Origin of the sequence: Mycobacterium sp. 852002-51961_SCH5331710 (genome assembly GCF_001665535.1) — a bacterium.
Taxonomy (GTDB): domain Bacteria; phylum Actinomycetota; class Actinomycetes; order Mycobacteriales; family Mycobacteriaceae; genus Mycobacterium.
Genome location: NZ_LZSQ01000053.1, coordinates 1 through 56439 on the forward strand (window position 1 = coordinate 1; position 56439 = coordinate 56439).

At 65.8% G+C, this 56439-nt stretch carries 58 protein-coding genes (1 of these 58 only partly in view); 24 read left to right on the forward strand and 34 right to left on the reverse strand.

What is annotated here, in order from left to right; genetic code table 11:
- From A5752_RS08540 to A5752_RS08570, 7 genes are all read right to left on the reverse strand, one after another.
- A partial coding sequence (locus A5752_RS08540; RefSeq protein WP_502686705.1) for a cbb3-type cytochrome c oxidase subunit I occupies nucleotides 1-599 on the reverse strand: 599 nt, incomplete at its 3' end.
- A 160-nt stretch (nucleotides 600-759) separates the two neighbouring features.
- A complete protein-coding gene (locus A5752_RS08545) occupies nucleotides 760-1245 on the reverse strand; it encodes a GreA/GreB family elongation factor (RefSeq protein WP_067084259.1) in 486 nt (161 codons plus the stop codon).
- A gap of 19 nt (nucleotides 1246-1264) precedes the next feature.
- Nucleotides 1265-1753 carry a GreA/GreB family elongation factor gene (locus A5752_RS08550; RefSeq protein WP_067084261.1) on the reverse strand — a complete coding sequence of 163 codons (489 nt, stop codon included), beginning with the start codon at nucleotides 1751-1753 and terminating at the stop codon, nucleotides 1265-1267.
- Between the two features lie 118 nt (nucleotides 1754-1871).
- Entirely contained in the window at nucleotides 1872-3137 is a 1266-nt protein-coding gene (locus tag A5752_RS08555; protein WP_067084263.1) for an NAD(P)/FAD-dependent oxidoreductase, read from the reverse strand.
- A gap of 143 nt (nucleotides 3138-3280) precedes the next feature.
- Nucleotides 3281-4804, reverse strand: a complete 1524-nt coding sequence (locus tag A5752_RS08560; RefSeq protein ID WP_067084265.1) for a PucR family transcriptional regulator — start codon at nucleotides 4802-4804, stop codon at nucleotides 3281-3283.
- A 38-nt stretch (nucleotides 4805-4842) separates the two neighbouring features.
- Nucleotides 4843-5679: an SDR family oxidoreductase gene (locus A5752_RS08565; RefSeq protein ID WP_067084267.1), complete on the reverse strand. Its 837-nt coding sequence runs from the start codon at nucleotides 5677-5679 to the stop codon at nucleotides 4843-4845.
- Nucleotides 5680-5722: 43 nt separating this feature from the next.
- Nucleotides 5723-6655, reverse strand: a complete 933-nt coding sequence (locus A5752_RS08570; protein ID WP_067084269.1) for an enoyl-CoA hydratase — start codon at nucleotides 6653-6655, stop codon at nucleotides 5723-5725.
- A 223-nt stretch (nucleotides 6656-6878) separates the two neighbouring features.
- Between A5752_RS08570 and A5752_RS08575 the strand changes: the two genes are divergently transcribed.
- The 5 genes from A5752_RS08575 to A5752_RS08590 all read left to right on the forward strand — a co-directional run bounded on the left by A5752_RS08575 (nucleotide 6879) and on the right by A5752_RS08590 (nucleotide 9787).
- Nucleotides 6879-7220, forward strand: coding sequence for a hypothetical protein (locus A5752_RS08575; RefSeq protein ID WP_067084271.1), 342 nt, complete (start codon nucleotides 6879-6881; stop codon nucleotides 7218-7220).
- A gap of 59 nt (nucleotides 7221-7279) precedes the next feature.
- Nucleotides 7280-7633 carry a hypothetical protein gene (locus A5752_RS08580; protein WP_067084273.1) on the forward strand — a complete coding sequence of 118 codons (354 nt, stop codon included), beginning with the start codon at nucleotides 7280-7282 and terminating at the stop codon, nucleotides 7631-7633.
- A 100-nt stretch (nucleotides 7634-7733) separates the two neighbouring features.
- A complete protein-coding gene (locus A5752_RS08585; protein WP_067084275.1) occupies nucleotides 7734-8090 on the forward strand; it encodes a hypothetical protein in 357 nt (118 codons plus the stop codon).
- A 50-nt stretch (nucleotides 8091-8140) separates the two neighbouring features.
- Nucleotides 8141-8305, forward strand: a complete 165-nt coding sequence (locus A5752_RS27455; protein ID WP_090279904.1) for a hypothetical protein — start codon at nucleotides 8141-8143, stop codon at nucleotides 8303-8305.
- Nucleotides 8306-9787 carry an alpha,alpha-trehalose-phosphate synthase (UDP-forming) gene (locus A5752_RS08590; RefSeq protein WP_067084278.1) on the forward strand — a complete coding sequence of 494 codons (1482 nt, stop codon included), beginning with the start codon at nucleotides 8306-8308 and terminating at the stop codon, nucleotides 9785-9787.
- Here A5752_RS08590 and A5752_RS08595 read toward each other — a convergent pair.
- The 12 genes from A5752_RS08595 to A5752_RS08650 form a co-directional block, all read right to left on the reverse strand.
- A complete protein-coding gene (locus tag A5752_RS08595) occupies nucleotides 9774-10262 on the reverse strand; it encodes a hypothetical protein (protein ID WP_064399170.1) in 489 nt (162 codons plus the stop codon). The two genes, A5752_RS08590 and A5752_RS08595, sit on opposite strands and share 14 nt — an antisense overlap.
- Nucleotides 10262-10954 carry an Rv1363c family protein gene (locus A5752_RS08600; RefSeq protein ID WP_082950639.1) on the reverse strand — a complete coding sequence of 231 codons (693 nt, stop codon included), beginning with the start codon at nucleotides 10952-10954 and terminating at the stop codon, nucleotides 10262-10264. The genes A5752_RS08595 and A5752_RS08600 overlap by 1 nt, the downstream gene beginning before the upstream one ends.
- Nucleotides 10954-12699: an MCE family protein gene (locus A5752_RS08605; RefSeq protein ID WP_064399171.1), complete on the reverse strand. Its 1746-nt coding sequence runs from the start codon at nucleotides 12697-12699 to the stop codon at nucleotides 10954-10956. Before A5752_RS08605 ends, A5752_RS08600 begins: the two co-directional genes overlap by 1 nt.
- Complete coding sequence (locus A5752_RS08610; protein WP_231983361.1) at nucleotides 12699-13874, reverse strand: MCE family protein; 1176 nt, start codon at nucleotides 13872-13874, stop codon at nucleotides 12699-12701. The genes A5752_RS08605 and A5752_RS08610 overlap by 1 nt, the downstream gene beginning before the upstream one ends.
- A gap of 17 nt (nucleotides 13875-13891) precedes the next feature.
- A complete protein-coding gene (locus A5752_RS08615) occupies nucleotides 13892-15307 on the reverse strand; it encodes a virulence factor Mce family protein (protein WP_067084282.1) in 1416 nt (471 codons plus the stop codon).
- An 8-nt stretch (nucleotides 15308-15315) separates the two neighbouring features.
- Complete coding sequence (locus A5752_RS08620; protein ID WP_067084284.1) at nucleotides 15316-16362, reverse strand: MCE family protein; 1047 nt, start codon at nucleotides 16360-16362, stop codon at nucleotides 15316-15318.
- A complete protein-coding gene (locus A5752_RS08625; RefSeq protein ID WP_067084286.1) occupies nucleotides 16355-17389 on the reverse strand; it encodes an MCE family protein in 1035 nt (344 codons plus the stop codon). Before A5752_RS08625 ends, A5752_RS08620 begins: the two co-directional genes overlap by 8 nt.
- Entirely contained in the window at nucleotides 17389-18579 is a 1191-nt protein-coding gene (locus A5752_RS08630; protein WP_067084288.1) for an MCE family protein, read from the reverse strand. The genes A5752_RS08625 and A5752_RS08630 overlap by 1 nt, the downstream gene beginning before the upstream one ends.
- A gap of 14 nt (nucleotides 18580-18593) precedes the next feature.
- Nucleotides 18594-19436 (reverse strand): MlaE family ABC transporter permease, encoded by an 843-nt coding sequence (locus A5752_RS08635; RefSeq protein WP_064399177.1) that lies wholly within the window; start codon nucleotides 19434-19436, stop codon nucleotides 18594-18596.
- Complete coding sequence (locus A5752_RS08640; protein ID WP_064399178.1) at nucleotides 19436-20197, reverse strand: MlaE family ABC transporter permease; 762 nt, start codon at nucleotides 20195-20197, stop codon at nucleotides 19436-19438. The genes A5752_RS08635 and A5752_RS08640 overlap by 1 nt, the downstream gene beginning before the upstream one ends.
- 263 nt (nucleotides 20198-20460) lie before the next feature.
- Nucleotides 20461-21375 (reverse strand): 3-oxoacyl-ACP reductase, encoded by a 915-nt coding sequence (locus A5752_RS08645; protein WP_067084290.1) that lies wholly within the window; start codon nucleotides 21373-21375, stop codon nucleotides 20461-20463.
- A 45-nt stretch (nucleotides 21376-21420) separates the two neighbouring features.
- Complete coding sequence (locus A5752_RS08650) at nucleotides 21421-21612, reverse strand: ferredoxin (protein ID WP_064347982.1); 192 nt, start codon at nucleotides 21610-21612, stop codon at nucleotides 21421-21423.
- A 145-nt stretch (nucleotides 21613-21757) separates the two neighbouring features.
- Here A5752_RS08650 and A5752_RS08655 point away from each other — a divergent pair, with 145 nt between their 5' ends.
- The 5 genes from A5752_RS08655 (at nucleotide 21758) to A5752_RS08675 (ending at nucleotide 27372) form a co-directional block, all read left to right on the forward strand.
- Nucleotides 21758-22939 carry an acyl-CoA dehydrogenase family protein gene (locus tag A5752_RS08655; RefSeq protein WP_067084292.1) on the forward strand — a complete coding sequence of 394 codons (1182 nt, stop codon included), beginning with the start codon at nucleotides 21758-21760 and terminating at the stop codon, nucleotides 22937-22939.
- Between the two features lie 11 nt (nucleotides 22940-22950).
- Nucleotides 22951-24048 (forward strand): acyl-CoA dehydrogenase family protein, encoded by a 1098-nt coding sequence (locus tag A5752_RS08660; RefSeq protein WP_067084294.1) that lies wholly within the window; start codon nucleotides 22951-22953, stop codon nucleotides 24046-24048.
- A gap of 1 nt (nucleotide 24049) precedes the next feature.
- A complete protein-coding gene (fadD17, locus tag A5752_RS08665) occupies nucleotides 24050-25555 on the forward strand; it encodes a long-chain-fatty-acid--CoA ligase FadD17 (RefSeq protein WP_067084296.1) in 1506 nt (501 codons plus the stop codon).
- Between the two features lie 100 nt (nucleotides 25556-25655).
- Nucleotides 25656-26255, forward strand: coding sequence for a TetR/AcrR family transcriptional regulator (locus tag A5752_RS08670; RefSeq protein ID WP_197500575.1), 600 nt, complete (start codon nucleotides 25656-25658; stop codon nucleotides 26253-26255).
- Nucleotides 26230-27372: a glycosyltransferase gene (locus tag A5752_RS08675; RefSeq protein WP_067084300.1), complete on the forward strand. Its 1143-nt coding sequence runs from the start codon at nucleotides 26230-26232 to the stop codon at nucleotides 27370-27372. Before A5752_RS08670 ends, A5752_RS08675 begins: the two co-directional genes overlap by 26 nt.
- A 37-nt stretch (nucleotides 27373-27409) precedes the next feature.
- Here A5752_RS08675 and A5752_RS08680 read toward each other — a convergent pair whose 3' ends face one another.
- Both A5752_RS08680 and A5752_RS08685 read right to left on the reverse strand, forming a co-directional pair.
- Nucleotides 27410-28531: an NAD(P)H-dependent flavin oxidoreductase gene (locus A5752_RS08680; RefSeq protein ID WP_067084486.1), complete on the reverse strand. Its 1122-nt coding sequence runs from the start codon at nucleotides 28529-28531 to the stop codon at nucleotides 27410-27412.
- Between the two features lie 5 nt (nucleotides 28532-28536).
- Nucleotides 28537-30225, reverse strand: coding sequence for an acyl-CoA synthetase (locus A5752_RS08685; protein WP_197500576.1), 1689 nt, complete (start codon nucleotides 30223-30225; stop codon nucleotides 28537-28539).
- Nucleotides 30226-30258: 33 nt separating this feature from the next.
- On the opposite strand from A5752_RS08685, the gene A5752_RS08690 reads away from it, so the two are divergent.
- Nucleotides 30259-31059, forward strand: a complete 801-nt coding sequence (locus A5752_RS08690; RefSeq protein WP_067084305.1) for a crotonase/enoyl-CoA hydratase family protein — start codon at nucleotides 30259-30261, stop codon at nucleotides 31057-31059.
- A 104-nt stretch (nucleotides 31060-31163) separates the two neighbouring features.
- Nucleotides 31164-32024: a type IV toxin-antitoxin system AbiEi family antitoxin gene (locus A5752_RS08695; protein WP_067084307.1), complete on the forward strand. Its 861-nt coding sequence runs from the start codon at nucleotides 31164-31166 to the stop codon at nucleotides 32022-32024.
- A 34-nt stretch (nucleotides 32025-32058) separates the two neighbouring features.
- Here A5752_RS08695 and A5752_RS08700 read toward each other — a convergent pair whose 3' ends face one another.
- The 3 genes from A5752_RS08700 to A5752_RS08710 are packed head-to-tail and all read right to left on the reverse strand — an operon-like array spanning nucleotide 32059 to nucleotide 35073.
- Nucleotides 32059-33264, reverse strand: coding sequence for a cytochrome P450 (locus tag A5752_RS08700; RefSeq protein WP_067084309.1), 1206 nt, complete (start codon nucleotides 33262-33264; stop codon nucleotides 32059-32061).
- Nucleotides 33261-33980, reverse strand: coding sequence for an acetoacetate decarboxylase family protein (locus tag A5752_RS08705; RefSeq protein WP_067084311.1), 720 nt, complete (start codon nucleotides 33978-33980; stop codon nucleotides 33261-33263). The genes A5752_RS08700 and A5752_RS08705 overlap by 4 nt, the downstream gene beginning before the upstream one ends.
- 52 nt (nucleotides 33981-34032) lie before the next feature.
- Nucleotides 34033-35073: an LLM class F420-dependent oxidoreductase gene (locus A5752_RS08710; RefSeq protein ID WP_067084313.1), complete on the reverse strand. Its 1041-nt coding sequence runs from the start codon at nucleotides 35071-35073 to the stop codon at nucleotides 34033-34035.
- A gap of 58 nt (nucleotides 35074-35131) precedes the next feature.
- Here A5752_RS08710 and A5752_RS08715 point away from each other — a divergent pair, with 58 nt between their 5' ends.
- The 5 genes from A5752_RS08715 to A5752_RS08735 are packed head-to-tail and all read left to right on the forward strand — an operon-like array spanning nucleotide 35132 to nucleotide 39712.
- Nucleotides 35132-36136: a Zn-ribbon domain-containing OB-fold protein gene (locus A5752_RS08715; protein WP_067084315.1), complete on the forward strand. Its 1005-nt coding sequence runs from the start codon at nucleotides 35132-35134 to the stop codon at nucleotides 36134-36136.
- A 15-nt stretch (nucleotides 36137-36151) separates the two neighbouring features.
- Nucleotides 36152-37219 (forward strand): thiolase family protein, encoded by a 1068-nt coding sequence (locus A5752_RS08720; RefSeq protein ID WP_067084317.1) that lies wholly within the window; start codon nucleotides 36152-36154, stop codon nucleotides 37217-37219.
- Nucleotides 37219-38400: a thiolase family protein gene (locus tag A5752_RS08725; protein WP_067084319.1), complete on the forward strand. Its 1182-nt coding sequence runs from the start codon at nucleotides 37219-37221 to the stop codon at nucleotides 38398-38400. The genes A5752_RS08720 and A5752_RS08725 overlap by 1 nt, the downstream gene beginning before the upstream one ends.
- 11 nt (nucleotides 38401-38411) lie before the next feature.
- Entirely contained in the window at nucleotides 38412-39290 is an 879-nt protein-coding gene (locus tag A5752_RS08730; protein WP_067084321.1) for a TIGR03619 family F420-dependent LLM class oxidoreductase, read from the forward strand.
- A gap of 5 nt (nucleotides 39291-39295) precedes the next feature.
- A complete protein-coding gene (locus A5752_RS08735) occupies nucleotides 39296-39712 on the forward strand; it encodes a nuclear transport factor 2 family protein (RefSeq protein WP_067084322.1) in 417 nt (138 codons plus the stop codon).
- On the opposite strand, the gene A5752_RS08740 is transcribed toward A5752_RS08735, so the two are convergent.
- Nucleotides 39709-40695, reverse strand: coding sequence for an MOSC domain-containing protein (locus tag A5752_RS08740; RefSeq protein WP_197500577.1), 987 nt, complete (start codon nucleotides 40693-40695; stop codon nucleotides 39709-39711). The two genes, A5752_RS08735 and A5752_RS08740, sit on opposite strands and share 4 nt — an antisense overlap.
- A gap of 111 nt (nucleotides 40696-40806) precedes the next feature.
- On the opposite strand from A5752_RS08740, the gene A5752_RS08745 reads away from it, so the two are divergent.
- Entirely contained in the window at nucleotides 40807-41466 is a 660-nt protein-coding gene (locus A5752_RS08745) for a hypothetical protein (RefSeq protein ID WP_067084324.1), read from the forward strand.
- A gap of 3 nt (nucleotides 41467-41469) precedes the next feature.
- On the opposite strand, the gene A5752_RS08750 is transcribed toward A5752_RS08745, so the two are convergent.
- Complete coding sequence (locus A5752_RS08750) at nucleotides 41470-42000, reverse strand: gamma carbonic anhydrase family protein (RefSeq protein ID WP_067084326.1); 531 nt, start codon at nucleotides 41998-42000, stop codon at nucleotides 41470-41472.
- 131 nt (nucleotides 42001-42131) lie between these two features.
- On the opposite strand from A5752_RS08750, the gene A5752_RS08755 reads away from it, so the two are divergent.
- The 3 genes from A5752_RS08755 (at nucleotide 42132) to A5752_RS08765 (ending at nucleotide 44490) form a co-directional block, all read left to right on the forward strand.
- A complete protein-coding gene (locus tag A5752_RS08755) occupies nucleotides 42132-43289 on the forward strand; it encodes a 3-ketosteroid-9-alpha-monooxygenase, oxygenase component (RefSeq protein ID WP_067084328.1) in 1158 nt (385 codons plus the stop codon).
- On the forward strand, nucleotides 43286-43795 hold the full coding sequence (locus A5752_RS08760) for a hypothetical protein (protein WP_502686704.1): 510 nt from the start codon (nucleotides 43286-43288) through the stop codon (nucleotides 43793-43795). The genes A5752_RS08755 and A5752_RS08760 overlap by 4 nt, the downstream gene beginning before the upstream one ends.
- Before the next feature lie 86 nt (nucleotides 43796-43881).
- A complete protein-coding gene (locus tag A5752_RS08765) occupies nucleotides 43882-44490 on the forward strand; it encodes a sensor domain-containing protein (protein ID WP_231983363.1) in 609 nt (202 codons plus the stop codon).
- Nucleotides 44491-44499: 9 nt separating this feature from the next.
- Here the strand turns inward: A5752_RS08765 and A5752_RS08770 are convergent, their stop codons facing one another.
- Genes A5752_RS08770 through A5752_RS08780 form a run of 3 tightly spaced genes read right to left on the reverse strand, consistent with a single transcriptional unit; the run spans nucleotide 44500 to nucleotide 47551 of the window.
- Nucleotides 44500-45645 carry a sulfotransferase family protein gene (locus A5752_RS08770; protein ID WP_067084331.1) on the reverse strand — a complete coding sequence of 382 codons (1146 nt, stop codon included), beginning with the start codon at nucleotides 45643-45645 and terminating at the stop codon, nucleotides 44500-44502.
- Nucleotides 45642-46424: an SDR family oxidoreductase gene (locus A5752_RS08775; protein ID WP_067084333.1), complete on the reverse strand. Its 783-nt coding sequence runs from the start codon at nucleotides 46422-46424 to the stop codon at nucleotides 45642-45644. The genes A5752_RS08770 and A5752_RS08775 overlap by 4 nt, the downstream gene beginning before the upstream one ends.
- A complete protein-coding gene (locus A5752_RS08780) occupies nucleotides 46424-47551 on the reverse strand; it encodes a hypothetical protein (protein WP_067084336.1) in 1128 nt (375 codons plus the stop codon). Before A5752_RS08780 ends, A5752_RS08775 begins: the two co-directional genes overlap by 1 nt.
- Before the next feature lie 84 nt (nucleotides 47552-47635).
- Between A5752_RS08780 and A5752_RS08785 the strand changes: the two genes are divergently transcribed.
- Nucleotides 47636-48559, forward strand: a complete 924-nt coding sequence (locus A5752_RS08785; RefSeq protein WP_067084339.1) for an IclR family transcriptional regulator — start codon at nucleotides 47636-47638, stop codon at nucleotides 48557-48559.
- A 175-nt stretch (nucleotides 48560-48734) separates the two neighbouring features.
- Nucleotides 48735-49166: a hypothetical protein gene (locus tag A5752_RS08790; RefSeq protein ID WP_067084341.1), complete on the forward strand. Its 432-nt coding sequence runs from the start codon at nucleotides 48735-48737 to the stop codon at nucleotides 49164-49166.
- 132 nt (nucleotides 49167-49298) lie between these two features.
- On the opposite strand, the gene A5752_RS08795 is transcribed toward A5752_RS08790, so the two are convergent.
- From A5752_RS08795 to A5752_RS08815, 5 genes are all read right to left on the reverse strand, one after another.
- Nucleotides 49299-49709, reverse strand: a complete 411-nt coding sequence (locus tag A5752_RS08795; RefSeq protein WP_067084343.1) for a hemophore-related protein — start codon at nucleotides 49707-49709, stop codon at nucleotides 49299-49301.
- A 120-nt stretch (nucleotides 49710-49829) separates the two neighbouring features.
- Nucleotides 49830-51911, reverse strand: a complete 2082-nt coding sequence (locus A5752_RS08800; protein ID WP_067084345.1) for a RecQ family ATP-dependent DNA helicase — start codon at nucleotides 51909-51911, stop codon at nucleotides 49830-49832.
- Nucleotides 51912-51932: 21 nt separating this feature from the next.
- On the reverse strand, nucleotides 51933-52991 hold the full coding sequence (gene dmpG / locus A5752_RS08805) for a 4-hydroxy-2-oxovalerate aldolase (protein ID WP_067084347.1): 1059 nt from the start codon (nucleotides 52989-52991) through the stop codon (nucleotides 51933-51935).
- Nucleotides 52988-53914: an acetaldehyde dehydrogenase (acetylating) gene (locus tag A5752_RS08810; protein ID WP_067084349.1), complete on the reverse strand. Its 927-nt coding sequence runs from the start codon at nucleotides 53912-53914 to the stop codon at nucleotides 52988-52990. The genes dmpG and A5752_RS08810 overlap by 4 nt, the downstream gene beginning before the upstream one ends.
- Before the next feature lie 7 nt (nucleotides 53915-53921).
- Nucleotides 53922-54707, reverse strand: coding sequence for a 2-keto-4-pentenoate hydratase (locus tag A5752_RS08815; protein ID WP_067084350.1), 786 nt, complete (start codon nucleotides 54705-54707; stop codon nucleotides 53922-53924).
- Nucleotides 54708-54780: 73 nt separating this feature from the next.
- Between A5752_RS08815 and kstD the strand changes: the two genes are divergently transcribed.
- Nucleotides 54781-56439 carry the 5' portion of a 3-oxosteroid 1-dehydrogenase gene (kstD, locus tag A5752_RS08820; protein WP_067084495.1) on the forward strand. It continues 24 nt past the right edge of the window, so only the first 1659 of its 1683 coding nucleotides appear in the window; it begins with the start codon at nucleotides 54781-54783; the stop codon falls past the right edge of the window.

Genomic DNA, 56439 nt, shown 5'->3' on the forward strand with positions numbered 1-56439 from the left:
ACGAGGATCGACGTCACCAGGATGTTCCAGGTGAAGATCGGCATCCGGAACATCGTCATACCGGGGGCGCGCATGCACACCACGGTCGTGATCATGTTGACGCCGCCCAGGATGGTGCCAAGGCCGGCGACGGCCAAGCCCATGATCCACAGGTCACCGCCGGCGCCGGGGGAATGGATCGCGTTGCTCAGCGGCGCGTAGGCGGTCCAGCCGAAGTCGGCGGCGCCGCCCGGGGTGATGAATCCAGCGATCGCGATGAGCCCCCCGAACAGGAACAACCAGTACGAGAACGCATTGAGCCGCGGGAACGCGACGTCGGGCGCGCCGATGTGCAGCGGCAGCACCAGGTTGGCGAACCCGAACACGATCGGCGTCGCATAGAACAGCAACATGATCGTGCCGTGCATGGTGAACAGCTGGTTGTACTGCTCGTTGGAGAGGAACTGCAGCCCCGGCATCGCCAGTTCGCCCCTGATGAACAGCGCCATCAGCCCGCCGATGAAGAAGAACACGAAGCAGGTGACCACGTACATGATGCCGATCAGCTTGTGATCGGTCGTGGTGATGAGCTTGTAGACCAGGTTGCCTCGCGGACCCATCCGGGCGGGGAACGGGCGGCGTGCCTCCAGCTTCGGCACCGAGGTCACTTCGGCGGTCACTTCGAAACCCTCCCTTCAGCGAGGGGTCGTCGTGACCTCAATAGTAGGTAGCCCGCGCCCACGCCGAAAGCCATTGCGCGAAGCCGTGCGGCCGGCCGGATCAGCCGGCCGCGTTCACCGGCTCCGCATCACCGCTGTGCATGCCATGCGGCACCGCGGTCAGCATCGTGACCGACAGGTCACCGCCGCTCGGGAGCTTGAAGGCCCGCTGCTCACCCGGCTTGGCGCCGAGGATGGCCGCCCCTAGCGGCGACTGGGTCGAGTAGACCTCCATATCGCCGTGCTCGGCGCTGCGCACGCCGAGCAGAAACGTCTCGATCTCCCCGGTGTCGTCATAGCGGACGGTGACGACCATGCCCGGCTCGGCGATCCCGTCGTCGGGTGGGTCCTCCCCCACGACGGCGTTGATCAGCATCTCGTGAATCTGCTGGATTCGCGCCTGCCGCGCGCGCTTTATCGCGGTCGCGTTCTCGTCCGCCTCGTCCTCGCCCGCGGCGTTCGCGCAGAGTTCACGCAGGGTGGCGAGTTCTTGTTGCAGCCGCTCGTAGGCGGCCCGCGAAATCCAAATCCGTTGCGAACTGGTCATGTTCGGTCCTTCCCTGTAATCAGGCTGGGAGTCGGCCGGCCGCCGAATCGATGGCGGCCCCGTAGGGTCTCGCCGCTAGGAGCGTCACTCGCAGCTCCTTGCCGGTGGGGGCGGTGTACATCCGCCGTTCCCCCGGTCGTGCGCCGAGGATCGCGACGCCCAGCGGCGACGACGGCGAATAGACCTCGATCTCGGCGGGTTCGGTACCGCGGATGCCGAGCAGGAACGTCTCGGTCTCACCGATGTCGTCGTAGCGGACGGTCACGACCATGCCCGGCTCGGCCACCCCGTCGTCCGGCGGATCCTCGCCGACGACGGCGTTCGCGAGCAGGTGCTCGATCCGGCGGATCTGCGTCGTCCGCACCCGCTCGGCAGCGGCCCGGTTGGCGTCGAAGTCCACGGCGTCGTCGGGTACCTCCAGCCGGAGTCGGGCTCGGAGGGCCGCCAATTCGGCCTGCAGTCGGATATAGGCACGTCGCGTCATCCAGATGCGGTCGGTGCTCGTCATGTGTCGTCCTTTCTCGAAGGGGTTGCCGTCAGGGGCGGGCCGTGGGCTGTCGGTAGCGCCGCCCCTGACGACTCGCAGTGCCCGCAAGGGCAGAAGTGGGAAAGCCGTCGGTCTGGGTCTAGGCGATCGCGCGGCGGAGCGGATCGAAGGGCCGCAACGCCTCGGGCTGCTTGCCCGTGCTGATCTGTTCGGCGAGGAGCCGGCCCGTCACCGGGCCGTGCGCCAGGCCCCACATGCCGTGACCGCCGGCCACGTAGACGTTTCGCGACATCTCGCCGATGAGCGGGCGGCCGTCGGGCGTCATCGGCCGCGCGCCGACCCAGATGTCGCTGCGCTCCGCCCAGCGGACGCCGTCGAGCAGCTTGCTCGCCGATGCGACGATCGCGCCCACCCGTTCGGGGATCACGGGTTCGTGGGGGTCGCGGAATTCCATCGTGCCCGCCACACGCAACGCGCCGCGGTACGGCGTGCACGCGACGCGGATGTCCGGCAGGTAGATGGGCCCGGGTATGGGGCGGTCCACGGGGACCGTGAAGGAGTAGCCGCGGCCCGACTCCACCGGGACGCGCAATCGGTGGCCGGTCAGCCGCGACATCCACGCGCCGGTGGCAATCACGGCCGTGTCCGCGCTCAGATGTTTGCCGCTGTGAGGCTGGACCACCACGCCGTTGCCGGTGCTGAACACGCCGCGAACATCGAGCGTCAAGATCGTCGCCCCGCGCTCCTCGACCGCGCGACCCAGTGCCTGCACGAACCGACCCGGGTCGACGAACCGCTGGTTGTTGATGTTGATGCCCGCGGTCACCGCATGCGACGCCAGCGGCACCTGTTCACGCAGCGCCTCTCCGGACAGCCCCGTCACGAACAGGTCCTGGCCGGCCCGCTCGAGGACACGCAGTTCGCGCATCATCTGCTCGGCGTCGTCGGTGCTGCGGAACAGCGCGGTGATCGGGGCGTCCGTCACCGGGGCGTCGACGCCGTTCGCGATGAGCACGTCGAAGGCCTCGATGCACTCCTGGTTCAACGGCACATTGGCCTCGACCGCGCGATTCCACGCCGTCGTGCGGCAGTTGGCGGCGAATTGGGTCAGAAACAGCCACAGCGCGCCGTCGACGCTCCACGGGATGTGCAGGGGCGCGTTCTGGTCGCGCAGCGAGCGCAGGCCGTAGCGCAGCGTCTTCGGCGAGTTCAGCGGAATCGTCAACGCCGGAGACACCCAGCCGGCGTTGCCCCAGGACGCCCCGGAAGCCACGCCACTGCGGTCGACGACGGTGACGTCGACACCGCGCTCCTGCAGGAACCACGCCGTGGACAGGCCGACGATGCCGGCGCCGACCACGATCGCAGACCGCGGCCCACCGTCAATCCGCTCGCCGCCGACCATGGGGAATACCTCCGTCGCTGAGTTCGAGATTTTCTCGAAAGTTCGTTGTCTCCATCGTGGGAGGAGTGAGCACGATCGGGGTTGCCGCGGCGGGACAATCCCCCACGGTGCCGTTGTGGCGATCCGACAAAGACCCGAACGGCCTAGGCGTCGGTCGCGGCCAGTTCGATCATCATGGCCATTCGCTTGCGGGCGTCGTCGAGCGGCAGCTCGGTGATCTCGCCCATCTTGCGTAGGCGGTACCGCACGGTGTTCTCGTGTACGCCCAGGCGGTGTCCCGCCCCGGCGGGATCACCCAGCGCCTCCAGGTAGGCCCTCAACGTCGAGACGTACTCCGTGTCATGGCTCTGGTCGTGACGTCGCAATTCGGCGACGGGCCCGCGGTCCGGGGTGCGTCCCGAGCGGGCGGCGGTGCGCAGGCGCTGCAGCAGGATCTCGTGCCACGACTCGTCGTAGGCGGGCGGGACGGCATCCAGCGGGCCGACCTCGTGCAGCGCCAGACACTCGTCGGCCTCCTGCCGCGCCGCGGGCAGATCGACGGCGACGGCCGGCTTGCTGATACCGGCCACCACTGTGACCCGGTCGGGCAGGGCCGCCCGTAAACCGGCGACCCACTTGCGGGCGGCGGCAACCTGCTCGCCGGGAAGCAGGGTGTAGACCGTGTTGCCCGCCAGCGCGCTTCGGCCCGGTCGCGACCAGCCGAAGCCGGCGGTCGCCCGCTCGAAGGCCAACAACAGCGCCGCGTCACGTTCGGCGCCGATCGACGCCTGCACGGCGATGACCCGCACCGGACCTTGCGACAACCCCAGCCTGCTCGCCGACGCCGCGGCGTCCGCGCTGCCGTCGAGTAGCCGCAGCACCAGGTCGGATTCGACCTGACGCTCGAGATCGGCACTGGCACGCGACCGCAACAAATGCAGCGCCACGGTCCTCGCGCCGTCGGCCAGCGCCGTGCGTACGGGCTCCACCAACGGCTTCGGGGTCGAAACCCACACCGACCCCATCAGTTCGCGGCCGGAGCGCACGGCGACGACCATGCGGCCGGACACGCCGTGGTCGCCGTCCGCCTCGACGAACATCGGCTCGTCGGACGATGCGAGATGCGTGGACACGCCTCGGGAATCGAAGAACTCGCGCAACCATTCCGGCGCCTGCCGGTTCATGATCGTCGCAACGCGGGCCCGGTCGGCGTTCTCCTGCATCGTCGAATACGCCAACACGCGCGACAACGGGTCCTCGATGGTCACCGCACCACCCACCGATTCGGCCAGACTGTCGGCGAGCGCGAACAAATCCGTTGGGCCCCGGCCGGATTCGGTTTCGCGGCCCTCCAGCACCAACCCGTAGACGATCGCGGCGAGTTCACTCCACGGCACCGCCGGATCGACGACCATCACCGCGACGCCTTCGACCATCCCCGCGAACGTGGTGTCATGGTCGCCGTCGCGAAGAAGTACGACCACGGCGCGCGCCGAAACCGCCCACCGCAGCGCCTCGTTGACCGTTCGCGCGCCGATCGCCAGCAAGACGTCGCCGGTGACCGTGCGGCCGTCGATGACCTCGTGCATCACCACGCTGCCCAACTCCGTGGAGCGGGGCACCGGGCAGAAGCGCAGGCGCACGCCGTAACTGCCGAGCACGTTGACCAGCCGGTCCAAGGTGACCACGGGCCGACGTTACCGCGCGCCCTACAGAGCGCGGGTGCTTAGTTGGCGACAACCCCCCGCAGACCCTCGGCGCCGAACAGCGGCTCGAGCATCGACGAGTAGTCCGGGCCGCGACGCACCAGCTGGCCGCCGTCGACGTTGATGACCTGGCCGGTGATGAAACTCGCCGCGTCGCTGAGCAGGAAGAGCGAGGCGTTGGCGATGTCCTCGACCTCACCCGCCCGCGGCAACGGCGTGCACGCCGCGTAGTCGCCGCTCAACTCCGGAGATTCGAGTACCGGGGCGACGAGTTCGGTGCGGATCAGGCCGGGCCGGATGCAGTTCACCCGGACCCAGGAGGGGCCGAGCTCGTCGGCGGCGAGCTGCATCAGATGGTCGATGCCCGCCTTGGACACGCCGTACGCGCCGAACCAGCGGTGGGTGTTGCTCGCTGCGATCGACGAGATGCCGATGAAGGATCCGCCGCCGCCGCGCACCATCTCGCGCGCCGAATGCTTGAGCACGTACATGGTGCCGTTGATGTTGAGATCGACGGTGCGCCGCCACAGCTCGGAGTCGATCTGCGTGATCGGTCCGATCGTCTCGCTCCCGCCCGCACAGTGCACGACGCCGTAGAGCCGACCGGTCCATGCCGTCGTGGCCTCCACGACGCGGACCACCTCGTCCTCGTTCGTCACATCGGCCGGCTCGTAGAGCACCGAGCCGGGGCCTCCCTGCGCCTTGATCTCGTCGGCCGCTGCGGACAACTTGTCGGCGTTGCGGCCGACGAGCATCGCGTTACCGCCCGCGGCGACCACCGCGGCCGCCACACCCTTGCCGATGCCACTGCCGCCGCCTGTGACCAAAACCGTGCGACCCGTCAAGGACAACTCCACCGCAGACCCCTTCGCCGTAGCTAGAACAGGTTCCAGTTATACGTCACGGCTCGTCGCGGCGGGCGGGCTTCGGCGCGCCGAGGGTGCGCCAGTCCGGCACGTTCGGCGGAAGCCCGACCGGATAGCGATTCTCGTTGTGCGCCGCCCAATGCGCATGCCCGAGTTCGTGGATGTGGAACGCATGGCGTAACGCCTCGGTGAAGCCCATCGCGTCCGAGGCGGCGTTGACCGAATCCTTGATGAGCAGCGCTGCCATCGTCGGCCGCTCGGCGATACGGCGGGCGAACTCGAGCGTCTTGTCCTCGAGTTCGTTGCGCGGAAAGATCTTCGACACCATGCCGAGCCGGTACGCTTCGTCGGCGTCGATCGAATCACCGGTCAGCAGAAGCTCTTTCGCCTTGCGGGCGCCGAATTCCCATGGGTGCGCGTAATACTCCACACCCGGCATTCCCATCCTGACACCGACTACGTCGGAGAACTTCGCATCGTCGGCCGCGACGATCAGATCGCACGCCCAGACGAGCATGAGGCCGGCCGAGATCGCGTTGCCCTGCACCTGCGCGATCGTGATCTTGCGCAGGTCTCGCCATCGGCGGGTGTTCTCGAAGAAGAAGTGCCACTCCTGAAGGTACGTCCGCTCGGCGATGGCCGGCACGGTGGCGCCGTGCGATTGGAACGTCGGATGCTGCGCCGCGCCGGGCGCACGCTCCAGCATCGCCTCCTCTGATCCCAGATCGTGTCCGGCCGAGAAGTTCTTGCCGCGCGCTGCGAGGATCACCACCCGCACACGGTCGTCGGCTTCGGCGCGGCCGAACGCCTCGTCCAACTGCACCAACAGCGTGCGGGACTGCGCATTCTGCGCATCCGGGCGGTTGAGCCAGATGCGCGCGATCTGACCGTCGTCGAGGGTTTCATAGGTCACCTGTTGCGCCGCACCGCCTCCGGCGCCGGCGCTCGTCAGATCAGGGCTCGCCATCACGGATCACCTCGCTTGCGTTGTTCGACCACCTGCACATTACGGTGCCCGTCGCAACGCTCACTCAGCGGTGCCACAGCTATCGGACAGTGGACTCACAGATATGGCTCCCCGCCGCAATAGACCGAGCGTAATCCCGTTACCGGTACTACGATTGGCGCCAATCGGCGCACCGCTCCGGATCGCCTCACTGCGGCGTATAGCTAACAAAAAGGAGAGACAAATGGCGATCGAACTGCCCACTGCCATCCGGCTCGCGACAGCCGGCGGATTCGCCGCGGTGGCCCTGGCCGCGCCGCTCGTCGCCACGATCACCGCGCCCGCCGCCCCCGACACCTCCCATGTCGCCTGCGCCGCCGGAGAATCCGAAGACCTCTACACCACCGCGTGCGTACCGAATTCGTCCTCGCCGTTCTCGACGATTCCCGGAAATCCCGACCTGCCCGCGATCGACGGAATTCCCTGCGGCGGCCGACAATCAGGACAGTGCATCGGTCTGGCCGAAGAGCAGCAGGCCCAGACACCCCTCGTGCAGCCGCATACCTCGGTCAGCTCGAGCCCGTAAGCGCGGCGCCATCGGCGTATCGAGTGCACGAATCGACGGTCGGCTCCTAGAATCGCGGAATGGCGAAATATTCGGCTCCGCTCCGGCGACTGGTTCTCACCGGCGTTTTCGTTGCCGCAGCGGCGGCCGCACCGTTTGCCGGCCTGCACTTGGCGTCGGAACCGAGCGCTGCGGTGGCGCAGGGCTGTCAGGGGGGCGAGGAGCCCGACCAGTTCACCATGACCTGTGTCCCCTTCATGGTCCCGACCTCGCCGCCCCTCTTCCAAGTCACCGCGGCGAATCCCGATGTTCCGGAGATTCAGGGCATCCCCTGCATCGGCCACAATGCCGGAGCCTGTATCGGGTTGGCCGAGAACGAAGCAGCGGCCGGACCGGCCGCGCAACCGCGCTCGACCATCAGCGCAAGCCCGTAGCCGGAATCGGCAGGGAACTCTGCGAAGCTGTGCAGAAAGCTGGCAGCTTCCATAGAATTCTTGCCGACGGCACGGTTGATCACTCACAGAAAGCGTGACCATGGCGAGCTTGAAGTCCCCAGTACAACGGCTGATCCTTGCCGGTGGCTTTGCGGTTGCGATCGCCGCGGCTCCGGTGGTCACCGTCTTCGCAGCACCGACCGCCCCGGTGGCGCCGCAGGCTCAGGGCTGCAGCGGCGGGGAGGAGCCGGACCAGTTCACCGGCAACTGCGTGCCCCACACGGTGCCCAACTCCGGTTCGGTGTTCAGCACGCCGGCCGGCAACCCCGACGTCCCTGAGGTCATGGGCGTGCCGTGTATCGGCCACAACCAGGGCGGCTGCATCGGCCTGGCCGAAGAGGCCCAGGCGCAGACGGTGACGGCTCCCCCGCCGCCCGTCTTCAGCCACAGCCCCTAGTCAGGGGGTTAGCCGACCGGCGAGGCAGCCCTTTCGCATACAGTTGTCGTATGCCTGCGAAATCTGATCCCGCCGAGCTCGGCGACGTCGAACCGCTCGCCGACAGCACTGCCCGCCAGGCGCGGCGCGTCGTCGCCGCGTACGCGAAAGACGCCGACGAGTGCCGGGTGTTCCTCTCGATGCTCGGCATTGGGCCCTCGAAACTCGAGGCGTAAGTGAGTTCAGGGGACGGTCCGCGGGCCGGCTCCGGCAACGCCGATTTCGTGGTGGTGGCCAACCGGCTGCCGATCGACATGGAGCGGCTGCCCGACGGCAGCACCACGTGGAAGAGGAGCCCCGGCGGGCTGGTCACGGCCCTTGAGCCGTTGCTGCGTCGCCGGCGCGGTGCGTGGATCGGCTGGCCCGGTGTACCGGACGCCGACGATCAGCCCATCGAGCAGGACGACATGACCCTGTGCCCGGTCAAGCTGTCCGCCGACGACGTGGCCAGGTACTACGAAGGCTTCTCCAACGCGACGCTGTGGCCGCTCTACCACGACGTGATCGTCAAGCCGATCTATCACCGCGAGTGGTGGGATACCTACGTCGAAGTGAACCGGCGCTTCGCGGAGGCCACCGCCAAGCACGCGGCCAAGGGCGCCACGGTCTGGGTCCAGGATTACCAACTGCAGTTGGTCCCCAAGATGTTGCGCATGCTGCGCCCCGACTTGACCATCGGATTCTTTCTGCACATCCCGTTCCCGCCGGTCGAGTTGTTCATGCAGATGCCGTGGCGCACCGAGATCATCGAAGGCTTGCTCGGTGCAGACCTCGTCGGCTTTCATCTGCCCGGCGGTGCGCAGAACTTCCTCATCCTGGCACGAAGATTGGTGGGCGCCAACACCTCCCGTGCCACCATCGGGGTCAGGTCGCGGTTCGGTGAGGTGAGCGTCGGCTTCCGCACCGTCAAGGTGGGCGCCTTCCCGATCTCCATCGACTCGACGGCCCTCGACCAACAGGCGAAGTCGCGTTCGATCCGCCAGCGCGCCAGGGAGATTCGCCACGAGCTGGGTAACCCCCGAAAGATCCTGTTGGGCGTCGACCGGCTGGACTACACGAAGGGTATCGACGTCCGGCTCAAGGCATTCTCCGAACTGCTCGAGGAGCACCGGGCCAACCGCGAGGACACCGTGCTCGTCCAGCTCGCGACACCCAGCCGGGAGCGCGTCGAGAGCTACATCGAGATGCGCGAGGACATCGAGCGACAGGTCGGCCATATCAACGGTGAGTACGGCGAGGTCGGCCATCCCATCGTGCACTACCTGCACCGTCCGGTGCCGCGTGAGGAGCTGATCGCGTTCTTCGTCGCCGCCGACGTCATGCTGGTCACCCCCTTGCGTGACGGGATGAACCTGGTGGCCAAGGAGTACGTGGCGTGTCGCAGCGATCTGGGCGGTGCGTTGGTGCTCAGCGAGTTCACCGGGGCCGCAGCAGAATTGCGCCAGGCCTACCTCGCCAATCCGCACCACCTCGAGGGCGTCAAGGATGCCATCGAGGCCGCGCTGACCCAAGCGCCGGAAGAGGGCAGGCGCCGCATGCGGGCGCTACGCAGACAGGTGCTCGCACACGACGTCGACCGGTGGGCGCGGGCGTTCCTCGACGCGCTGGCCTCGACGCGATCTCCTGACAAGCAGTCCGCCTACGCTAAATCGGAGTGATGTAGTCGATGAGCCATTTGCCGTCGATGCGCCGATAATCCACGCGCAGCCGCGCACCGTCATAAATTGGCTCGTCACGGTTCGATTTCTCGGAGACCGTCCGGTTGATGTAAACCATCACCGCTGCCGAATCGCGCTGCGCTTCCATCACGCCGACGCCGACCACGTTGGCTTGACTTACAAGTTCGCGCGCCCGAGCCTGGGGAATTATGTCGGACTTCGCCCTGTCTTCGAACTCCTTGCGGTAGCCGGGCGTCAGCAGGTCGTACGCATCGATGAGGTTGCGCTCGACGGTCTTGTAGTCGTAGGTGAATACAGTCGGGATTTGTTCCTGCGCAAGCGGTCCCAGCTCGCTACGCGCTGCTTGCTCACCACGCGTCTCCACCCGCTGCCAGTACAGTCCGCCGCCCAGCGCGGCTAGGCTGACGAACGCAGCAGCCACCAGACCGGCAATGCCGCTCACAATCAAACGCATCAGTTGCCACCGTTGGGGTAGTTGAGGTCATAGGCTGTCATCTGCCCGTCATCGGCCTCCTGCACGATGATGCGAAGTCGGTAGGGTTGCGATGGCCTGTTGTTCCCGTTCATGTCACTGGCAGTGACCCTCGCCGACACCAGCACCGCTGCAGTGTTGCTGATGTCGTCAATGCTTTCCAGCGCGGCACCGTTGATCACAGTCTCCGAACTGCCGCCGGTGTCCCGGAAAATCGCCTTGAGGTTCTCGACATTGTTGTTCTGGCTGAACATGTCGCGTAACGGCCCGCTGGTGCTCTCGTAGAACCGGTCCACGCTCTCGTCGATGGTGTCCTGCTTGAAGCTGAACATGTTCACCACGGTCTGCGTCGCGGTGTCGACGAACCGCTGGTTGCGCGCTTGCGCTTCTTCTGCGTCTTGTCTCTGGACGATCAGTACCGCCACCGCGGCGCCAAGTACACCGGTCGCGACGAACGCGCCGACCAGTGCAACGATTGCGACCAAGCGTCGGTGCGGCGGCCGGCGTGGCGGGGGCGCAGCTTTACGGACCTTGCGAACATGTGTCTCAGCGACGGAATCCGCTGTTGGAACGCGCACGGCGGTGGGCCCAGCCACCGTGCCGTTGGCGGGACCGGCAGGTCGAGAAGCGCGTCGGCGCACGGGCTTCCCCGGGGACGTCGGTGCGGACGTCATCACACGTGCTCCGGATACAGCATCAAATCCACCCAATTCTCTTGTGGCCGCATATCAGCGACACCGGGCGCGTAGACCCCGGTGCCGCCGGCCGGGTCCACAAAGACGCCCGTGTTCTGGTCGTAGGTCCCGTAAGCGGCTCCGCTGGCCTGCGGCGGGTTCGGTGGTGCAGGAGGCGGTGCGGGGGCCGGCGGTACCGTACCGTAGGGCCCCGCAAACACGTTCGGCGGGTTAGTCGCCCACCCCGGCGGGACGGCTGGTGGAGGCCACGCATTCGGGTAGGGCGCCGGCGGTATCCAGGCCGTAAGCGGTGGCGGCGGGGGCCCCTGGTTCGGTGGGGGGATATACGGCCAAGGCTGATGCGGCGCCGGTCCCGGGCCGGTCTGTACCCCGGGCGGCACCGAACCCGGCGCGACGGGATATCCCGGATCCGGATCGTTCTCCGGCGGTATGTACGGGAACTTGTTGGGCGGCAGGATATTTCGTCCGTCCTCGGGCGTGTCGTCCTCCATGACATCCATCGGTGTGCCGATCGGTACCGGCGGACCGCGCCATGGGCTGTTCCCGATCGGGACGTAGCCGCGCGGATCGCGGCACAACTCAATTGTCGGCGCGCGCTTGCCGGGGAACTCCTGGCACGGGTAGTTCCGCGCCCCGCGCACCACCATCGGATCATTTTGCGCGACTTTGCAATACAAGTCGGTCGGGAGGTCGCGCAATGTCGTGTCGCCAGGCGTGCGGATCTCCGACGGTGGCAAAAACCCCGTGTTGCAAGGCGGCGGATCGTTGATCGAGATCTTGAAGTCCTGCTTGCCGCCCTCGTCAGCGGGAAGTTGGCCGCCGATCGTCAGCAGGGACGCCTGCAGCGCGGGAAAAATGACGAGCGCCTGTTCGATCGACTTGCGGTAAATGACGCCGACGCGGCCGAAGTTGGCCAAGTTGGCCGCAAGGACCGGGAACGACGGGCGAATGCCCGAGAACGTTTCGCTGGCTTCTGCGGCCGCTCCGGGCGCAGTCGCGAGCAGCGAACGCAGCTGAGTATCGGCTCCGGCGACTTCGTTGGTCAGGCGGGCAAGGCCATCGGCCAGGGACCGGATGTCCTCGCCGCTCCGTATCTGCGCCTCCAAGAACGGTCCAGCCTGGTCGATCAGCGCCGAGGTCTGCGGCCAGGCTGCGTTGGCGTCATCGATCAGCACCCGTGCGGACTGAATCAACCGCGCGAGTTCGGGCCCGGCGCCGTTGAACGCCTCGAAGGTCTCGTGCAAGAGGTCCTGGAGCCGGGTGTTGTCAAGGCTGCTCACCAATCGATCGGCCTCACGCAACAACTCGGCCACATCTTGCGGTATCGCCGTCCGCTCCTCCGGAATGGTCGCACCATTGCGCAGCACCTCCGTCGAAGGATCTGCGGGCGGAACGAAATCCACGTACTGCTCGCCGACCGCAGACACGCTTTTGACGGTGGCCGTGGAGTTCTCCGGGATCTTGATATCGCTGTTGAGCCGCATGTGCGCGGACACACCATCGTCGGTCAGCTGCACGGCTTCGACGCGCCCAGCTTGGACTCCGCGGAAGGTGACGTTGGCGTTCTCGTACAGTCCACCGCCCGCGACGAAATTCGCAGTGACGTCATATGTGCCCAAACCCAGGCGGGCGGGAATACGTACATACAGCAGAGCGATTGCGCCGACCGAGATCACGGTCACGACGGCGAACACCCACAGTTGAATTCGCGCAGTTCGACTCATTACTCCGGCGGCACCTCCTGACCCGACGCGGTGCCCGGCGGGATCTTGAACGGATCTGCGGCCTGGCCTGACAGGTTCGCCATTTCCCCGGTAAGGAATTCCGGTGGATTGACGACTTCCGCGAGGCGCTTCATGTTCGGGTCGAAAAATGACGTCGTGAACATGGTCTCGCCGAGCCGACGGATTGTCAGGTCGAACGTTGAGTAGATGTTGAAGTAGTCACCTCTGGCCACCCTATGCAAGTTCTTGCCCGGGAACGGGAACGTCGCCAAGCTGTCCAAAGCGGTCACAAGGTCCGCACGAGTGTCGTTGATCGGTTTGATCACCGCGTACAAATCGACGATGTCCTCGGCGAAATCCTCTTTGGTTTCGGCCAGAATGCGCGACGCGACGGTGCCGAAGCTCTGCAGGGCCGCGAAAGCATCGACGATGGTCGCACGGTTCTCGTTGAGCACCCGCAACGCTCCTGGGAGGGTGTCCAGCGCGCGGCCCAGACTGTCTTTGCTACGCGCGAGGACTCCGGCGAATCGGTTCAGGCCTTCGGCCGCCGCGATGATGTCATCGGTCTGCCGATTCAACGACGCGGCGAGCTCGGCGAGCCGCGGGATCAGACCGGCGAACTGGCCTTCACGGCCGGCGACCGCGTTGTAGACCTCCTGTGTGATGTCCTGTAACGCACCGAGATTGCCTTTGTTGACCACCACACCCAACGCCGACAGCACTTCCTCTGTAGTCGGATAACGGCTGCCCCGGCTCAGTGGAATCTCAATCCCGTCACGCAACTCGCCAACCGGCGGCTGGCCAACCGGAGGCGCTAGTTCGATGTGCTGCGATCCCAACAGCGATGTCTGCGCGACCTTCACAGTTGAGTTGGCCGGCAACTTGACGTTTTGATCGAGCGAAAGTTCCACCGCCGCGTAGAAAGTGCCATCCGGCCGCTGAACGGCTTCGATACCCGACACGCTGCCGACCGTGACGTTGTCGACCATCACGGGCGAATTCTGTGGCAGCGTGGCGACGTCGGGAACTTCCACAGTGATCGAGAATGCGCCTTTACCGTGACCCGCGGTGCCTGGCATGTTCAGCGAGTTCAAGCCGCCGAACGAGCAACCGGCAAGCAGTACCGCACCCGAACTGATGGCCAGGCTCCGGCGGGCGGCGCGCCCGGCTTTCATTCCCCGTGACTGGCGTGTCATCCCCCACCTCCCGAGACAGCGGCTTCGGCCGGAAGCGGACCGGGCGCGGCCGGTGCCGGCGCCCCCGGAACCGGACCGAGAGGCGGAGGACCAGGCGCCGGACCCTGCGGCGGTACCACCGGACCAAGCGTGTACGGCTGCGCCGGCGGCGGCGGGCCCGGAACTGGGTTCTGGGGCAGGAGCAACGCACTGGGGTCGCCTTCGTTCCCGGCACGAGGCGGAAATCGCCCGTCGGCCGGTATCCACTCCAGATACGGGATGTAGGTCTTGGCCTTGGCCTCGGTAGCAGGGGTGTCATAAATGACCTGCCCCTTGTACGCGGTGATCGTATTGATTCCATGCGCCATGAAGGGCGGGTAGCTGACCGCCAGGCGCTTCAGCACCGGAGCCATCCGCTGGCGACAGATCTCGGCTCGCTTGTCGTAGTCAGGCGTTCCGGCGCCGTCCAAGTTCCCGCAGATGAACTGCACCGGGTTGGCGAATTCCGGCAGCCCCAGGAGGCCGTTCGCGGTGCCCTGCGCCGGGTTGTAGATGTTGTAGAAATTCGCCATCGCATTCGGAAGGACGTGCAGGATCTGCTCGACGTCGTCGGTCTGGTTTGTGAGGATGGTGGTGAAGTCAGCCAGCCTGTTGATGCTGCCAATAAGCACTTCGTTGTTCTCATTGAGGAAGCCGCGGACGTCCGAAAGGGCCTGGTTGAGACTGCCGAGCGTGTCGTCCAGGCCCACTGAGCTGTCAGCCAACACCTGAGAGACCGAGGCCAAATGGCCACTGAATTGGACGATTTGCTCGTTGCTGTTCGAAAGTGCGTCAACCAGAATCTGCAGATTCTTCACCGTGCCGAACAGGTCCGGGCTCGAGTCACCCAGCCGTCCTGCAGTCTGAGACAGTTCGCGCAAGGCTTGTCGGAACGAGCCGCCATTGCCATCGAAGGTGTCGGCGGCCTGATTGACAAACTCACTCAACGGACCGTGAGTTTGGCCCGCCGATGGTCCGAGCTGCTGGCTGAGCCTGGTCAGCTCTGTTTTGACGTCATCCCACTCCACCGGCACGGCAGTGCGGTCCAACTCGATGCTGCCGCCATCCTCCATTGCCGGGCCCTGCTTGTAGACAGGGGTGAGTTGAATGAAGCGGGCTGCCACGAGGTTTGGCGCCATGATCACCGCGCGCGCGTCGGCGGGCAGTTGGATGCCGTCCTTCACCCGCATGGTGATCTTCACGGCATCGGCCTGCGGCGTGATCGATTCGATCGAGCCGATCGGAACACCGACGATGCGGACCTCGTCGCCCGGATACACGCCTGCAGCCGAGGCGAAGTAGCCGTCCACCGTGTAGGTGCTGACTCGTGGCAAAAGCACGTACACGCCACCGATCAGCGCCACGAGCAGTGCGCTGATGACGGCGAAACGCATCCAACGGGTCACGGTGACTTCGGCCTTATGATCAGGCGCTCGTTGATGAACCCCTTCAGCATGTCGGACAGGCTGTCGGGAATCTTGCCCGGCTGAAAGTAAAGATCCAGCAGCAGGGCCGTCTGCGTATTGTTCGGTACCGCATTGGGCAGATTGACCATGAATCCGGAAGCCGACCCGACCGACTCGCCGAGCGCGGTGGCGTACGGCGGCAACCGCTTGATCGCTTCACTGATGTGCTCACGGCGTTCAAGTAGGTTGTCCAGAACCAAATTCAGCTTCTTCAGCGCCGGACCGAACTCGCGGCGGTTATCGGCCACAAACCCCGAAATCTGCTCGGACACGTCGTCGATGCCGGCGATCAAATTACTCAGCGCCGCCCGCCGCTCATCGAGCGCGGCGAAGAGCTGATTGCCATCGGTGACGAGTTGATTGACTTGACCGGCCCGGTCGGCAAGCACCGCGGTCACCGACTTCGCGCGTGCCAACAGCTGGCCCAGCGCTTCATCGTTGGCGTTGATGCTGCGCGACAACTCCGCCACCCCGTCGAGCGTGCGGCGAAGCTCAGGTGTCGCGTCGCGAAATGAGTCGGTCAGGACCCGCAGCGCCTGGGTCAACTGGTTCTTGTCGAGGGAAGCGGAGTTCTGGCCGAGATCCTGCAATGCCATATTCAATGTGTACGGAACCGTCGTGCGGGCCAGCGGAATCGACGTCACCGATCCGCTGCCTTGCGGAGTGACCCCGAGCGATCGCTCCCCCAGAACAGTGTCGGTCCGGATCGACACCATAGTCTGATCCCCCAGCCTGACGTCTCGATCCACGGTGAACGTCACTTTCGCGACGTCGCCGGCCAGGCCGACGCCGGTCACCTTGCCCACCGTGATGCCGGAGACGTTGACGTCGTTACCCGGCGAGATTCCACCGGCGTCAGCGAAGAACGCCTCGTAGGACTTGCCTTGCGGATAGAACGGCAAGTTGCTGTAGCCGAACGCGACGAGCAAGACACACACCACGACCGCGATTCCGAAGATTCCCGCCCGTAACGTCTTATCCATTGTCTGAACACCTGCCCTTCGATGGATCCGGCACGCCGCCGATCGGCAGGAAGATGTCGCTGCCCGCAGGACCGTTGAATTTAAGCCTCACCGTGCAGATGTAGTAGTTGAAGTACGAGCCGTACGCGCCAAGGGAATTGAGTCGCAGGTAGTTTTCTGCCAGCGGTTCGATGACCGAATTCACCTCGGCCTTACGGTCGTCGAGCTCGGTCGCCAGCGGGCGAAGGTTCTCGAGTACGCCCTGTAGCGGCCGTCTCGACTTGACCAACATGTCGGTGAGGTCCGTTTCCGCTGACGCCAGCGGCGGAATCGCTCCGGCGATCGGGTCTCGACCCTCCGCCAGTCCGCTGACGAGTTTCTGGAGTTCGTCCACGCTGGCATCGAACTCCACGCTCTTCTCGTCAACGGTGCCGAGCACCTCGTTGAGATTGCGGATGACCTCAGAGATCACCTGGTAGCGATCACCCAAGGTCTTGCTGAAGGATCCTGTCTCCGAGAGCAATTGAGACAACGCACCGCCCTGGCCCTGAAGCAACTCGAGAATCGCATTGCTGATCTGATTGACCTGCTCGCCATTGAGGCCCTTGACTACCGGGCGCAGGCCACCGAGCAGGGCGTCGAGATCCAACGCCGGCTGGGTCTGGTTGATGGAGACCATACCGCCCGGTGGTAACTTTCGCAGTTCGCCCGGGCCCGAGGTGATCTCCATGAAGCGGTCGCCGACCAGGTTCTCGTAGCGGATCACGGCCCGCGTCGACGTATACATCTGGTACTTCTTGTCGAGGGTGAACGCCACATCGACGGTGTTGTCGGGATTCAGCTTCACACCTTCGACCGTGCCCACCGGCACCCCCGAGATCCGCACGTCGCTGCCGCTCTCGAGTCGCGAGGCGTCGCTGAACGTGGCGTGGTAGCTGTTGGTCGAAGCGAACCGGAACTCTCCGAAGATCACGACCAAACCTGCGGCAACCATCAGCATGACCACGACGAAGATGCTGACCTTGGCCAGGGTTCCGCGGTGGCCCATCAGAAGTCGTCCCGTTCTGCGAACGCGCCATTGAAGAGGAACTGGAAAGTGGACGGAGCGTCGACCTGCACTTCGGTGAACGGCTCGTACGGGATGTAGGCGTTGTCGGTAACCAAGAACGGCGACCTGAACCACGAGCCGCCAAACATCTTGCTGGGGATGTTCGGGAGGCCGCGGCAGTTCGGACCACCCGTTGCATTCACAATCGGCAGGCTCTCCGGATACGTATACGACGGCACGCCCAGTACGAAGCTGGAACTGACCATTGCGCCGGGTTTGAGGCCACCGACGACGGCCTGTCCCCGCTCGTTGCCGATCGCAACTCCTTGTATTATGCAGCCGAATTCCGGCGAATAGTCTCCCAACACCTTCAATGGCGCTCGTAGCCGCTGGATCGCAGCGATGTAATCGTCTGCCCCCGGCTCCAAAGTATCGGCGCCCTGGTTCGCCAGGCCGATCGTCGCAAGCAACGTCGCGTTCAGGTTCTCCTGCTGATCGACGACCGTCGCGCTGATGGTCGGCACGTTGTCGATCACAGTCACCAGGTCGGGGCCGGCATCGCCATAGATGTTGGCCACCGTGGCCGTCTGCCCGATAACCGACTCCACTTGCGGCAGCTTCGGATTCAGTTCGGTGAGGTACTGATTCAAACCCGCTATGGTAGAGCCGAAATCGTCACCGTGACCACGCAGGCCTTCCGCGATCGCCGACATAGACGCGTTCAGGTGTATGGGGTTGATCTTGTTCAGGACATCTATCAGGGTCTGGAACAGCGTGTTGGCTTCCAGCTGCACTGCTTCGGCCTGAACCACGGCGCCGGCGCGCAGCGGCGTTCCCGACGGCTGATCGGGGGCAAGGAATTCCACCGACTTCGCGCCGAATACCGTGGTACTGGCGATACGCACTGGCGCATTCGAGGGGACAAAGCGCAGCTCGCGCGTGTTGATCGCGAGCGTCAACTTCGCTTGATCGCCGGTGTACGAGATGTCTTCGACCTTGCCGATTTGAACACCCCGGTACTTGACCTTGGCGTCGGGATCCATCACCAAACCGGCCCGCGGAGAGGTGACCACCACAGACTCGGTCGGTGTGAACGCCGCGGTGTAAAAGAGATAGGTGAACACCGAGAAGGCCACGAGGATCGCCGCCAGCACTGCGGCGGCGATCCTGATCGCGGACTTTCTCGACATGGTTTCTCTCTCCTCTAACCCGACAGGTTGAAGTTGCCGGTGGCACCGTACACGGCCAAGGAGATGAACAAGGTGATGATGACGACGACGATCAGCGAAGTCCGAACCGCCTTACCCACCGCGACGCCAACGCCGACAGGTCCGCCCGAAGCGTTGTAGCCGTAGTAGGTGTGGACGAGCATCACGGCGACCGCCATCACGATCGCCTGAGCGAAAGACCACAACAGATCGTTCGGTATCAGGAACGTATTGAAGTAGTGGTCGTAGAGACCGCCCGACTGTCCGTTGACGTAGACGGTGATGGTGCGAGCCGAGAAGAACGCGGCCAGCACGGCCAACGAATACAGCGGGATTATCGCAATCAGGCCGGCGACGATGCGGGTGGACACCAGGTAGGACACCGAGTGCACGGCCATTGATTCGACCGCATCGATCTCTTCGGAGATGCGCATTGCGCCCAGTTGCGCGGTGGTACCTGCGCCTATGGTGGCCGCGAGCGCGATACCGGCGATGATCGGCGCAACGATGCGCACGTTGAGATAGGCGGACAGGAACCCGGTGAGCGCCTCGATGCCAATGTTGCCCAGTGACTCGTAGCCCTGCACGGCGATGACGCCGCCGGACGCCAGCGTGAGGAAGGCAGCGACACCGACCGTGCCACCGATCAGGATCAGCGCACCGGTGCCCAGGGTCATCTCGGCTATCAACCGGGTCGTTTCCTTGCCGTAGCGACGCACCGCGTTCGGCATGTACCGCACCGACTCGGCGTAGAACAACGCCTGCTCGCCAAAGGTATCCACGGCCTTGGGCACCCGTTCGAGCGCCCGCCGCATTCTCAGCGACACGTCGTAGCTCATCAGCCCAGCACCCGAACGCCGATTGCGGTCATAAGTACGTTGATCACGAACAGACAGATGAAGGCATAGATGACGGTCTCGTTGACGGCCTCTCCGACCCCCTTGGGTCCACCCTTGACGGTGAGTCCGCGATAGCAACCGACGAGTCCCGCCATTACGCCGAACAGCAGGGCCTTGACTTCGGAGATCACCAACTCGCCGAGCCCGGTGAGGATGGTCAGGCCGTTGATGAAGGCCCCGGGGTTCACACCCTGCAGTAGTACGGAGAACACATAGCCGCCGACCAGGCCGATCGCGATCACCAGACCGTTGAGCAGCAGCGCCACCGTGGTCGACGCCAGCACGCGCGGCACCACCAGCCGTTGAATGGGATCGATGCCGAGCACCCGCATCGCGTCGATCTCTTCACGGATGGTGCGGGCGCCCAGGTCCGCGCAGATTGCCGTCGCACCGGCGCCGGCGATGACGAGCACGGTCGAGATTGGGCCGAGCTGCGTCACCGTGCCGAACGCGGTGCCGGACCCGGACAGGTCCGCGGCACCGATCTCTCGCAACAGGATGTTGAGGGTGAACGCGACCAGCACTGTGAATGGAATCGAAATCAGCAGGGTCGGAACGAGCGAAACCTTCGCGATCATCCATGTTTGCTCGAGGAACTCACGGAATTGAAAGGGGCGTCGAAAGATCTTGAGGAACGTTTCCAAGGACATCTCGAAGAAGCCGCCCACGGCCCGCGTCGGGACCGTGAGCTGTTTGATCAACCTTTGCTCCGTTCTCGGGGGAAGGGATGTTCGGCGCGTCGTCTTCGTGGCGAAGAGGTGAAATACGTTGTCACGGCGGACTTCCCACCCCTTGGCTCAGCGTTGCTCTCAGTGAGCCGGATCATACTAACTAGAACACGTTCGGAGTGTCAAAGCTCCGAAAATGGAGTCACAAATGTGATTTTTGTGCTGGTCAGGGCAAGTGTGACGCAGCTCATTCTAGAACGTGTTCTAGTCGAGCTCGGCCGTAACGAACGAGACCGTCAGTCTTGCTGATTCATCAGCGCGGTGGCCGAGAAACACTTCTGCGGATCGCGTCCAGCAAAGTACTCCTGGAGGGTCGCGGACAGCTTCGAAGGGTCCCAGGCATCGGCTTCGGCGCTGAATTGCGCCTCGACCGTCGGCGCTGCCACCAGTGTCACGGTAGGACCGTAGACGATGAAGAGCTGACCGTTGACCGCTTCGGCTGCCGGGGAGGCCAGGAAGCGCACCAGGTTCACGACGTGGTCGGGTGACAACGGGTCGATCTGGCCTTCGCTCAATTCCGGTGCTTCGCCGAACACGTCCGCGGTCATCGCGGTGCGGGCACGGGGCGCGATGGCGTTGGCCCGCACACCGTAGCGTTCCAGGGCCCGGGCCATCGACAGCGTCAACGCGGTGATGCCGGCCTTGGCGGCGCCGTAGTTGGCCTGCCCGACCGGCCCCACCAGCCCGGCTTCCGACGAGGTGTTGATGACGCGGCCGTAGACCTGGCCGTTGTTGTCCTTCGCTTTCGCGCGCCAGTACGTGGCGGCGTTGCGGGTCAGCAGGAAGTGCCCGCGAAGGTGCACGGCGATCACCGCATCCCAGTCCTCGTCGGACATGTTGAACAGCATGCGGTCGCGGGTGATGCCGGCGTTGTTGACGACGATGCCGAGGCCTCCGAGTCCGTCGGCCGTTTCGACCAGTTCGTCGGCGGTCGAGCGCTCGCTGATGTCGCCCGCCACCGCGACGCCCTTGGCGCCCGCTGCGGAGATCTCGTCGAGCACGTCGGACTTGTCGAGCGCGGCGGCGATGTCGTTCACGACGATGGTCGCCCCGGCCCGGGCCAGGCCGATGGCCTCCGCGCGTCCCAGCCCTGCCGCCGCGCCGGTTACCACCGCCACGCGCCCGGACAGGTCGTTGGGGTCTGTACTCATGCCACTCCTCGGATGCCCACGGGCGTCGTCAATTTATGAATACCTCTAGTCTCGCCGAAGCAGCGCCGCTCGCGGGCACTCCGCGATGGACTGCTCGGCCAGATCCTCCTGGTCGGCGGGCACCGGATCGAGTTTGACCACCGCATAGTCGTCGTCGTCGAGATCGAACAGGTCGGGCGCGATTCCCACGCAAACGGCGTTGCCCTCGCACCGGTCCCGGTCCACTTCCACCCTCATCACAACCTCCTCGCGGTCAAAGCTGCTCCGAGCCCAGTGTGGCACCGGCCTGGACCCCAAGACTAGAACGTGTTACAACCGGGAGGGAATCGGGGCTGACTCCCGGTATGCCACTTCGTGCCTCTAGAGAAGTTAGGACAAGGCGATGCGGATCGGCTACACCCCAGAGCAGGAAGAGCTGCGTCGCGAGCTGCGCTCCTACTTCACCAAGCTCATGACGCCCGAGCGCGCCGAGGCGCTGGCATCCAACGACGGCGAGATGGGCCGCGGCAATGTGTACCGCGAGACCGTCGCGCAGATGGGCAAGGACGGCTGGCTCACGCTGTCCTGGCCCAAGGAGTTCGGCGGCCAGGAGCGCCCGCCCATCGACGGTTTGATCTTCAACGACGAGGCCGCGATCGCGAACGTGCCGGTGCCGTTCCTGACGATCAACAGCGTCGCGCCGACGATCATGCACTTCGGCAGCGACGAGCAGAAGAAGTTCTTCCTGCCCAAGATCGCCGCCGGCGAACTGCACTTCTCGATCGGCTACTCCGAGCCCGGCGCCGGCACCGACCTGGCATCGCTGCGCACCACCGCGGTTCGCGACGGCGACGACTATGTGATCAACGGCCAGAAGATGTGGACGAGCCTGATCGCCTACGCCGACTATGTGTGGCTGGCCGCGCGCACCAATCCCGAGGCCAAAAAGCACCGCGGGATCTCGATGCTGATCGTCCCCACCACGGCCGAGGGGTTCTCCTGGACGCCGGTCCACACGATGGCGGGGGTGGACACCAGCGCCACCTACTACCAGGACGTTCGGGTGCCGGTCACCAACCTCGTCGGCGAGGAGAACGCCGGGTGGAAGCTGGTGACCAACCAGCTCAACCACGAGCGCGTGGCACTCGTATCGGCCCAGCCGATCTTCCTGGCGCTCAACGGGGTTCGCGAGTGGGCTCAGAACACCAAGGACGTGCACGGCAACCGGTTGATCGACTCGGAGTGGGTGCAGCTCAACCTGGCCCGGGTGCACGCCAAGGCCGAAGTGCTCAAGCTGATCAACTGGGAACTGGCGTCCTCCGACGAGGCCGCGCCCTCCCCCGCCGACGCATCGGCGGCCAAGGTGTACGGGACCGAATTGGCGACGGAGGCCTATCGCCTGCTGATGGAGGTGCTCGGCACGGCGGCCACGCTGCGTCCCGGTTCGCCGGGCGCGCTGCTGCGCGGACGGATCGAACGGATGCACCGCAGCTGCCTGATCCTCACCTTCGGCGGCGGCACCAACGAAATTCAACGCGACATCATCGGCATGGTCGCGTTGGGCCTGCCCCGAGTGAATCGATAGGAAGACTCACCATGGACTTCAAGACAACCGAAGCGTCCGAAGACCTCGGCGGCCTGGTGCGCACCATCGTCGATTCGGTCGTGACCCCCGAACGCCAGCGGGAACTGGACGGCCTCGATCAACGGTTCGACAAATCGCTGTGGGGAAAGCTGATCGAGGCCGACGTGCTGTCGGCTGCCGCTCCCGAGTCGGTGGGCGGCGGCGGATTCGGCGTGCTCGAACAGGTGGCCATCCTGGTCGCACTCGGCAGGCAGTTGTCCGCGGTGCCCTACCTCGAATCGGTCGTGCTGGGCGCCGGCGCGCTGGCCAAGTTCGGCCCGGACGCGCTGCAGCAGGAGTGGGCGGTGCCCGCGATCAAGGGCGACAAGGTGCTCACCGTCGCGCTCGACGGCGAGATGGGTCAGGGTCCGGTGCAGGCTCAGTCGAGCGACGGTGGCTACCGGCTCACCGGGTCGCGCACGCAGGTTCCGTACGGTCCCGTGGCCGACGCATTCCTGATCCCGGCCGAAACAGATTCGGGCGTCAAGGTTTTCCTGGTCGCCGCGGCGGACCCCGGCGTGACGGTCGAGTCGTTGAGCACCACCGGTCACGGCAGCATCGGACACCTCGAACTGCAGGGCACCGAGGTCGACGCTGGCCGCGTGGTCGGCGACGATTCTGCTGTCGCCTGGCTGATCACCCGGGCGACGCTGGGCCGCAGTGCCTTTCAGCTCGGGGTGCTAGACCGCGCGCTCGAGCTCACCGCGGCATATGCCCGTGAACGCGAGCAGTTCGACCGGCCGATCGGCAGTTTCCAGGCGGTGTCGTCGCGACTGGCCGACGGCTACATCGACGTCAAGGCGCTTCGACTCACGCTGACGCAGGCGGCCTGGCGGTTGTCCGAAGATCTTCCCGCGGACATCGACGTCAACACCGCGGCGTTCTGGGCCGCCGAAGCGGGGCACCGCGTCGCGCACACCACGGTGCACGTTCACGGTGGTGTCGGTATCGACACCGACCACCCCGTGCACCGGTATTTCCTGGCGGCCAAGCAGACCGAGTTCGCGGTCGGCGGCACGACGGGGCAACTGCTGCGCATCGGCCGGGAGTTGGCCGATACGCCCGCGTGATGTGAACAAGCTGCCCACGGTCGCCGAGTTGCTGGCGCCGCTGGTCGACGTCGACGACCGCGGGGTGCTCTTCGAGGAGACGTTCACCCCCTGGCGCGACCATCTTCGCGATGCCGCGGCGATCGCCGCCGCGCTGCGCGCCCGTCTCGATCCCCAACGCCCTCCGCACGTCGGGGTGCTGCTGCAGAACACACCGTTCTTCTCGGCGGTGCTGGCGGCCGCGGGTCTGACGGGGATCGTGCCGGTAGGCCTCAATCCGGTGCGCCGCGGAGCCGCGCTTGCGAGGGATATCGCCCACGCCGATTGCCAACTGGTGCTTGCCGATTCGGGCGCGCGAGAGGTGATCGAGGGGATCGACCACGTCGACGTTGATTCGCCGCAGTGGGCGGACGAGGTGGCGGCGTTCGCCGACGAGCCCGTCGTGGTGCGCGAGGCCGATCCGGCCGACCTGTTCATGCTCATCTACACATCGGGCACCAGCGGAGACCCGAAGGCCGTCAAGTGCAGCCACGGCAAGGTGGCGGTGGCCGGCGTGACGATGACGCAGCGCTTCGATCTCGGAACCAGCGATGTCTGTTACGTGTCGATGCCGCTGTTCCACTCCAACGCGGTACTGGTCGGGTGGGCCGTGGCGCTGGCCTCGCGGAGTTCTCTTGCGTTGCGTCGCAAGTTCTCCGCCTCGCAGTTCCTGCCCGATGTCCGGCGCTTCGGCGCGACGTATGCGAACTACGTGGGGAAGCCGTTGTCGTATGTCCTTGCCACACCGGAGCTTCCGGACGACGCGGAAAACCCGCTGCGGGCGGTGTACGGCAACGAGGGCGCACCGGCCGACGTCGAACGGTTCGCCAAGCGTTTCGGCACGGTGGTGATGGATGGCTTCGGCTCGACCGAGGGCGGGATCGCGATCGCCCGCACGCCGGACACTCCCCCGGGCTCGCTGGGGCCGCTGCCGCCGGGCACCGAGATCGTCGACGTCGACACTGGTGAACCGTGTCCGCCCGGTGTGACCGGCGAGCTCGTGAACACCTCGGACGCAGGGCGTTTCGAGGGGTACTACAACGACCCGGAGGCCGACGCAGAGCGGATGCGCGGCGGCGTGTACCACAGCGGGGACCTGGCGTACCGCGATGAGAACGGTTACGCGTACTTCGCGGGCAGGCTCGGCGACTGGATGCGGGTGGACGGCGAGAACCTCGGCTCGGCGCCTATCGAGCGTGTACTGCTGCGACATCCGGATGTGGTCGAGGTCGCGGTCTACGGGATACCCGCGCCCGATGTCGGCGACCAGGTCATGGCGGCGTTGACCCTCACCGAGGGTGCACTTTTCGACGTCGACGCGTTCCGCGAATTTCTCGCGTCGCAACCCGATCTCGGCCCGAAGCAGTGGCCGTCGTACGTGCGTGTGAGCACGGCGCTACCCCGCACCGAGACGTTCAAGGTGATCAAGCGGCGGCTCTCGGCCGAAGGCACCGACTGCGCGGACCCGGTGTACCCGATCCCGCGCTAACGCTGCTTGACCTCCGGTCACAGATCGCGACCACCAGCGCAGTAATTGATGTCCTCCGCTATGGACACGAATACCCCATTCGATGTACATTGCGATGGACATGAAATCGCGCAAGTACGACATGAGCACCCGCGAGGCAGCCAAACTCGGCACCCGCGACGCGATCATCGACGCTTGCGTGCAGGCATGTATGGCGCAACGCTCGTTCGGGGTCACGCTCGCTGCCGTGGCCGAACGGGCTGGGGTCACGGTCAAGACGGTGTTACGACACTTCGGCAGTCGTGACGACCTGCTCGACGCGGCGTTTCAGCGCGCGTACGACGAAGCGATCGCCGAACGGACGTCGCCGCCGGGAGACATCGATTCCGCACTCGACGCCCTCATCGCACATTACGAGCGGCTCGGCGACGTGGTGCTCGCCATGCTCGCCCAGGAGGACAGTGACGCGCGAGCCCGGCGGATGAATGCCACGGGCCGCCTGACACACCGGGCGTGGGTGGAAGAGGTGTTCGACGAGCACCTCCCCTCCGATCACGACACGCGTTCTCGGGTCGTCGACGCGTTGGTGGTCGCCACCGACGTGTACTGCTGGAAGATCCTGCGGCGCGATCGCAAGTTGTCCGTGCCCGACGTGCGCGATCGCATTCTGCTCCTGACCGAGGCGGTGCTGGCCCATGAAACTTCTCTTCGCCATCGCTGACGGCGGCGGTAACGTCCCGCCCCAGCTGCGGGTCGCATGCGCCCTTCGCGCGCGGGGCGCGCAAATCCTCGTGGTCGGCCATCCCGGCGTGCGGAAATACGCTGAGCAGGAAGGCCTCTCATTTGAGCAGTTCGGTCGGGGACATGACATGAACTCCACGACCCAGCGGCCGCTCGCCTCGATGATGATCGACTTCGTTCGGGTGATGGGAGATCCCCGGATCGGCGAAGCCGTCGTCGACGCGGCGCGCCGACACGGCAGCGATGCGGTGGTCGTCGACATGCTTTTCGGAGCCGGAACCGCCGAAATCGTGAAGTCGGGACTGCCGACAGTGGTTTTCGTGCACTGCTTCTACAGGGCCGTCCAAGACTTCATGGCCAGCCCCGCCGGACGGTTACTGAAGCTGCGAGGCGTCGCACCGCATCCCACCGAGGATGAGAGCGTGTTGCAGATCGTCAGTGCCGACGCGCATCTCGATCCCGCACACGGTCGCCCGTCGGTCCGGCACGTCGGCGTGGTGTGGCAGGGCACGCCGAAACAGTCGCAACCGGCCGAGGTGCCACGAATCCTGGTGAGCCTCAGCACATGTGCGTTCGCCGGACAGCGACGCATGCTCCAGCGCATCGTCGATGCGCTTGCGCCGCTGCCGGTCGAGGCGATCGTCACCACCGGCCCCGGCATCGACGCCTCACGCCTGCGGATTCCGCCGAATGCCCGAGTCCACAGTTGGCTCGACCATGACGAGGTGCTCGCCGACGCATCGGCGGTCGTGGGCCACGGGGGGCACAGCACCACCATGCGGGCGCTGTCGTTCGGCGTCCCGGTGGTGGTGATGCCGGCCAATCCCTTCATCGACCAGAAACGCGTCGGGAAAGCGGTGGCACGCGCGGGTGCGGGTCGGCTGCTCGGCAAACACGCACGGCCCAAACGCATTCGAGCCGCGGTGACGTCGGTGCTCGCCGAGCCCCACTACCGGCAGGCCGCCACCGAAATCGGCGATCGGATCCGCCGGCGCGACGGCGCGGTCGTCGCCGCCGACGTCGTCGAGCAGTTCGTCGGCCTACGGGCGGGACATTCCAATACTGACGATCGCGGCATTCCCACTCGCCAGAGCTAGGCGAACTTCTGACCGCCCGTCCCGAAGGTGGGGAGAGTCAGTCGCCGCGGATGCCGTCGAGGCGGCGCGTGGCCTCCTCGAAGCCCTGCACCAACTCGCCGATGATGTCGGCGACCGGGCGGATCTCGTTCATCCGGCCGACGATCTGCCCCACCGGCATCGCCACGGTGTCGGGGTTGTCCGATTCGTTCATGCGCTGATGCGCCTCGCTGACGAGGATGTTCTGCAGCGGCATCGGCAACGGCTCGGGCGCGTCGGGGGCATCCCACGCCTCGGTCCACTTCGTCTTGAGCAGGCGAGCGGGCTTACCGGTGTAGATCCGGCGGCGCACGGTGTCGGCCGAGGTGGCCCGCAGCAGCCCCTCCTGAATCGTCGAGATGCCGCCGGGCTTGCGATGGCCGAGGTCGTACTCGGCCGACGTCAAGAATGCCGAACCCATCCACACACCGGATGCGCCGAGCGCCAGCGCCGCGGCCACCTGCCTGCCGGTGCCGATACCGCCGGCGGCCAGCACGGGGGCCTTACCGCCAAGCGCGTCAACGATCTCCGGCCACAGCACCATCGAGCCGATCTCGCCGGTATGCCCGCCGGCCTCATGCCCCTGGGCGACGACGATGTCGACACCGTTGTCCACGTGGCGCTGAGCGTGTTTGGCGCTGCCGGCCAGGGCCGCGACGGGAACTCCAGCGGCGTGCACCTGGTCGATGACGTCCTTCGGCGGCGAGCCGAGGGCGTTCGCGATCAGCTTGATCGGGTGCTTGAGCGCGACCTCGACGTGCGAGCGCGCCACCGAGTGCAGCCATCCGAGCACGCCCTCGTTGCGCGCCTCATCTTCGGGAAGCGGCGGAACACCGAGGTCGGCAAGGGTCTTGTCGACGAAGTCCCGGTGGCTCTGCGGAATCAACTTGTTGATGTCGACCGCTGTGCCCTCCTGCGGCACCTTGGCGGGCATCACCACGTCGACGCCGTACGGCTTGCCGTCGGTGTTCTCATCCATCCAGCACAACACGTCTTCGAGATCGTCGGCCGAGTTGAACCGCACGCAGCCCAGCACGCCGAGCCCGCCGGCCTTGCTGACCGCAGCGGCGACCTTCTCCGACGGCGTGAAGACGAAGATCGGGTACTCGATGCCGAACCGATCGCAGAGTTCGGTGCGCATCCCGGTCACGACGCCGACCCCACGTGGTTGGCATGCACCTCGTCGGCGGCGCGCTCTTCGGTGATGTCCTTGGCCCACCGGTAGTCCGGCTTGCCGGCCGGCGTGCGGTGGATGTCGTCGACCCACCAGATCTTGCGCGGCACTTTGTATCCGGCGATCTCACGGCGCACGAACGTGTCGAGTTCGGCCAGCGTCGGGTTGGTGCCCGGGCGGCGGTGCACAACCGCCGCGACGCACTGGCCGTAGCGCTCGTCGGGAACGCCGACCACCAGGGCGTCGAACACGTCGGGGTGCCCCTTGAGCGCGGCCTCGACCTCTTCGGGGTAGATCTTCTCGCCGCCGCTGTTGATCGACTGCGAGCCGCGGCCGAGCATGGTGACGGTGCCGTCGGGCTCGACCTCCGCGTAGTCGCCGGGGATGGCGTAGCGAATTCCGTTGAACGTCTTGAACGTTTCGGCCGTCTTCTTCTCGTCCTTGTAGTAGCCGACCGGGATGTTGCCCTTCTTCGCGATCAACCCGCGCACACCCGAGCCGGGTTTGACCTCGTTGCCGTTCTCGTCGAGGACGACGGTGCGGTGGTCGATCGTCACCCGCGGACCGCCGGTGTGCGACTGGCCCTTTGCGACGATGCTGGTGCCGCCGAAACCGGTCTCCGAGGATCCGATCGAGTCGGTGATCACCCGGTTGGGCAGCAGTTCGAGGAACTTCTCCTTGATGCTGGTCGAGAACAACGCGGCCGTGCTCGCGAGCAGGAACAGCGAGGACAGGTCGGGCTCGTGACCGGCATCGTGCAGTTTGGTCAGCGCGTCGAGCAGCGGACGGGCCATCGCGTCACCGGTGAAGAACAGCAGGTTCACCTTGTGCTTCTCGATGGTCTGCCACACCTCGTCGGCGTCGAATTCCGGTGCCAGCACGGTGGTTTGACCGGAGAACAGCGACATCCAGGTCGCCGACTGGGTGGCGCCGTGGATCATCGGCGGGATCGGGTATCGGATCATCGGCGGGTTCTCCGCTGCCGCCTTGCTCAGGTCGTACTCGTCCTTGACGAACTCTCCGGTGGCAAAGTCGGTGCCGCCGAACAACACCCGGTAGATGTCCTCGTGGCGCCACATCACGCCCTTGGGGAAGCCGGTGGTGCCGCCGGTGTACAGCAGATAGATGTCGTCCTCGCTGCGCGGTCCGAAATCACGTTCCGGTGAACCCTGTTCGAGGGCGGAGTAGAACTCGACGCCGCCGTAGCGCTCGAAGTCGTCGTCGCTGCCGTCCTCGATCACCAGGACGGTCTTGACCGCGGGGGTCTCGGGAAGCACGTTCGCGACGCGGTCGGCGTAGCGGCGCTCGTGCACCACCGCGACCATGTCGGAGTTTTCGAACAGGTACTTCAGCTCGCCCTCGACGTAGCGGAAGTTGACGTTGACCAGGATGGCCCCGGCCTTGACGATGCCCAGCATCGCAACGACGATCTCGTTGCGGTTGCGGCAGTAAAGGCCGACCTTGTCGTCCTTCTTGACGCCCTGGTCGAGCAGGTAGTGGGCCAACCGGTTGGCCTGCTCCTCCAGTTGGGCATACGTCAGCTGGTCGTCGCCGCAGATGAGGGCGACACGGTCTGGCACAGCGTCGATGGCGTGCTCGGCTAGATCAGCGATGTTCAGGGCCACGGAACCTAAACTAGAACGTGTTACATTTCCAGACAAGTCTGTGGCATCGACGCTGGAAGGCGAACCCCTGTGAGTGATCCCCAGAAGGGCCCCGACGCCCTCATTGAGCAGCGCGGACACACCCTGATCGTGACGCTGAACCGGCCGGAGGCGCGCAACGCGCTCTCGACCGAGATGCTCTCGATCATGGTCGAGGCCTGGGACCGCGTGGACAACGATCCCGAGATCCGCACCTGCATCCTCACCGGCGCCGGCGGCTACTTCTGTGCGGGTATGGACCTCAAGGCCGCGACGGCCAAACCACCGGGCGACTCGTTCAAGGACGGCAGCTACGACCCGTCGCGCATCGACGCGCTGCTGAAGGGCCGACGGCTGACGAAGCCGCTGATCGCCGCGGTCGAGGGCCCGGCGATCGCCGGTGGCACCGAGATCCTGCAGGGCACCGACATCCGCATCGCAGGCGAGAGCGCCAAGTTCGGCATCTCCGAGGCCAAGTGGAGCCTGTACCCGATGGGCGGCTCGGCGGTGCGCCTGGTGCGCCAGATTCCGTACACCATTGCGTGCGATCTGCTGTTGACCGGACGCCACATCACCGCCGCGGAGGCCAAGGAGTACGGGCTGATCGGTTACGTGGTGCCGGACGGAACCGCGTTGGACAAGGCGTTGGAGATCGCCGAGGTGATCAACAACAACGGCCCGCTCGCCGTGCAGGCGATCCTGAAGACCATCCGCGAGACCGAGGGCATGCACGAGAACGAGGCGTTCAAGCCCGATACCGCCAACGGCATCCCGGTGTTCCTCAGCGACGACGCCAAGGAGGGGCCCCGGGCGTTCAAGGAGAAGCGGGCCCCGAACTTCCAGATGAAGTAGTCCGGCCCGGCGCCGAACGTGCATTCAGATCGACAAATCGGCCGGAAATTCGATCTCAGCGCACATTCGGCGAGCTTGTCTGTGGTCGTCTGCAGACTGCGGCCATGGCAGGACCATTCATCGGCAGCGAAGCGGTCGCGGCCGGTCGGCTGAGGAAGTACGACCTACTCACCCGCTTCATCCGCGTATATCCGGGTGTCTATATCGCACCGGAGACCGAGCTCTCGGCGCCGCTGCGCGCGAAGGCGGCGTGGTTGTGGAGCAGGCGACGCGGCGTCGTCGCCGGACAATCGGCGGCTTCGCTGCACGGCGCCCAGTGGGTCGACGCGAACCGGCCTGCCGAGCTTCTCTGGCCCAACCGGCGCCCGCCGAGCGGAATCCGCGCTTGGTCAGACGTCGTGACCGACGATGAAGTGACGGTCATCGACGGCATCACGGTCACGACGCCCCCACGCACCGCGCTCGACCTGGCGTGCCGGTATCCACTCGGTAAGGCGGTCGCGGCGGTGGACGCGTTGGCGAAAGCGACACATTTGTCGCTCCCGGATGTTGTGGCGCTCGCCGAGCGATACCGCGGCCGTCGCGGAATCCGCCAAGTCGGCAAAATTGTCCAACTGGTCGATGCCGGCGCCGAGTCCCCGAAAGAGACGTGGCTACGGCTGCTTGTCGTCCGGCACGGGTTTCCGCCTCCGTCGACTCAGATCCCCGTCTACAACGAGTACGGCGTGCTCGTCGCAGTAATCGACATGGGGTGGGAGGCGTTGAAGTTGGGATTGGACTATGAAGGCGAGCACCACCGCGGTCCCGTCCGCTTCAACAAGGACATTCGCCGGTACGACGAGATCACGCGACTCGGGTGGACCGACATCCGCGTCACGTCGCTGGACACCGAAGCCGTGATCATCGCGCGCTTGACGACCGAATGGAATCGCCGAACGTGCAATCAGATCGAAAAGTCGGCCTGAAAGTCGATCTCAGCGCACGTTCGGCGCAATGGGATTAGAGCACTTTCGCCGATGGCGTGAACACCACCGGCATCTGCTCCAGGCCACTCACGAAATTCGCCGGGCGCAACGGCAATTCGCCGTCCGACGCCAGGCGCAGGTCCGGAAGGCGCTGCAGCAGCTTGGTCTGCATGATCGACAGCTCGAGCCGCGCGAGTTGGTTCCCCAGGCAGAAGTGGGTGCCGAAGCCGAACGCCAGGTGGTTGTTCGGATAGCGCTCGATGTCGAACGACTCGGGATTCTCGAAAACCGCCTCGTCGAAGTTGGCCGACTCGAACAACAGGATCATCTTCTCGCCCTCCTTGAGGGCGGTCCCGTGGAACGCGGTGTCGGCGGTGACGGTCCGCGCCATGTTCTTCACCGGCGCCGTCCACCGCAGCATCTCCTCGATCGCGTTGGGCAACAAGGACAGATCGGCCGCGAGCCGCCGGTGCTGATCGGGGTGCAGCAGCAACTGCCGCGTGCCGCCGGACAGCGTGTGCCGAGTGGTCTCGTCGCCGCCGATCAACAGAAGTAGCACCTCGGTGACGATCTGATGGTCTTCGAGCTTGCTGCCCTCGACCTCCGAGTGCACCAGCACACTGACCAGATCGTCGGTCGGCTCCTCTTTGCGGGCCGCGATCATGCCCATCATGTACTCGCTGTAGGCCGCGAACGCGTCCATGGTGACCTGGAATTGCTCGGGATCCGCGGTGCTGCTCAGGAAGCTGACCAGGTCGTCGGACCACTTGAGGAACATCTCGCGTTCCTCGGGACGCACGCCGAGCATGTCGCCGATGACGGCCATCGGCAGCGGCGCCGCGATGTCCCAGACGAAGTCGCACTCGCCGCGCTCACACACGTTGTCGATCAGCGTGTCGCACAGGTTCGCGATCGAGCCCTCGAGGTCCTTCACCCGCTTGCGGGTGAAGCCGGCGTTGACGAGCTTGCGCCGCAACAGGTGCTGCGGGTCGTCCATCTCGATCATCATCTCGACGCCCGGCTGGTCGGGTCGGATGCCGCCGGCGTTGGAGAACAACTCCGGGTTGCGCTCGGCCTCGATCACCGCGGCATAGGTTGCGGCGGCGGCCAATCCGTTGCGGTCGCGGAAGACCGGCTCGTTCTCGCGCATCCACTTGTAGACCGACCGCGAGTCGCCGGCGTAGAAGGCGCCGTCGGTGAGGTCGACGTCGGGTTTGGTCTGCGGTGCCGTAACAGTCACGATCGAAGCTCCTCTGCATCCGCGAACGACATCTCCACGTTCGCAGCCGAACTGGAGAACAACGCGCGTTTGGGAAAGCCTAGCGAGGCCAGTTCCTTCGCATAGGGATGTTCGCCGAGCCGGACCCGGGCGCCGCCCGGCCGGTAGCGCACGTCGCTCAGCCTCATCTCGCCGACGGTCCGGCGCAGCACCCCGTCGCGGTACGAGTAGGTGGGGTGCGCCTGCGGCTTGGACGTGAACGCCGCGGGGGCCGCGAGCCCGGGCCGGAAATCCATGCCGACCGCGAACTGGCCGTCGATGCTGACGTCGAACGAGTAGGTGTGCCCGTCGCGAATCGTGAACTCCGACATGACCTTCGGATAACCCCAGATCTTGGTCCCCGCCTCGAGGGTGAAGGCCTGGTCGACCGGCAGGTGGTGGATGAACGCGCCCGCCGACTGCAGGGCTCGCGGCCCGGACGCATCCGACCCCGGCGGGTTCACCATGACGTTGGTGCCGTACTCGTAGTACTGGCCGAGGTCGCCGTCCTCGTAGCGCATCAGCATCAGCACCACGATCGCGCGTCCCGGCAGGAACCGGCAGACCCTCAGCCCGCTGTAGTCGATCATTCGTTGGGCGGCGTCGGCGTTCACCGAGAACATCGCCATGTGCTGGTGCGCTTTGCGGATTTTCACCGGCATGGTGAGCACCGTGCCCGCGATGGTGTGCTGGGTCATCGCGTCAATCTAGAACGCTGAGTAGACAACAAGCAAGGAAGTGTCTACCCGATCAGACCAGCGCGGCGAGATCCCGGATCTGCTCGGGTGAACGCGCGCCGACGACCATCATCGTCACGCCCGCGGCTTCCCATGCCTTGATCTGTTCCTGCACGTAACCGAGGTCGCCGACGATGGCAGAGTCGTCGACCAACTCGTCGGGGATGATGTTGGCCGCTCGCTCTTTGCCGTCCTTTTGTCCAGAGCGGAACAGCTTCGTCACGTCGTCGACCACTTCCGCATAACCCATGCGGCGGTACACGTCGGCGTGGAAGTTGGTGTCCTCGGCACCCATTCCGCCGATGTACAGCGCCAGGTGCGGCTTCATCAGCTCCATCATCTCGGCGCGGTCGTCGGTGACGACCACCTGCGCCGTCGCGCAGATCTCGAAGTCCTCGCGGCTGCGGCGGGCGCCGGGCCGGGCGAACCCCTCGTCGAGCCACTCGTTGTACATGTCGGCGATGCGCGGCGAGTAGAAGATCGGCAGCCAGCCGTCGCAGATCTCGGCGGCCAGCGCGACGTTCTTCGGTCCTTCCGCGCCGAGCATGACCGGGATGTCGGCCCGCAGCGGATGCGTGATCGGCTTGAGATTCTTGCCCAGACCCGTCGTCCCCTCGCCCGTCAACGGCAGGGGGTAGTGCGGGCCGTCGCTGCGCACGGGCGCCTCGCGCGCCCACACCTGACGCAGGATGTCGATGTACTCACGGGTGCGCGCCAGCGGCTTGGGGAACCGCTGCCCGTACCAGCCCTCGACGACCTGCGGTCCGGACACGCCCAGCCCGAGGATGTGCCGTCCGCCGGAGAGGTGGTCGAGCGTCAGCGCTGCCATCGCGCACGCGGTCGGGGTGCGCGCCGACAACTGGATCACCGAGGTGCCAAGCCGCATGCGCTTGGTCTCACGGCCCCACCAGGCCAGCGGCGTGTAGGCGTCCGAGCCCCAGGCCTCCGCGGTGAACACCGTGTCGAAGCCGGCCTCTTCGGCGGCGGCGACCAGTTCCGCGTGGTTCTCGGGCGGTTGCGCGCCCCAATAACCCAATTGCAGTCCGAGCTTCATTCGCAGACCTCATAACGGTGTCTTGAAACCATTCTTAGAACCTGTTCTACTCGATGCCGTGACCACCAGCCAAAGCAGCCCGGTGCAGATCGATCCGCATGAGCCGCCGCTCTCAGCGCCGCTGAAGCTCTCATTCGACTACACCCGTTCAGTCGGACCACTCCTGTCCCAGTTCTTCACCGCCCTGCGCGAGCGACGTCTCGTCGGAGTGCGCGGTTCGGACGGGCGGGTGCACGTGCCGCCGGCCGAGTTCGATCCCGTGACCTACGAGCGATTGACGGAAATCGTACCGGTGGCCCCGGTCGGGACCGTCGTTTCGTGGACCTGGCAGCCGGCCCCACTGGAGGGACAACCGCTGGACCGGCCCTTCGCGTGGGCGCTGATCAAACTCGATGGCGCCGACACCCCGCTGCTGCACGCCGTCGACGCCGACTCCCCGGAGAAGATCAGCACCGGCGCACGGGTGCACGCGCACTGGGTCGACGAACCGGTCGGCGCCATCACCGACATCGCCTACTTCGCGCTCGGCGAGGACGCCGAACCGGAGGGGCAGCCCGACGACCGCGATCCGGTCACCGTTCAGGTCACACCGTCGTCGATCGAGATCCAGCACACCGCATCGCTTCCCGAAAGCACGTTCCTGCGTGCGCTCGAAGAGGGCAAGCTGCTCGGTGCCCGGACCAAGCGCGGCCGCGACGGCAAGCCCGGCAAGGTGTACTTCCCGCCGAAGGAAGCCGACCCCGCCACTGGCCTCGAGCTCGACGAGTTCATCGAGCTGCCGGACAAGGGCACCGTCACCACGTTCGCGGTGATCAACATCCCGTTCGCCGGGCAGCGCATCAAACCGCCGTACGTCGCCGCCTACGTGCTGCTCGACGGCGCCGACATCGCCTTCCTGCACCTGGTGACCGAGATCGAGGCGTCCGAGGTCCGAATGGGAATGCGCGTCGAAGCGGTCTGGAAACCGCGCGAGGAGTGGGGCCTGGGCATCGACAACATTGACCACTTCCGGCCGACGGGTGAGCCCGACGCCGATTACGACTCCTACAAGCACCACCTGTAAAGGGGCTCATCCTTCATGACTTCGGAAAACGGGGTAGCGGTCGTCGGCTTCGCGCACGCGCCACACGTGCGGCGCACCGACGGGACCACCAACGGCGTCGAGATGCTGATGCCGTGTTTCCACCGGCTTTACGACGAGCTCGGGCTGAAGCAGACCGATATCGGCTTCTGGTGCTCGGGTTCGTCGGATTACCTTGCCGGACGCGCATTCTCGTTCATCTCCGCGATCGACTCGATCGGCGCTGTGCCGCCGATCAACGAGTCGCACGTCGAGATGGACGCGGCGTGGGCACTCTACGAGGCGTACATCAAGATTCTCACCGGCGAGGTGGAGACCGCGCTGGTGTACGGCTTCGGCAAGTCGAGCGCGGGTGTGCTGCGCCGCGTGCTGGCGCTGCAGACCGACCCGTACAGCGTCGCCCCGCTGTGGCCGGACGCGGTGTCGATCGCGGGCTTGCAGGCTCGGTTCGGACTCGACGGCGGCAAGTGGACTGCCGAGCAGATGGCCCAGGTGGCGCTGGACTCGATGACGGCAGCGGGCCGCACCGACAGCGAAAAACCAGCCAAGTCAATCGACGAGCTGCTCGAGCGGCCGTACTTCGCGGATCCGTTGCGCCGCCATGACATCGCGCCGATCACCGACGGCGCTTCGGCGATCGTCCTGGCCGCCGGGGACCGGGCGCGCGAACTTCGCGAGAACCCCGCGTGGATCACCGGTATCGAGCATCGCATCGAGACGCCGATACTGGGCGCCCGCGATCTGACGACGTCGCCGTCCACCGCGGCGTCGGCCCAAGCGGCGACCGGCGGTGACACCGGATCGATCGACGTCGCCGAGATCCACGCCCCGTTCAGCCACCAGCAGCTGATCATCACCGAGGCGATCGGCTTGGGTGAAAAGACCAAGGTGAACCCGTCGGGCGGGGCGCTGTCCGCCAACCCGATGTTCTCCGCGGGTCTCGAGCGCATCGGCTTCGCCGCACAACACATCTTCGACGGGTCGGCGCAGCGGGTCCTGGCCCACGCGACGAGCGGGCCTGCGCTGCAACAGAATCTGGTGGCCGTTCTGGAGGGACGCAACTAATGGCATCCAACAAGAAACTGGCTGCGGTACTGGGCACCGGTCAGACGAAGTACGTCGCCAAGCGCCAGGACGTGTCGATGAACGGCCTGGTACGCGAGGCCATCGACAAGGCGCTGGCGGACGCGGGCGCGACGATGGACGACATCGACGCGGTGGTGGTCGGCAAGGCGCCCGACTTCTTCGAGGGCGTGATGATGCCCGAGCTGTTCATGGCCGACGCCGTCGGCGCGACGAACAAGCCGTTGATCCGCGTGCACACCGCCGGTTCGGTCGGCGGGTCGACCGCGGTCGTGGCCGCCAGCCTGGTGCAGTCAGGTAAGTACCGGCGCGTGCTGGCGATGGCGTGGGAGAAACAGTCCGAGTCGAACGCCATGTGGGCGTTGAGCATTCCGGTGCCGTTCACCAAACCCGTCGGCGCCGGCGCCGGTGGGTACTTCGCCCCGCACGTGCGCGCCTACATCCGCCGCTCCGGGGCGCCCAACCACATCGGTGCGATGGTGGCGGTCAAGGACCGGCTCAACGGCGCCAAGAACCCGCTGGCGCATCTGCATCAGCCCGACATCACCCTGGAGAAGGTGATGTCATCCCAGATGCTGTGGGACCCCATCCGATTCGACGAGACGTGCCCGTCGTCGGACGGTGCCTGCGCCCTGGTGATCGGCAACGAGGAGATCGCCGATCAGCGTCTCGCCGAAGGCAATCCGGTGGCCTGGATTCATGCGACGGCGCTGCGGACCGAACCGCTCGCATACTCGGGGCGTGACCAGGTCAATCCGCAGGCGGGCCGTGATGCCGCAGCGGCGTTGTGGAAGGCGGCCGGGATCAAGAGCCCCATCGACGAGATCGACGTCGCCGAGGTCTATGTGCCGTTCTCGTGGTTCGAGCCGATGTGGCTGGAGAACCTCGGTTTCGCGCCGGAAGGAGAAGGCTGGAAGCTGACCGAGGCGGGCGAAACGGCCATCGGCGGACGCATTCCGCTCAACGCGTCCGGCGGTGTGCTGTCGTCGAATCCGATCGGTGCCTCCGGCATGATCCGGTTCGCCGAAGCGGCGATCCAGGTGATGGGCAAGGCCGGCGACCACCAGGTCGAGGGCGCCCGCAAGGCGCTCGGCCACGCGTACGGCGGCGGTTCGCAGTACTACTCGATGTGGGTGGTCTCCAGCGACAAGCCGACGGCCTGACAATGTCCCGTATGCAGTACACCTGCGCGGTGCCGATGTGTCAGATCGACCAGCTGACCGAGATCGCGAAGACGGCCGAAGAGGTCGGCTTCACCTCGATCGCGTTGCCGGACTCCATCTTCTACATGGAGAAGCAGGCGGCGGACTACCCGTACACGCCGGACGGCTCGCGGATGTGGGACGAGAACACCCCCTGGGTCGATCCGCTGATCGCCGCAGGGGCGATGGGTGCGGTGACGTCGACGCTGCGCTTCTACACCAACGTGATGAAGCTGGGTTCGCGCAATCCGCTGCTGCTCGCGCGCCAGGTCGGCTCCGTGGCCAACCTCACCAACAACCGGTTCGGTTTCGGTGTCGGGATCGGTTGGGCCCCCGAGGAGTTCGAGTGGTGTGGCCAGCCGTACGCGCGCCGCGGCAAGAGGGTCGACGAGATGATCGAGGTGATCAAACTCGTGCTGGCCGGCGGCATGGTGGAGTTCCACGGCGAGTTCTACGACTTCGACAAGCTTCAGATGAGCCCGGCGCCCACCGAACCGGTCCCGTTCTACGTCGGCGGCCACACCGACGTCGCGCTCAAGCGCGCGGCACGCGTCGGCGATGGATGGACCAGCGCGATGATGACCGGTGAGCAGCTGGCCGAAACGATCGCCAAGTTGAAGGCGCTGCTCGCCGAATACGGCCGCGCCGACGACCCGTTCGAGTTCCAGGCCGTGTGCATCGACAAGTTCGGCGTCGACGGCCACCGTGAACTCGCCGAATCCGGCGTCACCGACAACATCGTGATGCCGTGGGTGTTCGAGGGGCTGGGCTTCGACGCACCGCTGCAACCCAAGCTCGACGCGATGAAGCGCTTCGCCGAAACTTACATCCACTCGGGCTGGCAGGACTGATCCCGATGACCGTCACCAATCCGGACGCTCCGGTGCACCTGGCGGGCAAGCGATCCCGCGAGGCGGCGATCGCCCACGACAAGCAGGCCTGGCTGGCCAACTTCGCCGACGATGCGATCGTCGAGGACCCCATCGGGCCCTCGCACTTCGACCCCGAGGGCAAAGGCCATCGCGGCAAGGAAGCCATCGCGAAGTTCTACGACATGGCGATCGCGCCCAGCGAGTTGCAGTTCAACTTCGAGAACACGTACCAGTGCGGTAACGAGGAGGCCAACGTCGGCCATATCGTCATCCGGTCCGCCGGTTACGAGGTGACGGCCGAGGGCGTGTTCACCTACCGCGTCAACGACGAGGGCAAGATCGTTGCGCTGAGGGCCTTCTGGGAACTGGACCGCGCAACCGCGAGCGCACGAAAGATCTAGCGGCCGAACCGGTCCGCGGCCGAGGCGGCGAGGCTCAACGTGAACCGTTTTGCCCGCCTGACAGCATCACCGAGCACGCGTTTGGGAACAGCCGCCCCGCGCAGATCGACCGCGTCGCCCACGCGCACCGCGCCCGCGGTGTCCACCCAGCAGTAGCTGCCCAGGCAGCGCTGTGCCCGCGCGGCGACGGCCTTGGTGATGCGGCGGTCGACCTCGAGGCCCGGCTGTCCGCGGCTCGGGACCACACAGCGGATCGTCGGCATCGTCACCTCCAGCACCGCGCCCCCCAGGGTGAGATGCCCACCGGTCCACTGCGCTTCAGGCAGCCCGTCGGACGGATCATCGAGCGCGAGAAGCACATTCGGCCGGAAGCGGCGTACGTCGAGAGGATCACCGCCCACGTCGGCGCCGACCGTCGCAAGACTCGTCATACTCAGCACGTGCACCGGCGCGAGGTCGACGAACATCCCCGGCGGCGTCGAGAAGCGAGCGAACATCGCGAGGTCGGCGATCCGGAACATCGAGACATCAGGCAGCTTCTCACCCTGATCGACGCCGAAGTCGGTGCGCAGCGAGGCGATCGACGCGTTGTCGCGTTCGTGCTTGCTCAGCCGGTGCAGGCTGGTGTCCTCGGCGGGCGGCAGCGCGGTCAGGCGCACCTCACGTCCCGCCAATTCCGACAGCTTGGCGTGCACCGCGTCGTCACCGCTGGGCAACTCGCTTCCGTCCGGGAAGGTGATCGCGACCTCGGGCACGTTTCCGGGACCGGCGTCCGCGGGCAGCGGGGCGACGTACCGCGCGGTGGCGTTGAGCAGCGCCGGGAGGCGGCGCGCCGACGCGGTCACGTCGCGCTCGAGATCGCGCACCGCCCACAATCGGTCGCCGGTGACTCCGCGCGGTCCGATGTCGACATGCTCGACGCGTTCGCCGCCCAACGACTTCACTGGATAGCGCCACAGTTCGGCGACCCGACCGATGGTCATGGCGCCACGCTACCGCTCACCTGATCGGCCACAGCGCTGTGTCCAGTGCATTCGTCCGGTTCAGTACCTTCGGAAGACGAGCTCTACGCACACACACGGAGTCCGAATCCCATGTTTGAACACCGCCGTCTCACACTGTCGAAACCGCTGTCCGCGGCGGCGGTGGCGGCCGTCATCTGCGCCGTCACCGCCGGCTGCGACGACGCGTCCGGGCCCAACCCGAGCGGAGGCCTCGGAGGCCCTTCCGCGACCTCGTCCACGACGTCGGCGCCGGCCGCGCCCACGACAAGCCGCAGCGGCGATCCGGCTGAGCCCGTGGACTACAGCCACCTGCTGCTCGAGGCGTCCGATCTCAGCGACGACGAAGACACCTTCACCGTCCAGTCGACGAACCCCGCGCCCGGAGGTCTGCCCGGGGCGAGCGCCCTGTTCGTCAATCAGGACGACACCCGCGCGATCTCCAACACGATCGTGGTCTACCCGGACGCCGAGACCGCGACCAAGACGCTGCGCGAGGCCATTCCCAGGCTCGACCAGGTGGTCGCCGACGCGACACCCCGACCGGTCCCGGTCGGCACTGACGGCACCATCGCCGTCGGTCAATCGATCGACCACAGCAAGGCGGTCACGATGCTGCTGTTCACCCAGGGCCCGGCGCTGGTGCGGCTCGAATTCCAAAGCGCGCTCGGCGACGCCACCACCGACGAGTTCGTGGTCAAGATCGGCAAGATGCAGGATGTCGCCCTTCGCGCCGGCCTCACGAAGCGGTAGCGATCACTCCTCGACGCGTTGCAGACCCGTCGAGTAGCGACGCGCCAGCTCCTGGTAGGCGCCGGGGTTGGTGTTCACCCACATCTCCGCGCCGGTTCCGGCGATCGGACCGCGCACCCTGGCCGGTGCTCCGGTCACCAGAACTTCGTCGGGGATCTTCGTGCCACCGATGACGAGCGAGTGCGCCGCGATCAGGGTGCGAGCGCCGATGACCGCCCCGTCGAGCACCGTGCAGTGATTGGCGAGCACCGCCTCCGCGCCGATGTGCGCGCCGTGCACGACGCAGGCGTGCGCGACCGTCGCGCCGGGTCCCACGTCGACGGGGATGCCCGGCGGGGCGTGCAGGACGCAACCGTCCTGCACATTGGCGTCCTCACGCACCACGATCGGGGCGAAGTCGGCCCGCAGCACGGCGTTGAACCACACCGACGCACCCGCCTCGACGTGTACGTCACCCACCAGCGTGGCCGTCGGCGCGATGAACGCGTCCGGATCGATTGTCGGTGCGCGCCCCTCGAAGGAGTACAAAGGCATCGTTTGGTTATACCCCTAGTTGGCGCGCGATGAGCGCTTCATGAGGAGGCGGATTACCTGCACAGATTGCGTGTGGAGCGGACAAAACTGTAACGTGTTCTAGTTAGAGACACAGAACCGGGAGGCCCACCGTGACTACCGACAGCGCGGGAATTCGTGAGATCGACACCGGCACCCTGCCCGACCGGTACGCCCGGGGATGGCACTGCCTGGGCCCGGTGAAGAACTACCTGGACGGCAAGCCGCACGGCATCGAGATCTTCGGCACCATGCTCGTGGTCTTCGCCGACTCGCACGGCGACGTGAAGGTCCTCGACGGCTACTGCCGCCACATGGGTGGCAACCTCGCCCAGGGCACGATCAAGGGCGACGAAGTGGCGTGCCCGTTCCACGACTGGCGCTGGGGCGGTGATGGCAAGTGCAAGCTGGTGCCCTACGCGAAGCGCACCCCTCGGCTGGCCCGCACCCGCGCCTGGGAGACCGACGTTCGCGGCGGGCTGTTGTTCGTCTGGCACGACCACGAAGGCAACCCGCCGCAGCCCGAGGTCCGGATCCCCGAGATCCCGGAGGTCGAGAGCGACGAGTGGACCGACTGGAAGTGGAACTCGATCCTGATCGAGAACGCCAACTGCCGGGAGATCATCGACAACGTCACCGACATGGCGCACTTCTTCTACATCCACTACGGCTTGCCGACGTACTTCAAGAACGTCTTCGAGGGCCACATCGCGTCGCAGTATCTGCACAACGTCGGTCGGCCCGATATCAGCGACATGGGCACCACCTACGGTGAGGCGCACCTCGATTCGGAGGCGTCCTATTTCGGCCCGTCGTTCATGATCAACTGGCTGCACAACAACTACGGCGGCTACAAGGCCGAGTCGATCCTGATCAACTGCCACTATCCGGTCACCCAGAACTCGTTCATGCTGCAGTGGGGCGTCATCGTCGAAAAGCCCAAGGGGCTGGACGAGGAGATGACCGAGAAGCTGGCCAACACGTTCACCGAGGGAGTCAGCAAGGGGTTCCTGCAGGACGTGGAGATCTGGAAGCACAAGACCCGCATCGACAATCCGCTGCTCGTCGAGGAGGACGGCGCGGTTTACCAGATGCGCCGGTGGTATCAGCAGTTCTACGTCGACGTCGCGGACGTCACCCCCGACATGACCGACCGCTTCGAGATCGAGGTCGACACCACGGCGGCGAACGAGAAGTGGCATGTCGAGGTCGAGGAGAACCTCAAGCGCCAGGCCGAAGAGAAAGAGAAGGCTGAACAAACGCAGTCATGAGCCCGCGCGACGAAGCCCCCGACTCTAGTCGGATTGTCGGCCCCGCCGACGTCGGCCGGATTGTCGGCCCCGCCGACGTCGACCGGCTGGCACGGGCGATGTTGCTGCTGCACGGTGGGCATGACGACGACGACCACGGCCACGGCGGTGGCTCGACAGCCGGAACCACCACGAAGGCACCGATTTTCGATGCCGAGCGCACAGCGGCGCTGCGTGAGGCCACCCAACGCGATCGTGAGCGGTATCTGAGGTCGGGCCTGGTATCCGTCGACTGCCGGTTCTGCCACGTGTCGGTGGACGTCAAGAAGTTGGGACCGGCACACACCTCGGTGCAGTGGAACACCGAGGCGTCGCGACGCTGCGCGTACTTCTCCGAGATCCGGGCGTCCGGCGGCGATCCCGCCCGCGAGAAAGCCTGCCCCCGGCTGGCCGACAGCATCAAACACGCTGTGGCCGAAGGATGCCTGGAGGAGAAGTCCTCCGCGCCCCCGCCCGGCGACGGCTAGATCCCCTTTCGCTCGCCGTTCATCCGCGAGAAGACGTAAAGTCGCCCGAAATGCGGCGATTTTGGGCGACTTTCTGTCTGTTCGCGATGAGCGCTGCCGCCTGCACACGGGTCGTCGACGGCCCGCCGCCGACTTCAGAACCGCCGGTCGCGCCGATCACGGCCGGACAGATCGGCGACCTGCTGAGCCCGAAAGTGTCGAAGAGCGACGGCAACCTGTTCGTGTCCGTCGAGCCGGCCGAGTGCGCGGGAGTGGCGCGCGAGGTGGACCCGCCGTTCATCGTCGACCACGATCCCGTGGCGTACGACGGTGGGCACTGGATGACCACGAACAGCGGTCTCGACGTGTACGTCGAAGAGATGATCGGCGTCTATCGAGCAGATTTCGACTCCGGTGAGGCCCTCGCACAAGCGAAGTGGGCGATCGAATCCTGCCACGGAACACCGTTCCGGGTCACCAGCATGGCCGGCCGCGACTATGCCTTCGAGCTCTTGGCACCGGTCGATTCCGGTTCACGCGAGATCGTGCTGTGGTCGTTCAAGGGTGACGACTGGGCATGCGACAGCGCGTTGATCGCCGCACACAACGCCGCGGTCGAGATCTCGACATGCGGGCTCGCCAACGGCTATGACGTGAGCTCACTGGCCGAGGACGCACTCGAGCGCATCAACAAGCTGGCGAACACCACCGCCTGAGCCGAACGGTCAGAGTCCCTTGAATCGCTTCTTGACCTCGTCGTCGGTCAGGCCGTAATCGGCCAGCGAGTACGTGTGTTTGGGTGCCCGCGGCCCCTTCTTGCTCTCCTCGTGCGTCGCGGTCATCGCGTCTCGCGCCTCGTCGGTGAACTCGATCCCGAACGCGCGGTAGATGTCGGCCACTGCGCCGACTGGATCTTTGATCAACGCGAAGTAGTCGAGGTCATAGAACTGCGCCGGATCGTGTTTCGTCCGTTCGGAATTGAACAGCTCCAGCCCTCGCGACCAGGTCTCCAACGAGTCGCGCCCGATCGTCTCGCCGACGAAGGTGCTGGACCATCCCTCGGTGGTGTGTTGGGCCAGCGAGCACATCGACGCCATGATCGTTTCCGGCGGGCGGTGGCACTGGATGACCAGCGCATCGGGATACGTCTTGAAGAGGGCGTCGAGCGCGAAGAGGTGGCTCGGATTCTTCAGGACCCACCGCTTCTCCGGTTCGTTGAGCCCGATCAGCTGAAGGTTCCTGCGGTGGCGCTGATACGGCTTCGTCCAGTCCTGTTCGGCTAACCACCGCGAGTACGTCGGGATATGGGCCAGCGTCTCGTATGACACCGAATGCAGCGACTGGCGCAGCAACTGCCAGCATTCCTCGACCTCGTCGGCGGTCATGTAGTGCAGGCCGGTGTAATCCGGATTCTCCGCGTGCGCCTTGCTGAACTGGGCGTCGAGTTGAGCGAAAACCGGGTTCTCCGACCAGGTTTCGCGAGGCGGCCGGGGCTGCGGGAACTCGGCGAGCCACAACTCCAGCCCTTGGTGTCGGGGGTCGGCGGCCAGTAGCCGGTGGATGGCGGTGGTGCCGGTGCGGGGCAGGCCCGTCACGAAGATCGGCCTGGAGATCGCGACGTCGGCGTGCTGCGGGTACTGCTTCCACGCCGCTTCGGACACCAGTCGCGCGACCAGCGCGTTACGCACGAAGAATCGCTGCATCTTGCTGCCGAACTCGGTGAGATCCGCGTCGCGGCGGTACGACTCGAGCAGCACAGCGAGAGCTTCGCGATAGTTGTCGTCGTCGCTGCCGAAATCGTCGAGGCCGCAGGCCTTGGTGGCCGATGCGTGCAGATCCTCGACGGTGCCGACGTCGGTGCGTGGGCTCACGCCTTGTACTCCCCACAGTTGACATCCAGTGCCTGGCCGGTGATCCCGCTGGACAGGTCGCTGGCCATGAACAGGATCGCCGATGCGACCTCGTCCTCGGTGGGCAGCCTCTTGAGGTCGGACGCGGCGGCGGTCGCCTTGTAGATCTCGTCGACCGTGGTGCCGTACTTGCCCGCCTGGTGGTTGAAGTAGCTTTCCAGCGTTCCGCCCCAGATATAGCCCGGCAGAATGGAATTGACCCGAATTCCCTGCTCACCGAGTTCGGTTGCCAGCGACTGCGACATCGCCAGCAGCGCCGACTTCGCCATTTTGTAGGCACCGTACTTCGCCTGTGAATGACGCACCACCATCGAGTTCACGTTGACGACCGAGCCGTTGGCCTCCGCCAACGCCGGCGTGAAGCCCTGGATCAGGCGAAGCGCACCGAACACGGTCAACTCGATTGCGTCGCGCATGTGCTCGAACGTGGTGTTGGCCAACGGCTTCATCGACGGCACGCGGAACGCGTTGTTGATCAGCACGTCGACCTTGCCGTAAGCCTTCATCGTTTCGTCGACGAGGTTGTTCACCTGCGCATCGTCGGTGATGTCCGTCCCGACCGACAGCGCCCGCCGACCCAGATCGGTGATCTGTTTGGCGACATCCTCCAGCCGCTCGACGGTGCGGGCGGCGAGCACGACGTCCGCACCCTCCTGCGCGCACCGGCGCGCGAGCGTCGTGCCCAAGGCCGGGCCGACGCCGCTGATGACGACGACCTTGTCTTGGAGGAGACCCGACATCAGCCCACCATCCTGTTCTGAATCTGCTGCTGTCGCAATGCGATCCTCGCGCGCCAGTCGTCTTCGGAGATCTTGTTGCTGTCGTAGTACGGCAGCGCGTCGGCGACCTTGTCCACGTCGACGATCTCGACGGTCGGGCCGTCGGCCTCGGTCAGAGCGCGTGACAGGCGCTGCCACCGGAACTGGAGGTATCCCTTGCGATGGCCGAGCGTCTCGCACCAGTTCGTGACGCCGGGGTTGGCGTCGGAGACGACGATACGGATCTTCTCATCCGGATCAGCCTGTGCCTGAGTGCCGTTCAACGATGTCTGGTGGTTGATGTAGTCCAGCGAGATGTACCACAGGCTGCCGAGCTGGAAGCCGAGATACGGGGCGTCGGGCACGGGCAGCGTGATGATCATCGCCTGGTCCGGTGTCAGGTCGAAGTGACCGACCGACGAGTACTGGGTGGCCAGGCCCCCGGGAGTGAGCCGCGGCGCGACCATGGTGTTGACCGGCAGCGTGTCGTAGAACCACTGGGGAAACTGCAGCCAGGTCTTCACGCGCTGGACCAGTTGCTTACCCGCCACCGCGTAGCGCTTCTCGATGAGCTCCTTGGTCAGCGGCGCAGGTGCGGTGCCCGCGGTGTCGGTGCGCGCGATGGCGATGTAGCCCCGCTGCGCGGACCAGTCGTTGTACACCTCGCGGACGACCAATTGCGACGGGCTGGTCGGCGTGAACCGCCACTCGTACGTCCCGTCCTCGGCGATGTCGAGCTCGCGGTCGTCGAATGCCGCCTGGCTCGGTGGCACGTTGTCGTCGGTGTACTCCCCGCCCAGCAGCTGGAAGGCCAGGTCGGTGGTGGTGCCACGTTTACCGGTGACGACGTACTCATGGCCGGGCTGCACCCGGGTCCCGAAGTAGAGGGCGTCCGGGTTGTCGAGGCCCATCTTCGTGAACGGTCCGGTTCCGGACTGCATGAAGGGATGGTCGCGGTCGTAGTCGAACGCCAGGTGAGCGCAGGCGGCTATACATCCGGCCAGATACTGCAGACCCTCGAGCAGGTCCGCCTCCGACTCGATGAACTGCGCAGTGGATACCAGGTGCTCGGCTTCGGCGATCGCGTCGATGAACGGTTGTGAGTACACACTGCGAAACTAGAACGCGTTCTAGCGGTAGTCAATATACGGACCGACTTGGTTCAAATATGGAACGCTCGGTAGCCTTCGACTGTGAGCTCTCCAGAGTCGTCCGGTCGTGCATCGCCGCCGACCGAACGGGTCGTGCGCGTCCTCGACTTTCTGGCGAGTCACCCCGGCCAGCGGTTCGGCGTCTCGGAACTCGCGCGTCGTCTCGGGTTGAGCAAGCCGACGTGCCTCGGCATCGTGACCACACTGTCCGACGCGGGATACCTGGTGCGCGACCCGTCCGACAAGACCTACCGATTGGGACCATCGCTGATCACGCTGGGCCACCGGGCTCAGGAATCGCTGCGCGTGAGCCCCGCCGCCCGCGAGGAACTCCGGAGGCTGTCATCGCGCTTCGGCGTCACGGCGGCCCTGTCGGCCGTGGTCGATGACCGAATCACGTTGTTGGACATCGTGTCTCCGCCCGGCGTGCGACCCGGTGTCGAGATCGGTCAGAGCTACCCGTTCGCACCCCCCGTCGGGCTGATGTTCGTGCTGTGGGACGACGAGGCGGAGCGCAACTGGCTGGCCAAGGAGCCGACGCTGCCCTTGCGGACGGACACCGAGCGGCTGAACCGCGTGATCGCCGAATGCCGCGCGGACGGATATCTGGTCGAACGCCTCACACCAGGTGGCCGGCGGCTCTACGCGTTGATGGCGGGCATGTCGACACAGCTGCCCGACGAGTTGCGAGCGCTGCTCGGCGAGCTGGTGTCCGACATCGGTGAGCGCGTTTACCTGCGTGGCGAGAACGGGTTAGAAGGCAAACGCCGCTCCGCCAGATTCGATATCAGCGTCATCTCGGCACCGGTGTATGACCACTACCAGCGACAAATCATGGTGGCTTCGATGCACATCGGGAAAGCGCTGACCGACAATGAGATACACGAGCGCGCGCGGGCACTGGTAGCCACCGCGGACTCGGTGACTGCACAGCTGGGCGGAACGAAACCCCACGGGGACGGTTAGACCAGCAAACATAGATTTTGGATTCGAGCGTTTTGCCCCATCGTGTCGCGGGTAACTGAACTTTTGTCTGGGGGTCTTCAAGCCGCACCGATCGCTACGTGGTGGGGGCGGTGACGAACAACAAGTCGATGTAGCGCCGCGACCTTCGGCGCCATCACCGAACAAGGAGTTCACTGTGGAGATCAAGAAGTTTGCGGCCACAACAGCAATGGCCGGAGCGCTCGGTTTGTCGGCATTCGCCCTCGGTAGCGGCCTCGCGCAGGCGGATCCGGGCCCGAATGTTCCGGGGCCGAACCCGCCGGGACCGGTCATCTCGAATTGGGCACCTGGGGATCCGCCCGGGCACAACCCGTTCGGTCCGCCGGGACAGGTGAAGCAGCAGACCACCATCGCGGGTGTTCCGAACCCGCTGGAGAACGTCCCTCCGGGCCACTGGGATGATCGGGTGCGCCTCGGCATTCCGGACGTTTGGTTGCCGCCGATCGATCTGCGCCCGGACCTCCCCGACCTCGACACCCCGTTGAAGGTCGAGTGGAACGCCGAGGCGAATGCATTCGGTGTGTTCCTGACGGACGGACGGTTCGTCGCCTATCCGGTGACCCGATAAATCTCTCAACACAACAGCCGCCCTGCGCACCGCAGGGCGGCTGTTCTGTTTGGCTGACTCGCGACTCCGCCAAACACAAGAAAGCACTCACCGCGCCGGCCGAAGCCGACGCGGCGAGCGTGAGGTAACTGTTTAGGCGTCAGTCAACGCGGCCGAGATCGGCGTCGGTGTCACCTCGACACCACACTGGTTCGAGATCTCGGTGACCGGCTGGTTGATCGCCTTCAGCTCGGACTCAACCCGCGGGTTCTCCTCGAAATAAGCGCGGAAGTCCTGCTTGGCCTGGTCCTGCGGCTTCGCGGCGATCTCGGTCAGCGCCTCGTTGGCCTCGGGGTTCGAGGCGAGGTAAGTGCTGGTCGAGGCCGACACCGTGCTCGAGGTGTTGGCGATCGCGCTCACGCTGCAGGTGGTGTCCTGCGTCGGCGCCGGGCCAGGCTGGGCGTTCACGACCGGTGTGACGATCGCGGCGGACCCGAATGCGAGCAAACCGCCTGCAAACATGCCGTACAGGCCGCGTCGAACGGTCGTTGCGGACATCTTCATCGAATCACTCCTTCGGTCTGCGACCCGTTGGCCGCTCCCCGATGCGTAACCGGCGTCGGGGGCGAGCTAAACAAGCCCAGTACAGACGAGGTCTCGGGGGTCGGGGCGGCGCCGGGGTGATCAGCTTGCGCTGGCCAGGGCAAACGGCAGCACGGCCGGTGCGCCTAGCGCTCTGAGCAGCCGGGACGCGATGGTCAGCGTCCATCCGGTGTCGGTCACGTCGTCGACCAGCAACACCGGACCACCCGTGAGACCGGCTGAGTCGGGGGCCTCCCACGCACCCTGTAGTGCGGCGACGCGATACGCCGAGTTCGCCGCGGTCACCGGCCTGCGCTCGGGCGCGTACTGCAACACACCGAGATCGGCGAGACGGCCGAGCCGGGCGAGTTCGCGGGCCAGCGAGGTGATCAACAGCGGATGCCTGTCCGAGTCCAGCGCCATCACCGCGGTCGGGCGGCTCTCCCAATCCCACGTCGCCAGCACCCGCACGGCCGCCTGCACGACGTCGTCGGGCACCTCCGCGTCCGGTTCGTCCAGCAGCCGTCGCAGCCGCGCGCCCCAACCTAGATCGGTCAGCCGGCCGATGGTCCGGCCGGGTTCCGGACCATCGGCGATCTTGCCCTTGAGATCCAACCCGAGGGCACCCAGCCCGGTCGGCCACTGCTTGCGCGGCGTGATTTCGACGCCGGGCCGCATCAGCCGGGCTCGGGTGTCCTCCACGGCAGCGGCGTCGACGACGGGCTCGTAACGCGCCCCCGTGCAGTTGTCGCAGCGGCCGCAACGCTCGCCCTCGGTGAGCTCGGGGTCGTCCAGTTGGGCGCGCAGAAACGCCATGCGGCAGCGGTCGGTCTCCTGATAATCGAGCATCGCCTGCTGCTCACGCTTGCGCGCTTCGTCGAGCTTGCGATAGCGCGCCTCGTCGTAGACCCACTCCTGACCCGTTCCGACCCAGCCGCCCCTGACCCGGCGCACCGCACCGTCGACGTCGAGCACCTTGAGCACCATCTCCAGCCGCGTGCGATTCAGATCGACGAGCGGCTCCAAAGCGGCCGTCGATTGCGGACGGTCCGGCTCCAGCGCTCGAATCACGTTGCGCACCATCGCTTCCGATGGGAACGCCACCGAAGAGAAGTACCGCCAGACGTCTTGGTCCTCGCGGCCGGGCAGCAGGATCACCTCGGCGCTGGCCGTCGACCGGCCCGCGCGGCCGACCTGCTGGTAGTAGGCGATCGGCGATGAGGGTGCGCCGAGATGTACGACGAAACCCAGGTCGGGCTTGTCGAAACCCATGCCGAGTGCCGACGTGGCGATCAGGGCCTTCACTCGGTTGGCCAGCAGGTCGGCCTCGAGTTGTTCGCGTTCGGCGGCCTCGGTCGAACCCGTGTAGGCCGCGACCGGATGGTCCTGCTCACGCAGCAACGCGGCGATGTCGTGGGCCTGCGCGACGGTCAGCGTGTACACGATTCCCGAACCAGGTAGCGAATTCAGATGTGCCGCAAGCCAAGCCGCGCGTTGGGCGGGGTTGCCGGCCTTGACCACCGAGAGCCTCAGCGATTCGCGGTCCAGCCCGCCGCGCAGCACCAGGGTGTCGCCGCCACCGACACCCAACTGCGCCGCGACGTCGTCAACCACGCGGTCGTTGGCGGTCGCGGTCGTCGCGAGCACCGGGATGTCGGCGCCCAGTTCGGCGATCAGTGTACGGATCCGGCGGTAATCGGGCCGAAAGTCGTGCCCCCAATCGGATACGCAGTGCGCCTCGTCGACCACCACCAATCCGGCGTCGTGCGCCAGCGCGGGCAGCACCGCATCGCGAAAGTCGGGATTGTTCAGGCGTTCCGGGCTGACGAGCAGCACGTCGAGTTCGCCGCTGCGTACTCGTGCGTGGATGTCGTCCCACTCGGCGACATTGCTGGAGTTGATGGTCGCGGCGTGCACACCGGCCCGGTCCGCGGCGGCCACCTGATTTCGCATGAGCGCCAACAGCGGTGAGACGATCACCGTCGGGCCGTGCCCGTCGGTGCGCAGCAGTTTGGCGGCGATGAAGTAGACCGCGGACTTACCCCACCCGGTGCGCTGCACGACCAGTGCGCGCCGACGGTGTACCACCAAAGCCTCGATCGCGGCCCACTGGTCGTCGCGCAGCACCGCCTGCGGCCCGGCCAACTGTTCGAGGATCGCCTGGGCGTCGTCGCGCGTCGTCATCCAATCAACGCCGAACGTGGGCTATTTGGCGGCGGCCGCCTCTTGTTCGCGCTTGATCTCCAGCGCGATGTCGATGAGTTGGTCCTCCTGACCGCCGATGAGCTTGCGCTGACCAGCGCGGTGCAATAGCTGGTGCGCGGGCACGCCGTAGCGCTCGGACTGCCGGATCGCGTGCTTGAGGAAGCTGGAGTACACCCCCGAGTAGCCCATGATCAGCGCGTTGCGGTCCAGCAGGCATTCGGCGGGCATCGCCGGCGCGACGACCTCTTCGGCCGCGTCGGCGATGTCGAAGAAGTCGATGCCGGTCTTGACGCCGATCTTGTCGAACACGCCGATCAGCGCCTCGACCGGTGCGTTGCCCGCGCCCGCGCCGAACCGGCGGCAGGAGCCGTCGATCTGCTTGGCGCCCGCGCGCACCGCCTCGATCGAGTTGGCCACGCCGAGCCCGAGGTTCTCGTGGCCGTGGAAGCCGACTTGAGCGTCCGATCCCAATTCCGCGACGAGCGCCGCGACCCGGTCGCGGACGCCCTCGAGCACCAATGCGCCCGCGGAGTCGACGACGTAGACGCACTGACAGCCGGCGTCGGCCATGATGCGCGCCTGCTTCGCGAGCTTCTCCGGCGGAATCGTGTGGCTCATCATCAGGAAGCCAACGGTTTCCAGGCCCAGTTCGCGGGCCAGCCCGAAGTGCTGGATCGACACGTCGGCCTCGGTGCAGTGGGTCGCGATGCGGCAGATCGACCCGCCGTTGTTCTGCGCTTCCTTGATGTCCTCCTTGGTGCCGACGCCGGGCAGCATCAGGAAGGCGATCTTGGACTCCTTGGCCGTTTCGGCGGCCAGCTTGATCAGTTCCTGCTCCGGTGTCTTGGAGAAGCCGTAGTTGAAGCTCGACCCGCCCAGACCGTCGCCGTGGGTCACCTCGATGACCGGAACGCCGGCGGCATCGAGCGCCGCGACGATCGCGTGCACTTCCTCTTTGGTGAACTGGTGACGTTTGTGGTGGCTGCCGTCGCGAAGCGAGGTGTCCGTCATCCGGACGTCCCAGATCGGATTGAAGTAGATCTCGTCGGTGACGCTCATGCTTGGCCTCCCTTTGATGAGGCGAGGGATGCCCCGGCCTTTTCCTTGGCAATCTCCTCGCCCACCTTGGCCGCCGCCGCGGTCATGATGTCCAGATTTCCAGCGTAGGGCGGCAGGTAGTCGCCCGCACCCTCCACTTCGATGAACGTGGTGACGACGTGGTTGCCGCCGTTGACAACCGACGGCTCGTCGAACTGCGGGTCGTTGAGCAACCGGTAGCCGGGCACGTAGGTCTGCACCTCAGCGACCACATCCTTGATGGACTGGGTGATCGCGTCGTGGTCGGCATCCTCGGGAATCGCGCAGAAGATGGTGTCGCGCATGATCATCGGCGGCTCGGCCGGGTTGAGGATGATGATCGCCTTACCTCGCGCGGCGCCGCCGATCACCTCGACGCCCTTGCTGGTGGTCTTGGTGAATTCGTCGATGTTGGCTCGGGTCCCCGGACCGGCCGAGGCCGACGACACCGACGCCACGATCTCGGCGTAGGGCACCTCCACCGCACGGCTGACCGCGTACACGATCGGGATGGTCGCCTGCCCGCCACAGGTGACCATGTTGACGTTGGGCGCGTCGAGGTGCTCGCGCAAGTTGGCCGGCGGGATCACGCCGGGTCCGATGGCCGCGGGCGTCAGGTCGATCGCGCGAATACCGGCCTCGGCGTACTTCGGCGCCGCGTCACGGTGCACGTACGCACTGGTGGCCTCGAAGACCATATCGGGCTTCTCATTCTGCGCCAGCAGCCAGTCGACACCTTCGTGTGAGGTCTCCAGCCCGAGCTTGCGGGCGCGGGCGAGGCCCTCGCTCTCGGGGTCGATGCCGATCATCCACCTCGGCTCCAACCACTCCGACCGAAGCAATTTGTACAGCAGATCGGTGCTGATGTTGCCCGATCCGACGATTGCGACGCTTGTTTTAGGCATAACGCTCCTATTCGAAACTCAGGTGTACCGAGCCCAGCCCGGCGAAGTCTGCGACGTAATCGGCGCCGGGAGTGGCGTCGAACGCCTTGGTGCACGAGCCAGGCAACACGATGTCACCCGCTTTGAGGCGGACACCGAAGCTGTCGACCTTGCGCGCCAGCCACGCCACCGCGGTCACCGGGTTACCCAGCACCGCGTCGCTGCGGCCCTTCGCCACCACCTCGCCGTTGCGGGTCAGCACCGCGTCGATCGCGGTGATGTCGATGTCCTTCGGCGACACGCGGTTCTCGCCGAGCACCCAGCCCGCCGAGGACGCGTTGTCGGCGATGGTGTCGCAGAGTTTGATCTTCCAGTCGGTGATGCGGGTGTCGATCAACTCGATCGCGGGTGCGAACGCGGCCGTCGCTGCCAGAACGTCGTCCTCCGTGCATCCGGCGCCGGGCAGATCGTCGGCCAGGATGAATCCAACCTCCACCTCGACGCGGGGATAGAGGTAGTCGGCGGATTTGACGGGGGTGTCCTCGTGGACGGCCATGTCATCGAGCAGGTGCCCGTAATCGGGTTCGTCGACGTTCATCATCTGCTGCATGGCCTTCGACGACAGCCCGACTTTGTGGCCGATGACCTTGGCGCCTTCGGCGACGCGCTGCCGGATGTTGATCAGCTGGATCTCATAGGCATCCACCACGTCGATGTCGGAATGACCATCGGTCAGCGGCGGGATGGGAACCTTGCTGCGCTCGGCTTGGGCGAGATCGGCGGCGAGCTTCTGCCGCACCTGATCACTGAGCATCCTTATGAAGTCCCCTTGTCCTGTTGACCGGCGCGGTTGTGGGTCGGCCGGGCAATTCTATAACGTGTTCTACATGACTGGTCAGGAGTACGACGTCATTGTGGTGGGCAGCGGCGCAGCCGGTATGGTCGCCGCGCTCACCGCGGCCCACCAGGGACTTTCCACATTAGTCGTCGAGAAGGCTCCGCACTACGGTGGTTCCACTGCGCGGTCAGGTGGTGGCGTCTGGATTCCGAACAACGAGGTACTCAAGCGCGACGGCGTCAAAGACACTCCCGAAGCCGCCCGTGCCTACCTGCACAACATCATCGGCGACGTCGTACCCGCCGAGAAGATCGACACCTACCTCGAGCGCGGTCCGGAGATGCTGTCCTTCGTGCTCGAGCACTCACCGCTCAAGCTGTGCTGGGTGCCGGGCTACTCCGACTACTACCCCGAGACACCGGGCGGCAAGCCGACGGGACGCTCGGTCGAACCCAAGCCGTTCGACGCGAAGAAGCTCGGGCCGGATCTCCCGGGCCTGGAGCCCCCCTACGGCAAGGTTCCGCTGAACGTTGTTGTCATGCAGCAGGATTACGTGCGGCTAAATCAGCTCAAGCGTCACCCGCGCGGTGTACTGCGCAGCCTCAAGGTGGGCGCTCGCACGATGTGGGCCAAGGCCACCGGAAAGAATCTGGTCGGCATGGGCCGCGCGTTGATCGCGCCGTTGCGGATCGGGCTCCGCGAAGCCGGGGTGCCCGTGCGGCTGAACACGGCGTTGACAGATCTCTACGTCGAAGACGGCGTCGTGCGCGGGATATACGTACGTGACACCAGCGCACCGGAATCCGGTGAGCAAGAACTGATCCGGGCCCGTCGCGGCGTCATCCTCGGCTCGGGCGGCTTCGAGCACAACGAGCAGATGCGGGTGAAGTATCAGCGCGCCCCCATCACCACCGAGTGGACGGTCGGCGCCAAAGCCAACACAGGCGACGGCATCCTCGCCGCCGAGAAACTCGGCGCCGCACTCGATGTCATGGAGGACGCGTGGTGGGGCCCGACCGTGCCGCTGGTCGGCGCACCGTGGTTCGCGCTGTCGGAACGCAACTCTCCGGGTTCGATCATCGTCAACATGGCGGGCAAGCGGTTCATGAACGAGTCGATGCCCTACGTCGAGGCCTGCCACCACATGTACGGCGGCCAGTACGGGCAGGGGCCCGGACCCGGTGAAAACATTCCGGCGTGGCTGGTGTTCGACCAGCAGTACCGCGACCGCTACATCTTCGCCGGACTGCAACCGGGACAGCGGATTCCGACGAAATGGCTGGAGTCGGGTGTGATCGTCACGGCGAACACGCTCGAGGAGCTGGCCGAAAAGACCGGACTGCCGGTGGATGCGTTCAAGGCCACGGTCGAGCGGTTCAACGGGTTCGCGCGCTCCGGCGTCGACGAGGACTTCAAGCGCGGGCAGAGCGCTTACGACCGCTACTACGGCGATCCGACCAACAAGCCCAATCCGAACCTCGGCGAGATCACCCACCCGCCTTACTACGCGGCCAAAATGGTGCCCGGCGATCTGGGCACCAAGGGCGGCGTCGTCACCGACGTGCATGGTCGCGCCCTGCGCGACGACGGGTCGGTGATCGAGGGCCTCTATGCTGCGGGCAATGTCAGCGCGCCAGTCATGGGACACACCTACCCCGGCCCGGGCGGGACCATCGGCCCGGCGATGACGTTCGGTTACCTTGCAGCA

Coding starts and splice junctions, on each gene's coding strand:
- A5752_RS08545 (WP_067084259.1), bottom strand. CDS start 1,245: ATGACCAGTTCGCAACGGATTTGGATTTCGCGGGCCGCCTACGAGCGG.
- A5752_RS08550 (WP_067084261.1), bottom strand. CDS start 1,753: ATGACGAGCACCGACCGCATCTGGATGACGCGACGTGCCTATATCCGA.
- A5752_RS08555 (WP_067084263.1), bottom strand. CDS start 3,137: ATGGTCGGCGGCGAGCGGATTGACGGTGGGCCGCGGTCTGCGATCGTG.
- A5752_RS08570 (WP_067084269.1), bottom strand. CDS start 6,655: ATGGCGAGCCCTGATCTGACGAGCGCCGGCGCCGGAGGCGGTGCGGCG.
- A5752_RS08575 (WP_067084271.1), top strand. CDS start 6,879: ATGGCGATCGAACTGCCCACTGCCATCCGGCTCGCGACAGCCGGCGGA.
- A5752_RS08580 (WP_067084273.1), top strand. CDS start 7,280: ATGGCGAAATATTCGGCTCCGCTCCGGCGACTGGTTCTCACCGGCGTT.
- A5752_RS08585 (WP_067084275.1), top strand. CDS start 7,734: ATGGCGAGCTTGAAGTCCCCAGTACAACGGCTGATCCTTGCCGGTGGC.
- A5752_RS27455 (WP_090279904.1), top strand. CDS start 8,141: ATGCCTGCGAAATCTGATCCCGCCGAGCTCGGCGACGTCGAACCGCTC.
- A5752_RS08595 (WP_064399170.1), bottom strand. CDS start 10,262: ATGCGTTTGATTGTGAGCGGCATTGCCGGTCTGGTGGCTGCTGCGTTC.
- A5752_RS08600 (WP_082950639.1), bottom strand. CDS start 10,954: ATGACGTCCGCACCGACGTCCCCGGGGAAGCCCGTGCGCCGACGCGCT.
- A5752_RS08605 (WP_064399171.1), bottom strand. CDS start 12,699: ATGAGTCGAACTGCGCGAATTCAACTGTGGGTGTTCGCCGTCGTGACC.
- A5752_RS08610 (WP_231983361.1), bottom strand. CDS start 13,874: ATGAAAGCCGGGCGCGCCGCCCGCCGGAGCCTGGCCATCAGTTCGGGT.
- A5752_RS08615 (WP_067084282.1), bottom strand. CDS start 15,307: ATGCGTTTCGCCGTCATCAGCGCACTGCTCGTGGCGCTGATCGGTGGC.
- A5752_RS08620 (WP_067084284.1), bottom strand. CDS start 16,362: ATGGATAAGACGTTACGGGCGGGAATCTTCGGAATCGCGGTCGTGGTG.
- A5752_RS08625 (WP_067084286.1), bottom strand. CDS start 17,389: ATGGGCCACCGCGGAACCCTGGCCAAGGTCAGCATCTTCGTCGTGGTC.
- A5752_RS08630 (WP_067084288.1), bottom strand. CDS start 18,579: ATGTCGAGAAAGTCCGCGATCAGGATCGCCGCCGCAGTGCTGGCGGCG.
- A5752_RS08635 (WP_064399177.1), bottom strand. CDS start 19,436: ATGAGCTACGACGTGTCGCTGAGAATGCGGCGGGCGCTCGAACGGGTG.
- A5752_RS08645 (WP_067084290.1), bottom strand. CDS start 21,375: ATGAGTACAGACCCCAACGACCTGTCCGGGCGCGTGGCGGTGGTAACC.
- A5752_RS08650 (WP_064347982.1), bottom strand. CDS start 21,612: ATGAGGGTGGAAGTGGACCGGGACCGGTGCGAGGGCAACGCCGTTTGC.
- A5752_RS08655 (WP_067084292.1), top strand. CDS start 21,758: ATGCGGATCGGCTACACCCCAGAGCAGGAAGAGCTGCGTCGCGAGCTG.
- A5752_RS08660 (WP_067084294.1), top strand. CDS start 22,951: ATGGACTTCAAGACAACCGAAGCGTCCGAAGACCTCGGCGGCCTGGTG.
- A5752_RS08670 (WP_197500575.1), top strand. CDS start 25,656: ATGAAATCGCGCAAGTACGACATGAGCACCCGCGAGGCAGCCAAACTC.
- A5752_RS08675 (WP_067084300.1), top strand. CDS start 26,230: ATGAAACTTCTCTTCGCCATCGCTGACGGCGGCGGTAACGTCCCGCCC.
- A5752_RS08680 (WP_067084486.1), bottom strand. CDS start 28,531: ATGCGCACCGAACTCTGCGATCGGTTCGGCATCGAGTACCCGATCTTC.
- A5752_RS08695 (WP_067084307.1), top strand. CDS start 31,164: ATGGCAGGACCATTCATCGGCAGCGAAGCGGTCGCGGCCGGTCGGCTG.
- A5752_RS08705 (WP_067084311.1), bottom strand. CDS start 33,980: ATGACCCAGCACACCATCGCGGGCACGGTGCTCACCATGCCGGTGAAA.
- A5752_RS08710 (WP_067084313.1), bottom strand. CDS start 35,073: ATGAAGCTCGGACTGCAATTGGGTTATTGGGGCGCGCAACCGCCCGAG.
- A5752_RS08720 (WP_067084317.1), top strand. CDS start 36,152: ATGACTTCGGAAAACGGGGTAGCGGTCGTCGGCTTCGCGCACGCGCCA.
- A5752_RS08725 (WP_067084319.1), top strand. CDS start 37,219: ATGGCATCCAACAAGAAACTGGCTGCGGTACTGGGCACCGGTCAGACG.
- A5752_RS08730 (WP_067084321.1), top strand. CDS start 38,412: ATGCAGTACACCTGCGCGGTGCCGATGTGTCAGATCGACCAGCTGACC.
- A5752_RS08735 (WP_067084322.1), top strand. CDS start 39,296: ATGACCGTCACCAATCCGGACGCTCCGGTGCACCTGGCGGGCAAGCGA.
- A5752_RS08740 (WP_197500577.1), bottom strand. CDS start 40,695: ATGACCATCGGTCGGGTCGCCGAACTGTGGCGCTATCCAGTGAAGTCG.
- A5752_RS08745 (WP_067084324.1), top strand. CDS start 40,807: ATGTTTGAACACCGCCGTCTCACACTGTCGAAACCGCTGTCCGCGGCG.
- A5752_RS08750 (WP_067084326.1), bottom strand. CDS start 42,000: ATGCCTTTGTACTCCTTCGAGGGGCGCGCACCGACAATCGATCCGGAC.
- A5752_RS08760 (WP_502686704.1), top strand. CDS start 43,286: ATGAGCCCGCGCGACGAAGCCCCCGACTCTAGTCGGATTGTCGGCCCC.
- A5752_RS08765 (WP_231983363.1), top strand. CDS start 43,882: ATGAGCGCTGCCGCCTGCACACGGGTCGTCGACGGCCCGCCGCCGACT.
- A5752_RS08775 (WP_067084333.1), bottom strand. CDS start 46,424: ATGTCGGGTCTCCTCCAAGACAAGGTCGTCGTCATCAGCGGCGTCGGC.
- A5752_RS08795 (WP_067084343.1), bottom strand. CDS start 49,709: ATGAAGATGTCCGCAACGACCGTTCGACGCGGCCTGTACGGCATGTTT.
- A5752_RS08800 (WP_067084345.1), bottom strand. CDS start 51,911: ATGACGACGCGCGACGACGCCCAGGCGATCCTCGAACAGTTGGCCGGG.
- dmpG (WP_067084347.1), bottom strand. CDS start 52,991: ATGAGCGTCACCGACGAGATCTACTTCAATCCGATCTGGGACGTCCGG.
- A5752_RS08810 (WP_067084349.1), bottom strand. CDS start 53,914: ATGCCTAAAACAAGCGTCGCAATCGTCGGATCGGGCAACATCAGCACC.
- A5752_RS08815 (WP_067084350.1), bottom strand. CDS start 54,707: ATGCTCAGTGATCAGGTGCGGCAGAAGCTCGCCGCCGATCTCGCCCAA.